The organism is Bradyrhizobium lablabi (assembly GCF_018129385.1).
In the GTDB taxonomy this organism is placed as follows: domain Bacteria; phylum Pseudomonadota; class Alphaproteobacteria; order Rhizobiales; family Xanthobacteraceae; genus Bradyrhizobium; species Bradyrhizobium lablabi_C.
In genome coordinates this window covers 57,672-113,821 of sequence record NZ_JAFCLN010000002.1, presented here as the reverse complement: position 1 = coordinate 113,821, position 56,150 = coordinate 57,672, and the positions used below count along the sequence as shown (strand labels likewise).

The following is a 56,150-nucleotide window of genomic DNA, read 5'->3' as shown; positions in this document are numbered from 1 at the left end:
TTGCCCGAGCCGGAAGGCGCGACCAGCGCCACCGATTGCCCGGCCCAAAGCGCAAGCTTTGCGCCGTTGAGGATCGTCAGCGTCGACTCGCCTTGCGTGTACTGGCGCTTGATATCGTGAAGATAGACCACCGGTACATCTTCCGCCCCCTGCTGCTGCTCCATCGGGCCCTCACTCGTACCGGAGCGCATCGACGGGATCGAGGCGCGCGGCACGCCATGACGGGTAGAGCGTGGCCAGGAAGGAAAGCGTCAGCGCCATGACCACGACAGCGGTGGTCTCGCCTACATCGATCTCGGCAGGCAGTCGCGACAGGAAATACAGTTCCGGCGAGAACAGTTCGGTGTTGGTGAGCCAGGACAGGAACTGCCGGATCGATTCGATGTTCAGGCAGATCAGCATGCCGACGAAAAAGCCCGTCAGCGTGCCGACGACGCCAATGGCCGCACCCGTGATAAGGAACACCCGCATGATGGAGCCCTGCGAGGCGCCCATCGTGCGCAGGATCGCAATGTCCTGGCCCTTGTCCTTCACCAGCATGATCAGGCCGGAGACGATGTTCAGCGCCGCCACCAGCACGATCATGGTCAGGATCAGGAACATTACGTTGCGCTCGACCTGTAGCGCATTGAAGAAGGTCGAATTGCGCTGACGCCAGTCGACCAAAAATACCGGCCGGCCGGCGGCTTCGGTCACGGACTTGCGAAACGTGTCGATGCGATCGGGGTTGGTCGTGAATACCTCGATCGCAGTGACGTCATTGTTGCGGTTGAAATAGGCCTGCGCCTCCGGCAGCGGCATGAACACGAAGCCTGCGTCGTATTCAGACATGCCGATCTCGAACACGGCGGCGACGCGATAGGGTTTGATGCGCGGCGTCGTGCCCATCGGCGTCACTGCGCCGCGCGGCGCCACCAGCGTGATGCTGTCGCCGGCATGCAGCGACAATTGATCGGCGAGCCGGCGGCCGATCGCGACACCCTGCCCTTCGTCAAAGCCCTCGAGCGAGCCCTGCTTGATGTTCTTGGCGATGGACGTGAGGTTGTTGAGGTCCTCGGCGCGCATGCCGCGCACCAGCACACCGGAGGCATTGAATGCCGAGGACGCCAGCGCCTGGCCGTCGACCACGGGCGCGGCGAGCCGGATGCCCTGCACCTGGCTGATACGGTCGGCGACGTCCTTCCAGTCGGTCAGCGGCGATTCCAGCGGCTGCACCAGGATGTGGCCGTTGAGGCCGAGAATCTTGTCCAGCAGTTCCTTGCGGAAGCCGTTCATCACCGCCATCACGATGATCAGCGTCGCAACGCCCAGCATGATGCCGAGGAAGGAAAACCCGGCGATCACGGAAATAAAACCTTCCTTGCGGCGCGCCCGCAGATAGCGCCCGGACAATAGCCACTCGAATGGCGCGAAAGGTGCTGTGCGGAGTGGCTCGTTCATGGCGTTGTCCATCAGCCGTACCTCAGCGCGTCGACGGGATCGAGGCGGGCGGCCCGCCAGGACGGGTAGAGCGTCGCCAGGAACGACAGCGCCAGCGCCATGACCACCACGGCGGCAACCTCGCCGAACGCGATTTCGGCAGGAAGCTTCGAGAGGAAATACAGATCGCGCGGAAACAAGTCGGTGTTGGTCAGCCAGGACAGAAACCGCTCAAGCGCTTCGATGTTCAGCGAGATGACCAAACCGACCACGACCCCTGTCAGCGTGCCGACGACGCCGATCGCAGCGCCGGTAATCAGGAACACCCGCATGACCGCCCCCTGCGAAGCGCCCATGGTGCGCAGGATTGCGATATCCTGGCCCTTGTCCTTCACCAGCATGATCAGGCCGGAGACGATGTTGAGCGCCGCCACCAGCACGATCATGGTCAGGATCAGGAACATGACATTGCGCTGGACCTGCAACGCATTGAAGAATGTCGAGTTGCGCCGGCGCCAGTCGACCAAAAACACCGGTCGCCCGGCAGCCTCGGTCACGGCTTCACGAAACGCATCGATCCGGTCGGGATTGGCCGTGAACACCTCGATCGCGCTGACGTCGTTGTTGCGGTTGAAATAGGCCTGCGACTCCGACAGCGGCATGAGCACGAGCGACGAATCGTATTCCGACATGCCGATCTCGAACACGGCGGCGATCTTGTAAGGCTTGATGCGGGGCGTCGTGCCCATCGGCGTCACGGCGCCGCGCGGCGCCACCAGCGTGATGCTGTCGCCGGCATGCAGCTTCAATTGATCGGCAAGGCTCCGGCCGATCGCCACGCCCTGCCCTTCGTCGAACCGCTCGAGCGAACCTTCCTTGAGGTTTCTGGCGATCGGCGCGAGGTTGTTGATATCATCGGCGCGCATGCCGCGTACCAGCACTCCGGTGGCTTTCAATGCTGAAGACGCCAGTGCCTGGCCGTCGACCACGGGCGCGGCAAGCCGCACGCCCGGGACCTGGCTGACGCGGTCGGCGACGTCCTTCCAGTCGGTCAGCGGCGACTCGAGCGGCTGCACCAGAATATGGCCGTTGAGGCCGAGTATCTTGTCCAGCAATTCGTTCCGAAAACCGTTCAGTACGGCCATGACAACGATGAGCGTCGCAACGCCCAGCATGATGCCGAGGAAGGAAAACCCGGCGATGACGGAAATGAATCCTTCCTTGCGGCGCGCCCGCAGATAGCGCCCGGACACTAGCCACTCGAATGGCGCGAAAGGTGCTGTGCGGAGCGGCTCGTTCATGGCGTCATCCATCTCTCGATAATCCCATGATTCGGGCCAATTGTGGCCGTATTGCCCGGAAGCGAAGCGGTTCGGTGGATAATCCCTATCCGGCCAGCCGCGCGACCACCTCAGCCGGCGACAGGTTTTCACGTGAGCCGTCGCTGCGCTTCTTGACCTCGACCTTGCCCTCGGCAAGGCCCTTTGGCCCGACCAGGATTTGCCAGGGAATGCCAATCAGGTCGGCCCCGGCGAATTTGGCGCCCGCGCGTTGATCGGTATCGTCGTAAAGCACATCGACGCCCTTGGCAGTGAGCTCGCGGTAGAGATTTTCGCAGGCGCCATCGACCGCGGCATCGCCCTGCTTCAGGTTCAAAATGGTGGCCCGGAACGGGGCGACCGCTTCCGGCCATTTGATGCCGACATCGTCATGGCAGGCCTCGATGATGGCGCCAACCAGCCGCGAGACGCCAACGCCATACGAGCCGCCATGGATCGGGACGTCGACACCGTCGGGACCTGCCACCAGCGCCTTCATGGAGTCGGAATATTTGGTGCCGAAATAGAAGATCTGGCCGACCTCGATGCCGCGGGTGTGCACTTTCTTTTCCGCCGGCACCTCTCGCTCGAAGCGCGCAGCATCGTGGACGTCTTCAGTCGCCGCGTAGACCGAGGTCCATTGCTTGATGATCGGGGTGAGATCGCCGTCGTAATCGACGTCGTCGCCGGGGATCGGCAGATTGAGCACGTCGCTGTCGCAGTAGACGCCGGACTCGCCGGTCTCCGCGAGCACGATGAATTCATGGCTGAGGTCACCGCCGATCGGGCCGGTCTCAGCGCGCATCGGGATCGCCTTCAATCCCATTCGCGCGAAGGTGCGCAAGTAAGCCACGAACATCTTGTTGTAGGAGAGCCGGGCGGCGGCTTCGTCGATATCGAAGGAATAGGCATCCTTCATCAAAAATTCGCGGCCGCGCATCACGCCGAAACGCGGGCGCTGCTCGTCGCGAAACTTCCACTGGATGTGGTAAAGATTGAGCGGCAGGTTGCGATACGACTTCACGTATGAACGGAAGATTTCCGTGATCATCTCCTCGTTGGTCGGCCCGTACAGCAATTCGCGCTTGTGGCGGTCGGTGATGCGGAGCATTTCCGGCCCGTAGGCATCATAGCGGCCGCTCTCGCGCCAGAGGTCGGCGAGTTGCAGCGTCGGCATCAACAATTCGAGCGCGCCGGCGCGATCCTGCTCTTCGCGGACGATCTGCTCGATCTTCTTCAACACCCGAAATCCCAATGGCAGCCACGCATAGATGCCGGCCGCCTCCTGCCGCATCATGCCCGCGCGCAGCATCAAGCGGTGCGAGACGATCTCCGCCTCCTTCGGATTCTCTTTCAGGATCGGAAGAAAAAACCGCGACAATCTCATGACGACACTCAGGAATCAGGGGGACACGGGAAGAGACGCAGTGAAACCGGATCGGGTGTGAAAATACAAGGGCAAGGGGACCGAAAAGGCCGCCAAAACGGCGGGTTTCCTGCGATTTCAGGCCGGAATGGAGCTCCATGGCGTGCGCTCGCCATGGCACCGTCAGCGCAGGTCGAAATCGTCTTCCAGAGTGACCTTCTGGAAATCGGTGACCAGCGCGTCGATCCGTATATGCCAGCGGCCGGCAAGCGGCAGCGCCACGTCGCGGACGTGCCAGTAGCCGTCGCGCCCAGGGGCCGCCTTGCGCTCGAGTGCCTCGACGCCGCGTTCGGGCAGGCTCAGCGTCAGCGTCACTTCCTTCGCCTCGAGGGGGCTGGCGTCGCCGTTCATCAACTGAAGCACAAAATTATCGGTCCCGACCTTGCCGGGCGAGATCAGCACCTGGAACATCGCCGCATCGGTGTGGATATGGATCGCCAGCGGCGGCTGGGTGGAAGCCGCCAGTGCGCGCGGCGGCGGGGTGAAGCGCCAGCCGGCCACGGCGGCCAGAATTGCAATCACGAGAACGAGCTCAACGAGAATTGATCCGAACAATGGATGCGTATCGTCGGGATCGGCCGCGAGCGCCGGCGTCACCACAAAACGATTCAGGGCCGCAAAGCCGAGCAGGACGATCACCAGCCCCAGCTTGACCAAGAGGATGGCCCCGTAACCGGTATCGACCAGCGCACGAAAGCTTTGCAACTGAATGGCCGCCAGCGTGAGGCCGGTCAACGCCACCAGTCCCACGGCTGCCACCGCGCCAGCCGAGAAGCTGCGCAGCGCCCGCAACAGGCCCGACGATCGTTGCCGCGCCATCGCCGCGAGCGGCACCAGCGCACCAATCCAGTAAGCGACGCCGACGCCATGAACGAATACCAACGGCCGCGACAACCATTGCGGCGACGCCGTCGCGGCATGCCCACTCGCGGCCAGCGAAAGTCCGACACCCGCCATCGCCACGGAGGTGAGCACCCGGGCGGTCGTCCGGCTCGGGCTACGCCGGGCGAACCATGCAAGCACCACGGCCGCGATCGCGATCAGCATCGACGGCCCAAAACTGGTGGAGAATGCGGCCTTCCATGGCGCAAGCGTTGCCAGCGCGCCCGGCGGAAGATTTTGCAAATCGAGGCCTTGCAGGCCAAGCGATACGACAGCGCTGACGAGGCCAACGCCGAGCACGCGCCTGATGGTCGTTGCGCCATCCGCTCCGCGTCCGATCCAGGCCGCGAAGAACGCGCCGCCGACGCCGACAAACAGTCCGAGATAGACACCTATCCGCGCAAGCCAGATATCGACCCGTGACGGACCGCCACTCGCCTGCCCTGCCGCCTCGCGCGTCACCGCGCCGACCGAAAACATCAGGGATCCCGCGACGGGATGCCCATCCTGCGACACCACGCGATAACTGACGATCTGCGTGCCGCGCGGCAGATTGTCGGGCAACGCGATGAAGACGGACGGACCGGAGACCTGCGAGGTGATGTCGTCGCGCGATTTGCCCTCGGCATCGATCAGGCTGATAGCGCCGGGCGTGACGCCTTCGTTGAAGCGCAGATGGATCATCTTTGGCGCCTGCGCCAGCACGCTGCCGTCGGCGGGCTCGGTCGCAACCAGCGTCGCATGCGCGAGCGCGCCGGTCGCAAAACAAAGGACCGACAACAGCGCCGCAATGACGGCGGCAAGACGCATCGTCAGCGTTTTGGCATCAGCTTGAGGCCGGGCGCCGGCGATTTGCTGCCGGGGTCATGGGAATGGCCACCTTGGCCTTCCGCCGGGATATCGATCCAGCGGCTAACGCCCTGCTCGCATTCCTGCACGACGGGGAAATACAGCGTGCTGTTCGGCTTCAGGCCGTCCGTGAGGTACGTCGCCATCACGAATTCATCGTAATTGTCGTCGGCGAGCTTGCCGCCGCTCCACGCCACTTCCTTGACGCCTTCGCTCACTTTGGCGCCGTGGAATTCGTAAGTGTTGGCGTATTTTCCCTTCACCGTCTCGAGCTTCCAGCCGGTCTTCGGCATCGGCTTTATTCCGATGACGCCTTCCGGAATCTGCACACGGATCTTGGTGGTGGCCGAACCGGCGCAGCCATGCGGCACGGCGAAGACCGCCTTGTAGAAACTGCCAACCGCCGCCTGGCGGTTTTCCAGTGTGACGTGGGCGCCCGCCGGCGAAGCGGCGAGCGCGGTGACGAGGATGAGAAGGCTCGCGCGCGGCATGTTCGCCCTCACTTCTTCATCATGTGCCCGGAATGATCGCCGCCCGCGGCAGGCGCCTGCGCGCCGACACCCTGTACGTCGAGTGCAACATTCACCTTGCCCGCTTTCTCGAATTCAAGCGTCAGCGGCACCTTGTCCCCTTGCTTCAGCGGATTCTTCAGGTCCATCAGCATCAGGTGGTAACCGCCCGGCGCGAGCTTGACGGTCTTGCCGGGCTCGATCGGCAGCCCCTTGTCGAGCGGACGCATCGTCATGACGCCATTGTTCATGGCCATCTCGTGGATTTCGATCTTGCCGGCAACGTCGCCCGCAACGCTGACCAGACGATCGGGCGCATTGCCCTTGTTGTCGATGGTCAGATAGCCGCCGCCGATCTTGGCGCCGCCCGGTGTGGCGCGGCTCCAGGCCTGCGAAATCACGAGGTCACCGGCCTTGACCTCCTGCGCTTGCGCGGACGCGGCAAACAGACTGGCGAGAACTGCGGCGCAAGCAATGCTGCGTAGGATTGATGGCATGAGATGCTCCTTATCACTTCTTGTTGGTTGTATCGGATTGAATTCGTTACCAGCGAGCCTTCGCCCCTACATAGATCGCACGCCCGGTGCCGGGCTCGAACAGCGGCGAGGCCGGATTGGCCCGGTCGATAACGCTGGCTGAAGCAATGTAGGTCTTGTTGGTCAGGTTCCTAGCTTCGAGGTAGAACGAAAAGGTGCCGCCGTTGTCGACACCTGCCTTGAAGCCCAACAGGGCATAAGGTTCGGTCTTCAGCGTATTGGCGCTGTCGACGTAGTAGGACTCGGGGACCCACTCCAGATTGGGGCCGGCATAGAAGCCGGTCGGATGCTTGTAAAGCAGCTCGGCACGCAGATAGTGGCGCGGTGCGCCGGGCAACTGGTTGTTGCCGAACGTGCGATCATTGTCGAAGCGGAAATCGTTGAAGGTGTAGGCGAGATTGAGCCAGATCTTGTCGGGCGCGCTTGCCGCCACGAACACGTTTCTGAAAACCGCAGCGCCGACGCCGGCCTCGATGCCCTGATGGATGGTGCGATCGAGATTGGTGACATTGCAATTGCCGAAGGAGCTGTACTGGCACTGCAATTCGTCGCGGATGTTGGCGCGATAGCCGGCCAATTCCCAGGTGAAGTCCGGCCGCCTGCCGCGCGTGCCGATTTCATAGGTGGTCGCGATCTGCGGTTTGATCAGGAAAAATGGGATGTTCGGAAAGGTCGGATTGAAGAAGTTGGGAGCGACGCTCTCGCCGAAGCTTGGTACCTCTGCGCTGCGCGAGATGTTTCCAAAAACCTGCCAGGTCGGATCGACATCCCAGATCGCGCCGACCTTCGGGCTCCAGAGGCTGAACGTGCTGCGGCCATTCACGTCGCCATTGGTGGAAAAATTGACGCGCTGGTCGCGCACGGCGAAGAGATATTGCGTACCGGCGATCAGCGCGACATTCGGGACGACGTAGAACGAATTTTCCGCATAAGCCGAATAATTCTCCGGCGATTGCAGCAAGGAAGATGTCGGGGCGCCCTTGAAGCCACCGATATTCGCGAACTGCCGGGCGTCGATCGTGCCGTTGAGGATATTGAAGCCGGCCACGAACCGGTTGCGAAAACCGCCGATCATCCGTTCATCGGTTACCTTGGCGAAGCCGCCATAGTCCTTGAAGCGGTAGTCGAGCCACTGGAAGATCGGATGCATCAGGTGGCGATCGACACCGAACGCGCCGAAATCGATGATCGTGTTGTCGAGCCGGATGGTGCTCTTGTTGGCGATGCGGACGGTGTCGATGTTGCGCTGCCAGTCGTTGATCACGTTGATGGGGGCCGCCGCCTCCGGCGAAGTGAGCGCCGAGGTCTTGGTCACGCTGCCGGGGATACGTTGGCGCACCTCGTTGGCGTTGAGATAGAATCGCGTCTCGAAGTCCGGCGAGAACTGATAGCCGACATTGCCGCTGATGCGCGTCGCCTGCCCAAAGCTGTGGTCGCGGAAGCCCTCGGCGGCCTGCGTGGACGCCGTGATGAAACCGTCCCACGGACCATTCGCGCCGCCGACATTTCCTTGCAAGCGACGGAACCCGAAACCGCCGAGATCAGCCGACACGCCATTCGGAAAGGGATCGCGGCCGGTCGGCGTCACGAAATTGATCGCGCCGCCCAGCGCATTGGCGCCGAATTGCAGCGCATTGGCGCCCTTGTAGACCGCGACATATTTGTAGGCGGTCGGGTCGATCTCCTGGAAATCGCCGTAGCCGTCGGACGTGTTGATCGGAATGCCGTCCATGTAGAGTTGGACGCCGCGCAGATGGAAATTGCGCGACAGGCCGGAGCCGCGGATCGACAGCCGCGTGTCGTCGCCCCATTTGGGCTGCGCGAAAACGCCGGGAACATAATCGAGGATATCCTTGATGGTGTTGGCCACCGTCGAGTTCTTGTAGGCCTCGGCGGGAACGAGCGCGACACCACCCGGGGTCTGCTGGATGTCGCGGATGGCCTGCTGCACCGTCAGGACGGTCAGCGCAGGCCCTCGCGCGAGATCGCTCGCGACCGGCGCGGTGGCCGGGGGCGTCGTGCGAACACGCGGGGCGCGGGTTGTGCGAGCTGCGGAGCGCTGCGGGGCGCGGGGCGCAGTCACCCTTTGTTGCCGCGGCGGCTCGACCGTAACCGGCGGCAGCGTTGTTTGCGGGCTATCTTGGGCAAACGCGGGTGCAGCCGCGAGAATTGCGGCGGACGCCACAACGCTGCGTGCAAGACCGCCCGGGATCGAGCGATGGCGAACCATGGAATCTTCCTGGAATTTCCTGACGCCGGCTCATGGCCGGCCTGTTGAACTGGCACGGATCGGCACGGCAGCCAGCCGCACCGATCGTTGGAGTGCTCGTGACGTCAGGAGATGGAGGGCGGTGCGCGCGCCTGCGCCGGGGAGCCGGAGCGGGTCCCGGACCGATCAGGCGAGAAGGCATGCCAGATGACGGCTTCAGCCTGGCGGTCGAAGGTGAAGGCCAGCGCCGTCTGCGGCGTGTCGACCGGCACCCCCGTATGGAGAACGCTGCAAACCGAACAGCAGCCGTCATGGGCCCTGTGCGGGCCGGTCTGGTCGCTTTGGGCCGACCCTGGTGCTGCGTTGCCATGGCAGATCACGGCGCCTGCAAGGGGATCGGAAGCCGCAATGCTGGCCGCCCAGCAGGCGCCGATCGGTGCGAAAATCTGCACCGCCAGCGCAAACAGGATTATGGGCAGAAAGTTTTTGAGCCGCCGACGCATCGCCAGATCCATTCCCTGTCACCTAATCACCGGCAGAGTCGGGAGTCGAGACCAGGTTCCCTGCGCGATCCTGCGGGCGATCATCAATTGGGCGGCCGGTGTATTCGGGCCACAGTCGGGCAAGGCGCTGGTCGGCCCTACTCCCTTACCCCGCGACGGGTCCAGACGCTGCTTCTGCAACTAAAACTGGCGCAATCCCAATCATTTCGCAGATTGCTGGAATTTTGAACATTCGTTGCTGAAATTGATGACAAGGCGACCAAGATGGTCTAGGACTGCGGGCTCAGGCCGACCGCAAGGTAAGTCTGGTGGTCCAAGTCTCGGGAGGAGCCCGACGCGCACAAGCAGCGTCACCCCGTCAATCAAGATCAAATCCAAATTTTCGGGGAAATAGGGTCGACACAATTTTTGGAGCAGGGCTAACCGCCCTGCTCTTTTTTTGTTTATTTCAATCAACCAATGAAGCGATCAGGAAATCCCATCGAGCGCAGCTTCGAACTCGCGGCCGAATGTTGCGAGGATCTGACGCCGCTGGTCTATCGCCGCCTGTTCGCAAAGCACCCCGAGACGCAGACGATGTTTCGCAGCGAAGGCAGCGAACTCGTCAAGGGTTCGATGCTCGCCATGACGATCGAGGCCATTCTCGATTTCGCCGGCGAGCGCAGCGGCAAATTCCGCATGATCGAATGCGAGGTCTCCTCGCACGACGCCTACGGCACGCCGCGGGATTTGTTCGTTTCGTTCTTCGGCGTGATCCGGGACACGCTGCGCGAGGTGCTGGGGCCCGAATGGTCGCATGACATCGATCATGCGTGGGACCGGCTTCTCGCCGACATCGCCGCCTTTGCCGACCCGGACTGACGCACTGCATTGCACCAACACGGCGACGGTTGCCCGCGCGATGGACGGTAGCGTGATCGCCTCTGTTGTGAGACACTGACCACCTTGGGTAGCGCAAACAATGACGCTGCCAATGCATAAAATCATGGGAGCGAGAGATGTCCGGGACGAAAGATTTCTCGAAGACCAGGCGTGATCTTCTTCAGGCGGCAGCAACTGCCGGCGCCGCGACAGCAATCCTCGGCAGCATGGGCATAAATCCGGCACTGGCGGCCGAGGCCGTTGGACGGTCGGACAAGCCGTTGAAGGCGGCATTCTCCAACGCGGGCCTACAGGCCACCTGGTGCGCGCAGGGCAAACAGGCCGCGGAATTCTGGGGCAAGCTGTTCAATGTCGAGGTGACCTGGTTCGACGGCCAGCTCGATGCAGTGAAGCAGCGCGCCGCGATCGACAACATGGCTTCGCAAAAATGGGATTTCGTCGCCATCCAGGCGTTCGGCATCGGCACGCTAACCCAGCCTGTGCAGAAGATGATCAGTGCCGGCACGCCCGTGATCGACATGGACACGCTGATCGCGCCGCTCGATCAGATCAACGTCCATTCCTTCCTTGCCCCGGACAATGAGTTCATGGGCGCCTCGGTGACGCAGGCCCTCTGCAACGCCATGGGCGGCAAGGGCAAGATCATCATGACGCAAGGCGCGCTCGGCCATACCGGCGCACAGGGTCGAGCCAAAGGCTTCAATTCGGTCGTCAAGCAATTTCCGAACATCGAAGTGCTCGACACTCAGCCGGCCGATTGGGACGTCTCGAAGACCGCGCGGCTGTGGGAGACCTACCTCACCAAATATCCGCAGATCGACGCGGCCTTCTTCCACAATGACGATATGGCGCTCGCCGCCTACAACATCATGAAGGCGCGTAACCGCACCAACATCCTGATCGGCGGGGTCGACGCCATGCCGCCGGCGATCCAGGCGGTGAGCGAAGGCCGCATGTTCGCCACCGTCCGCAATCCCTCCTGCCGCATCCATGGCGGCGCCATCGTCGCCGGCGTTGCCGCCGTCGTGGGGGGCGAAAAGAGCGGCCAGGGCATTCCGAAAAGCGTCGTCACCGACGGTCCGGTCGTGACGAAGGCGAATGCCGCGGGCATGCAGTGGATGGAAGACCACTTCCTGATCTGACGTCCATGCCGCAGGACCGCTCGCCTGTCCTTGAGCTGGCTGGCATCACGAAGAGCTTCGGCGGCGTCGAAGCCCTTCGCGGTGTCGATTTCGCGCTGTATGCGGGCGAAATCCACGGTCTGGTCGGCGAAAACGGCGCCGGAAAAAGCACGTTGATGAAGATCATCGCCGGCCTGCATCCCGAATTCTCCGGCCGTTTCCTGGTGGATGGACAGGAGACCCGCTTTCGATCGGCCCGCGATGCCCATGCCGCCGGCATCGCCATGGTCCATCAGGAGCTCAGCGTCGCACCCGATCTGACGGTCGCCGAAAACGTGTTTCTCGGCAACCAGCCGACCAACCGGCTCGGCATCGTGCAATGGCGGCGGATGGCGCGAGAGGCCGGAGAACAGCTCGCCCGGTTCGGCATCGACGTCAACCCGATGTCGCGGCTTGGCGACCTGCCGATCGGCCAGCAGCAGCTCATCGAGATCGCCCGCGTGCTGTTCTCCGGCGCGCGCATCATTGTGCTGGACGAGCCGACATCGGCCCTCTCTCCGCCCGAGGTCGAACGCCTCTTTGCGACGCTACAGCGGCTGCGTGACGAAGGCACCGGCATCGTGTTCATCTCGCATTTCATTGAGGACATCCTGCGTGTCTCCGACACCGTGACCGTGTTCCGCAACGGCCGCAAGGTCGCCGAGAGCGTGGCCGCGGCGACCACCAAGGGTGCCCTGATCGAAGCCATGATCGGCCGAGGTGGTGAAGCGCTGGAGCACAGCTACACCGACGATTTGATGCTGCCGACATCGAACGGCGGCTCCGTTGTGCTGAAGGCGGAGCAACTCTCGCTCGCCCGCAGTCTGCGGGAGGTGTCGTTCGAGACGCGTTCCGGCGAAGTGCTGGGAATCTACGGATTCATGGGCTGCGGGCAGCAGGAGCTGTCGCGGATATTGTTCGGCAAACTGACGCCGGACAGTGGCACGCTCTCGGTGGACGGCCGTCCGAGAAGGTTCGCCAGCACGGCTGATGCGCGTCGTGCAGGTGTCGCCCTGGTGCCCGAAAGCCGGCGTGCGATGCTGTTCCACCAGGAGCCGGTCTACAAGAACATCTCGATCAGCATCCTTGAGCGCATTTCAGCTTTGCTGCTCAAGCCGGCGCGCGAGCGGGAGATCGCAAAACGGCAGGTCCAGCAATTGCAGATCCGGCCTCCCGTGGTCGGCCTCGACCTCGGCATGCTCTCGGGCGGCAATCAGCAGAAGGTGGCGCTGGCGAAGTGGCTGAGCTATCCGCCGCGGCTGCTCGTGCTGTGCGAGCCGACGCGCGGCATGGATGTGGGCGCGAAGAACGACGTCATCAATATCGTGCGCGACCTGCGGCAAAGGGGACTGGCGATCATCGTATTGTCGACGGAACCGGAGACGGTGCTGTCGCTTTCCGACCGCATCCTGGTGCTGAGGCGCGGCGCGGTCGTGCGTGAATTTTCCAACGAGCCGGTCAGCAAGGACCGGCTGCTGGCAGCGGCGTGACGGAGAAACACGATGGCGAGCGGTGAAGCGGTTCCAGCGGCGGGTCACAGGCCGGGGCGCGTCGGCCCCTTCCTGCGCTCGCAAATGCGCAACATCGCACCGTTCCTGACGCTGATCCTGCTCACTGCCTTCTTTGCCTTTGCGAGCCCGTCCTTTGCGACGCTCGACAATTTCGGCAACATCCTCACCCAGGTTTCGGTGACCGGCATCATCGCCGTCGGCCTCACCTTCGTGATCCTCTGCGCTGAAATCGACCTCTCGGTCGCCGCCATTGCCAACGTCACCGGCATTGCGGTGGCCTATTTCACGCTGCAGGAATCCTACGTCAACATCGCCAATGTCCCGATGCCCGGCTGGGCCGCGATCCTGCTGGCGCTGGCGCTCTGCGCCCTGCTCGGCCTCGTCAACGCGTTCGGACTGACGGTGATCGGCATCCCCTCCTTCATCATGACGCTGGCGATGATGCAGATCGCCGCCGGCATCTCGGCGCTATTGGTGCGCGGGCAGATCGCCTACAAGGTACCGCCACTCGTCTCCACGCTGGGATCGACATCGATCGGCGGCATTCCCTGGATCGTGATCGTGGCAGCCCTGATGCTGCTCGGCGGCCATCTCGTGCTGACCTACACGCGCTTCGGCCGCTACGTCTACATGGTCGGCGGCAACCGCGAAGCAGCCGAATATGCGGGTCTCAACGTCAAGCTCATACTGGGCAGCGTCATGGTGATTTCGGCCGTATGCGCCGGCATTGGCGGCATGCTGGGGGTCGCGCATTTCGGCAGCGCGCAGCAGAACGAGTTCGACACTTATCTGCTGGATTCCATCGCCGCCGTCGTGGTCGGCGGCACCAGCCTGTTCGGCGGCCGCGGCGGCATCGGCAACACCATCGTCGGCCTGTTCGTGCTCGGCGTCCTCAACAACGGGCTCGACCATGTCAACATCGACAGCTTCCTGAAGATATTGATCCGCGGCCTGATCCTGCTCGCCGCGCTGGTGATCAATGTCTATGCGCAGCGGTTGCGAGAGCGGGCGGCAGACTGACAGGCAAACCGGGGTCCGGACTCAAAAAGTCGAAAACAACCCCATGCATAGTAGAATTGCAGGTAATTTGTTACCTACTAGGGGTCCGGCTGCCAGTCGCGCGCCTCCCGCGCCGCCTTTGTCACGGCGCCGATCGTGGGAAATGAGGACGCTTCCACCATCATGACCCGCGCAAGCTTCAGGCTGCGCGCCTCGCAGATTGCCCGCCGTTTCGGGTCCTCGATCAATTCGAAATCGATGTTGTGGGCGAGTCCGAGGATGCGGCGGATGATCTTTGCGGCCGAGAAGCCGACGGTGTCCTGGAACAGCCGGGCCATATAAGCCTGCCTCTCGACCTCCAAGCGCGCCGCCCCTGCCTCGCCTTCGAACAGCGTCCGCGGATAGGCATCGCCTCCCGCTTGCGTCCGCCACAGCGCCAGGAACTTGCGGGCGAACTCGCTCCAGACGTTTTCGACCGTCTCCAGCACCCACGCTTCGAACACCTGCCGCTCGGCCGGGATGCGCTCGTGACCGGCGGACGCCAGATAGGCCATCAGGAGATTGGCGATAACGGCGCCGATGTCGAAGCCCATGGGCCCGTAGAACGCGAACTCGGGATCGATCACGACGGTCGCGCCGTCAGTCACCATGATCGATCCGGTATGGAGATCGCCATGGATCAGGGCTTCCGGCGCGTTGAGAAACTTCAGTTTCAGCCGCGAGATCGCCACGTGCAGATCGAGGTCTTCGCGGAAGGCGGCTGCGGTCGCATCGAGCCAGGGCTGGGTCCAGCGGTTCTGCTCGGCCACGCGATAGGGATCGGTGAAGATCAGGTCTTCGGTGATCTTGCAAAGCGCGTGATTGCCGGCAAAGGCGGCGACGCCCTCTTTCTTCGCGGCGGCTGATACCGCGAGATCGGAAGTGAAGAACAGCGTCCGCGCCATGAAGGTCGTGATGTCCTGGACGAACCGCGGATATTGAATTCCGGCAATCAGCCCCTTGCGCATAATGAGGTGCGGCTCGAGCAGCTCCATCACGTTGAGCGCCAGCGCCGCGTTGTGATGCAGCAAAGCGGGCACGAGGCCCGGAGCGAACTGCGCCTGTTTCGCGAGCGCCAGATACTCGTAATGCGCCCGCGAGAGCGGCAACGGCCAGCTTTCGCCAACCAGACGAACATAAGGAAGCGCCTGCTTCACGGCGACGCCGCCGCGCGCGCCCTTCACAATGAAGACGAGGTTGAGATTGCCGTCACCTACCTCCGTAATCGTCCACGAAGTGGGCTCGCCACCGAGCGGCGTCGCCAGTTCCGGAAGGGCTGCGAGATATTCCCGCAAGGCCGCTTCATGCAGGATTCGATATTGATCCGGGCGTTCGGTCTTCATGACGCTCCGTCCTCATGGCTTTTGCGTCAGGATCGTCAGTCCCGTTCGAGGAAGCTCGAACCGATATGGGCCTTCTTCTGGACCGGATCGTAGTCGCAGAAGACGCCGTCGGCGACCAGCGTGTAGCTCGCAATGATCGTGTCCTTGTCGAGCTTGACCGAGCTCAGGCCGATTACGGCGGTCTGCTTGCCGCCGGTCCATTTGAACGGCGTCGTGCTCTGCGCCTTCTCGCAGGCCGCCACCGCATCAGCGAATACGGCGCCTTCGACAAAAGCCTTTGTCGTCTGAAGCAGCCTCAGCGTTCTCCAGTTCATGTAGAACGATCCGGCAATGCCGGCGATCAGCAGGATCACCAGAGCGATCATGATTCTTTGAAAATTCATTGTTGCCCCTCGGCAAGCTAACGCTGCCGTTCTTTCGCTTCCGACGCTACGCCGTGACCAATCTGCGACAGTTTGGTGGTCCGGCGCAAGCCAAGGGACGAACCGGTTTCTCGCGACGAAAGTTTGGCGGGTGAGAAAGGCTTATGGGTCGAAGCCCCCGCCATGCAATTCTCGGAATTGGCATCGCAAGCGGCCAGGCAATTGGTTTCTTCCGTCGCAGATTGATCCATCGCGAAGGCTGAGCCCATGGAGGCCGACAACAGAAGCGTGAGCCCGAGGGCGCGCAGCGTTACTTGCATCAATCCGTTTCCCAACTGGCAGCCAGGCATGTACTCATAAACCACTCAATGGAGACTACTTCGCCTCTCCGGCCGCGGCGGTGGCCATGTACTTCGAACGGAACTCAGCAACTCGTGCGCGCCACATTCCGACGAACGCCTCCGATGTCAGCTTGTCGACGGATTTCCACGCGCTCTTGATGGCCGGAAGGGTATTGCCCCAGATCGCGCGTTTGCACCACTTTTCGCCTTTCTCCCTGCCTTCGCTGGTGGCGCACATGGATTTCCAGGCGATACGATCCGGTTTGCTGATGTGCTCGGCGGCGCCTTCCCAGCCTTGTTGATGGATCAAATAGAGATCGCTCAAGGTGGGCTTCCGGTGCGTCACCCACTCGAACAGAATGCCTTCGGTGATGACCTTGTAGGCCGCCGCAACGGCGTTGTCGCGCGGACTGCGAATCTGCCCGGAGCCGAACTTGCCGAACTCGTATTCACTCAACTGGAACAGGCCGATATACGAACCGGTGCGTTGATTGGGGTCGAAACCAGACTCGATCTTGGCAACCGCTTTCATGAAATGGAAATCCAGACCGAACGCGTCGGAAGCGCGCTTGATCTCCTCGACCGGCGTTCCGACCGGGATGTCCTTGAGTGACCGCAAGACGATCTCCGCCGGCTTCTCGGCAGGCGGCAGTTCGGACCAGACGTAATAGATGAGATACTGGAAATCCTGCGTCACCGGCGCTGCCCTGGAAGCATCTTTGGAGGCATCGTCGGACGCATCGCGCGTTGCCGGCACCGGCAGGACGACATCATGGTGGCTCACGGCCGCCAATTTCATCCCGATCGAATGGTCGGCGATTTCGGCTCGGGCCGTCAGCGGTCCGGACAGCGCTGAAGTCACCGAGCCGTCTTCTGCAAGCGCTGTGACGGATGCGGCGGATGCCTCCGACACAACGGCGGAGGGTGTGGGCGCACTGGGCGCCACGGAGCTCACGGCCGCTTCCGCGATTGGGTCCGGCACGGCCGCGACCGGCCTGTTTCCGGCAGCCAGATAAATCCCCGTGGATGCTATGGCACCCATAATGCAGGCGACCTGCAAGGCTTTCATTGCCCCGACTCCGCGGCTGGTTCCCCGGGGGCACGCTACATGTTCCCCGCGGGCCAAATTAAGGCCGCCCATGTTAGAATTTTCTTAGCGGGAGCCTCTGGCGAAGTGCGCGTTGCACTGAAGTCCGCAATAGGCCGTCAGAAGCAGACGAACACGCTCTTTTACCAAGAGTTAGTAGTTGATATGAATCAACCTGTAGGTGCTTCCCAACGACTACCAATGATCTCGCTTTTCCGATTGAGGCGACCCCTATGACGGATGCTGGTGTAGTCATCATTCTTCTAGCGTTCGGCGTTGGCGCACTTTTGGCCGCGACCGTTCCGGGTCTAGTTATGGGTCTATCAATCGGACTGTTTGTGAAGCGTCGCGATCGGAGCTTCTTAATCTGCTTTTCGGTCAGCGCGATAAGTGCATTCATCGCCTGTCGGTGGTTGATTAGACAGCCGACGAATGCGTTCAATCCGATTGTTTTCTTCGTCGTTCTCGGCGCTTTGCTGATTATGACATCGATCGGAGCATGGCTCGGCCGAAACCCGCGGCGGCCGCACCGAACCCTTCATGAGATGAACGTGACTTCTGCTGAGGGGTCAAAAGCAGACATCGCCCGAAGCTGGTTCGACGTCCCGCTAAGGGCCAAGTCCTGACTCATGCACCGCAGCAAACAGCATCTCTTATTCGATTGCCTCGTCGGCGCGGGCGAGCAGGTTGGGGGGCACCTCGAGGGCGAGCGCTTTCGCGGTCTTGAGGTTGATCACCAGCTCAACCTTCGTCGACTGCTGGACCGGCAATTCCACCGGCTTCGTGCCTTTTAAAATACGGCCGACATAGACGCCGGCCTGACGATAGGAGTCGGCGTAATCGGGACCGTAGCTCATCAGTCCACCGGCTTCGACGTAATCTCGCTGGAAGTAGATCGCAGGGAACGCGTGGCGCGCTGCCAATGCTACAAGCTGCGCCCGCGCGGTAATAAAGAACGGGTCGGAGCCGACGAGCAGTGCGTCGGGTCGCCACTTCGACAAGGCAGCGAAGGCCGCATCGATCTCCGTGCTAGTGGTTGCGTTGAAGATTTCGACGTCCAGGCTGAGCGCGTGTCCGGCGACCACCACGCCCCGCACCGTTGGTTCAGCTGTTGCCGCAACGGCGGGATTGACGAGCACGGCGATACGCTTGGCAACAGGCAACAGCTCATGCAGCAGTGCCAACCGTTTTGCTGGCAGCTCGGTGACAGGGAAATAGAAACCGGTGATGTTTCCATTTGGTCGGTGGAAGCTTGATACTAGGCCCATGTGGACGGGATCAGCACCGCTCAGGAACACAATAGGAATGGTCGACGTTGCGCGCTTCGCAGCAAGCGCCGCAGTTGGCCCCGAGGCGGCAATGACGGCGGCCTCACGCCGCACTAGATCATCTGCAAGTTGCGGCCATTCCTCTGCTCCGCCATCGGCTGAGCGGTACTCCAGCCTCACGTTCTGCCCATCCACGAAGCCTTCGCCGCCTAAGCCCGCACGGAACGCCGCCAGCCAATGCCGACGCGCATCGAGACCAGTCCCTAGGAAGCCTACTACGGGCGCAGTTCGCTGTTGGGCGAACACCGCGAGCGGCCACGCCACCGCCGTGCCGGCAAGAAACGTTATGAACTCGCGCCGTCGATGCATTTGCGCTCCGCAAGGACCTCCGCGCTGTGCAATGCCTGAAGGCTAACATTTTGCATCCGAGCAACAAGCTCAATCGCTGCGACGCTATGTCCGAGATTGGTCATTTGCAGACATTCGCGGCCGGCGAAAGCCATGTCTGCCCTAACCCAGGAAGCGGACAATTCTCGGATTGATGAGGAGACGGCCTAGAACGGCATTCCCATCAGCTTCGACAGCCGTTCGATCGAGAGATAGCCGGCCTGATAGGCCCACATGCCGACGCCGAAAATGACCGCCGAGATCAGTGTCGTCCAGAGCAGCTTGCGGCCCATCCGGGCCATGATCGGCGCGCCGGGATCGGTGCCGGGCGCGCCCTCGCCGTCTTCGTGCTGGCTGCGCACGCCGAACGGCAGCGTCAGGAACAGCACGACCCACCACAGGACGAAGTAGATCGCGAGCGAGGTCGAGATCGTGTAGGCCATCTTTACGCTTGCTCTATCTCGACGAGCGCGCCGGAAAAATCCTTGGGGTGGAAGAACAGCACCGGCTTGCCGTGCGCTCCGATCTTCGGCTGGCCGTCGCCGAGCACGCGCGCGCCCTCCGCGATCATGCGGTCACGCGCCGCCATGATGTCGGGCACGTCGTAGCAAACATGGTGGATGCCGCCGTCCGCATTGCGCTCGACGAATTTTGCGATCGGCGAGGCCTCGCCCAGCGGCTGGATGAACTCGATCTTGGTGTTGGGCAGCGTCACGAACACCGTGATGACGCCGTGCTCAGGCAGCGGCACGGCTTCCGAGATGTCGGCGTTGAATGCCTTGCCATAGATCCTTGCGGCTTTCTCGGCGTCCTTGACCGCGATCGCCACATGATTGAGCCGGCCTAGCATGGTAGCTCTCCAATTTATTTGAGCATGATCTTATCGGAAAACCGGTATCCACTTTTCCGGATCATGCTCCATCAGACTTCGAGCACGTGAACGAGGCAAAGCGGCTTCTTGCCCCAATGCTCGTTGATGGTCCCGCGCACGGCGCGCCGCACCGATTCCGCCAACGCATCCGGATCGCGCCGCCGGGCGCGCGGCAGGCTTTCGACGGTCGACACGACGGCGTCGAACACGATGTCGTCGAACAATTCGCCAGCCACATTCTTCTCGGGGATGCCGACGAGATCAACCTCGGGATCGTCGGCGAGCTCCCCTTTTTCCGTCATGGCTATGGCGACAAAAGCGCAGCCGGCAAAGCCCATCCGCCGCCGCTCCACCACCGCGCGCGATTTGGCGTCCTCCAGGATAGTGCCGTCCTTGTAGAGGCGGCCGGCCGGCAGCTCGTCGATGATGCCGGGATCGCCGGGGCCGAGCTTGACGAGATCGCCGTTGCGGCAGGTCAGGACCTTCGGCACACCGGCCGCGCGGGCGAGTTTGGCGTGTTCGGACAGATGCAGGGCTTCGCCATGGACCGGGATCAGGAGTTGCGGCCGCACCCATGAAATCATGTCGCGCAGCTCGTCGCGTCGCGGATGGCCGGAGACATGGACCAGATCGGTGCGGTCGGTGATGACCTCGACGCCCTGCGCGACCAGCCCGTTGACGATGGCGCCGACCGCCTTCTCGTTGCCGGGAATGGTGCGCGAGGAGAAGATCACGCAGTCGCCCTTGTTCAGGGTCACCTCGGGATGGTCGTCGTTGGCGATGCGCGCCAGCGCAGCGCGCGGCTCGCCCTGGCTGCCGGTGCAGAGCGCCAGCACTTTATCTGGCGGGAAATGGCCGTAGAGATCGGCGCCGCGGAAATTCTGCACGCCGTCGAGATAGCCGCATTCGCGCGCCACCTGCACCACGCGCTCCATGGCGCGGCCCACCACGACGACCTCACGGTTGGCGGCCTTCGCCGCGTCCGCCACCGCCTTCAGCCGCGCAACATTGGAGGCGAAGGTGGTGACTGCGACCCGGCCCTTGGCGGCTTTCACGAGCTTGGTGATGGTGGTGGCGACCTCGGTTTCCGAGGGAGAACGGCCGTCGCGCACCGCATTGGTGGAATCGCCTACCAGCGCCAGCACGCCGGCATCGCCGAGTTCGCGCAGCCGCCGCTCGTCGGTCGGCAGGCCGATAATCGGCGTCGGATCGATCTTCCAGTCGCCGGTGTGCAGCACCGTGCCGACTGCCGTGTGGATCGCCAGCGCGTGCGATTCCGGAATGGAGTGCGCGACCGGAATGAACTCGACGGTGAATGGCCCGACATCAATCCGTCCGCCCGACGGCACCACGGTGACCGGAATCTTTGGCGGATTGCGCTCCGCGGCACATTTGGCCTCAAACAGCGCCGCGCTGAATTGGGTCGCATAGATCGGGCATTTCAGCTTCGGCCAGAGATCGATGATGGCGCCAAAATGGTCCTCATGGGCGTGCGTCAGCACCAGTCCCATCAGGTTGTCACGCTGTTTCTCCAGGAAGCCGACGTCCGGCATGATCAGGTCGATGCCCGGCAGATGCTCCTCGTCGCCGAAGGAGACGCCGAGATCGACCGCGAGCCAGGCGCGCTGGTGGCGGTTGCCGAGGCCGTAGATCGACAGGTTCATGCCGATCTCGCCGACACCGCCCAGCGGCGCAAAGGTCAATTCATCCGGCCGTGCCATCACGCCGCCCCCACCGACGCCGCCGAGCCGAAGTACACCTCTCCGGCCGCAACCGGCATACGCCTGCCCTCGGCTGTGCGGATGATCAGACAGCCCGTTTCGTCGATGGTATCGAACGTACCTTCGATGATGGTGTTCCCGCTCTGAATGGCAACCCTCTCGCCAAGCCCGGCGGCGCGCTCGAGCCACAGGGAGCGGATTTTGCCAAAACCCCGGCCGTTGTCCCAGATGCCGCGGAATTCGACCCAGGCGTCCGACAGCGCCGCAAACAGCTCCTCGGCCCCGATCTGGATGCCGAGCGCATGCAGCGAGGTTGCCGGCGTCGGCGTGCCCTCCGGTGCGGCCACCACGTTGGTGCCGATGCCGACCACGACGGCGAGGCCGCCAGGGAGCGCCTCGGCTTCCAGCAGGATGCCCGACAGCTTCTGCCGGCCTGCCAGGACGTCATTGGGCCATTTCAGGCGGAATTCGAGCTGATCGGAGCCGGCTGCTCGCAGCCGGGCTTCAAGGCTGACCTTCTGCAAAGCACTTTCCAGCGCCAGCCCGGCCGCAAAGCCCAACGTCGCGGCGACAGCCGGCGGGACGTCCATCACCTCGAGAATGCTGCTGGCAAGATTGCCGCGCGGTGCGACCCAGACCCGCTGCCGCCGCCCGCGGCCAGCCGTTTGCTCTGTCGTGACGAACCATTTTGGCCCGCGCTCGCCTTCGCGGGCACGGAGCATGGCCTCCACATTGGTGGAGCCGATCTGGTCGAAGGCGGCGAGCTTATAGCCCGCCGCGGAGGCTCGTGGACCGAGCGTGAGGGTCATCTCAGGGCTGATCCGGCCTAGCCAAATCCGGCTGGGCCTTGATGTTTATTTTGGGCATGATCTTTTTCCGAAAACCGGGCTCCACTTTTCGGGATCATGCCCTAGAAAAGCGACTTCGCCGCTGCCGTAGCGACGCTGACCAGCGGTCCCGGATAGACGAAGAAGAAGATGTTGAAGAGCCCGGCCACGGCCAGCACCGTGCGCAGCTCGACACGCATCGGATCGAGCTTGGGCAACGGCTCGTCGAAGTACATCACCTTGATGATCGACAGGTAATAGAACGCGCCCACGACGCTGGTGAGCACGCCGATCACCGCAAGCGTGAACAGGCCCGCCTTGATGGCGGCGACGAACACGTACCATTTGGCGAAGAAGCCCGCGAGCGGCGGAATGCCGGCCAGCGAGAACAGCAGCATGGCGAAGAAGAACGCCAGCAGCGGATTGGTGCGCGAGAGCCCGGCAAAATCGCTGATGTTCTCGACCGCCTGGCCGTTGCGCTTCATGGCGAGGATGATGGCGAACGAGCCGAGCGTCATCGCCACATAGATCGCAATGTAGATCAACACGCCCTGCGCGCCCTCGACCGTGCCGGAGGCAAGACCGACCAGCGCAAAACCCATATGGCCGATCGACGAATAGGCCATCAGCCGCTTGATGTTCTTCTGGCCGATCGCAGCGAACGATCCCAGCGCCATCGAGGCGATGGAGACGAATACGACGATCTGCTGCCATTGCGGCACGATGCCCGGAAACGCCGTCAGCGTCACGCGGGTGAACACGGCGAGCGCGGCGACCTTGGGCGCAGACGCGAAGAACGCGGTGACCGGCGTCGGCGCCCCCTCATAGACGTCGGGCGTCCACATATGGAACGGCACGGCGGAGACCTTGAAGCAGAGGCCGGCGAGCAGGAACACGATCCCGAACACCACGCCGACGTCACCGGTCTTGGCCGCCGCCGCAATACCGGTAAAGGCGACGGTGCCGGTAAAGCCATAGATCAGCGAAGCGCCGTACAGCAGCATGCCCGAGGACAATGCGCCCAGTACGAAGTACTTCAGCCCGGCTTCGGTCGATTTGGCGTTGTCGCGGTTAGAGGCGGCGACGACGTAGAGCGCCAGGCTCATCAGCTCCAGCCCGAGATAGAGCATGATGAGGTCGCCGGCCGAGATCAGCACCATCATGCCGAGCGTCGAGAGCAGCACCAGGATGGAAAACTCGAAGATCCGGCGCGACGGATCGGACAAGAATTCCGATGACAGGATCAAGGTGGCGGCCGAGCCGATCAGCGCGAGGACCTTCAGGAACCGGGCAAAATCATCGACGATGAAGCTGCCGCCGAAGGTGACGTGCTTGCCGGCCGGCAGCGACAGTACCAGCACGCCGGTGACGGCAAGGAGCACGACCGCAAGCGTCGTGATCAGGCGCGTCGTGCCCTGCCCGCGATAGGCTCCTAGCATCAGCAGCAGCATGGCGCCGACCGCGAGCACCAGCTCCGGCAGCACCGGCAGCAACGGATATCCTGCGCTCTGGAAGCTCATGGTCGAGGCCTTACTGAAGAAGCGCGGCTGCCTTCACGGCAGTCACGGCGGTGTTGTAGTTGTTGACGAGCTGCTGAACCGAGGCCGCCGACATGTCGAGCACCGGCTTCGGATAGACGCCGAACAGGATGGTCAGCGCCACCAGCGGGAACAGCGTCAGGCATTCGCGGAACGTGAGATCCTTGATGCTGGCCAGCGACGGCTTGGTCAGTGCGCCAAACACCACCTTGCGGTAGAGCCACAGCGCATAGGCGGCCGACAGGATCACGCCCAGCGTGGCAATGACCGCGGTCGGCAGAGAGACCTTGTAGGTGCCGAGCAGCGTCATGAATTCGCCGACGAAGCCGCTGGTGCCGGGCAATCCGACATTGGCCATGGTGAACACCATGAACACGAGCGCATAGAGCGGCATGCGGTTTACGAGGCCGCCATAGGCCGCGATCTCGCGGGTATGCATGCGGTCGTAGACGATGCCGACGCAGAGGAACAGCGCGCCGGAGACGATACCGTGCGAGACCATCTGGAACACGCCGCCGGCGACGCCCTGCATGGTGCCGGCGAAGATGCCCATGGTGACGAAGCCCATATGGGCCACCGAGGAATACGCGATCAGCTTCTTGATGTCGTCCTGCATCAGCGCCACCAGCGAGGTGTAGATGATGGCGATGACGGAGAGCGAGAAGATCAGCGGCGCGAAGTCATGCGATGCCAGCGGGAACATCGGCAGGGAGAAACGCAGAAAACCGTAGCCCCCCAACTTCAGCAGGATCGCGGCCAGCACCACCGAGCCCGCGGTCGGCGCTTCGACATGCGCGTCGGGGAGCCAGGTGTGCACCGGCCACATCGGCATCTTCACCGCGAAGGAGGCGAAGAACGCCAGCCACGCCCAGGTCTGCAGGCCGCGCGGCACGGCGGTGTGCATCAGCGTCGGGATGTCGGTCGTGCCGGCGTTCCAGTACAGCGCCATGATGGCGAGCAGCATCAGGACCGAGCCCAGCAACGTGTAGAGGAAGAACTTGAAAGAGGCATAGACCCGGCGCGGGCCGCCCCAGATGCCGATGATCAGGAACATCGGGATCAGGCCACCCTCGAAGAACAGATAGAACAACACGAGGTCGAGCGCCGAGAAGGTGCCGACCAGCAGCGTTTCCAGCAGCAGGAACGCCATCATGTATTCGCGCACGCGGCTGGTCACCGACCTCCAGCTCGCGATGATGCAGAACGGCATCAAGGCGGTGGTCAGGATCACGAACGGCAGCGAGATGCCGTCGACGCCCATATGGTAGGTGATGCCGGTCGCGAGCCACGACGTTTTTTCAACGAACTGGAAATCCGCGCTCGACGGATCGAAGCGCCAGACCAGGATCAGCGAGATCGCGAAGGTGACGAGCGTGGTCCACAGCGCGATCCAGCGCGAATTGCGCCGCGCGGCTTCATCTTCGCCGCGGTTGAGATAGATCACCAGCGCGCCGATAACCGGCAGGAAGGTGACGACGGAAAGGATGGGCCAGGTGATCATTACCGGCCTCCGTAGCCGAACATGAACCAGGTGATGAGTCCGGCGACCCCGATCAGCATCGCGAATGCGTAGTGATAGAGGTAGCCGGTCTGGATTTTTACGACGTTGCGGGTGACGTCGAGCACGCGGGCCGACACGCCGTCGGGGCCGAAGCCGTCGATGATGTAGCCGTCGCCCTTTTTCCAGAGCTGGTATCCGATCCACTTCGCGGGACGGACGAAGATCAGCTCGTACAGCTCGTCAAAATACCATTTGTTGAGCAGGAACTGGTACAGCATCGGCTGCTGAGCGGCGAGTTCGTCGGGCAGGTAAGGCCGCCGGATGTAGAACAGGTAGGCCACATAGAGGCCGATAAGCATCATGACGGTTGGCAGATGGGCCAGCCATCCCGGAATGTGATGCATTTCCTCGATGATATGCGGATGCATCTTTATCGAACTGCCGAAGAATTCTTCCACGCCGTGACCCGCAAACACTTCCTTGAACGGGAAGCCGGAGAGGATGGAGCCGGCGGCGAGGACGCCAATCGGGATCAGCATCCAGAGCGGGCTCTCATGCGCAGCCTCGTAGTGCTCGATATCATGCGGCTCGCCAAAGAACGTCTTGAAGATCAGACGCCAGGAATAGAACGACGTCAGCAACGCCGCGACAACCGTCAGGATGTAGGCGTAGGTTGCGAACGGATTATGCGCGGCATAGGCGGACTCGATGATCGCATCCTTGGAGAAGTAGCCCGCGAAGAACGGAAACCCGGTCAGCGCCAACGTGCCAACGCACATGACGAAGAATGTGAAGGGTATTTTTCGCCACAGGCCGCCCATGTTGCGGATGTCCTGCTCGTGGTGCATCGCATAGATCACCGAGCCGGAGCCGAGGAACAACAGCGCCTTGAAGAAGGCGTGGGTGAACAGGTGGAACATGCCGACCGAATAGGCCCCCGCTCCCATCGCCACGAACATGTAGCCGAGCTGCGAACAGGTCGAATAGGCGACGATGCGCTTGATGTCGTTCTGCACGAGGCCAATGGTGGCGGCAAAGAACGCGGTGGTGGCGCCGAAGAACATCACGACGGCCTGCGCGTTCGGCGCCAGCTCGAACAGCGGCGACAGCCGCGCCACCATGAACACGCCGGCGGTCACCATCGTCGCGGCATGGATCAGCGCGGAGACCGGCGTCGGGCCTTCCATCGCGTCCGGCAACCAGGTGTGCAGCAGGAACTGGGCCGATTTGCCCATCGCGCCCATGAACAGCAGGATGCAGGTCAGCGTCAGCGCATCGGCGTGCCAGCCGAAGAAGTTGATGGTCTTGCCGGTCAGGCCGGGCGCTGCACCAAAGATGGTCTCGAAGTCGACCGAGCCGACCAGCATGAAGATCGAGAAGATGCCGAGCAGGAAGCCGAAATCGCCGACGCGGTTGACGACGAAGGCCTTGATCGCGGCCGCGTTCGCCGACGGCTTCTGGTACCAGAATCCGATCAGCAGATAGCTTGCAAGGCCCACGCCCTCCCAGCCGAAGAACATCTGCACGAGGTTATCAGCCGTCACCAGCATCAGCATCGCGAAGGTGAACAGCGAAAGATACGCAAAGAACCGCGGCCGGTACGGGTCTTCGTCCATGTAGCCGATCGAGTAGAGGTGAACCAGCGAGGAGACGGTGTTGACCACCACCAGCATCACGGCGGTCAGCGCGTCGATCCGCAGCGCCCAGGCGACCTGCAAGTCGCCGGAATTGATCCACGGAAACAGCGGAACACGCGCGCTGTGGTGCAGGAAGCCGACATCGACCAGCGCGACCCAGGACAGCGCCGCGGAGACGAATAGCAATCCGGTCGTGATCAGCTCGGCCGCGCGCGATCCCGCGGCCGCTGGTTCGGAGACGTGGTGGTCGTCATGGCCGTGATCGTCATGCACATGGTCGTCATGAGCGACGGACGCGTGGGCGTGATCGTCATGATGATGCTCGACCTCGTCACCGCTCGGGTTGCGCGCATGCGCGCCATAGATCGAGATCAACCCCGCGAGGATGGCGCCGAGCAGCGGCAGGAATACGATTGCCTGATACATGCCCCTGCCCTTAGCCCTTCATCAGATTGACGTCTTCAACCGCGATCGAACCGCGGTTGCGGAAATACACGACAAGCACGGCAAGGCCGATCGCGGCTTCCGCGGCCGCCACCGTCAGCACCAGCAGCGCGAACACCTGGCCGACGATGTCGCCGAGGAAGGTCGAGAACGCCACCAGGTTGATGTTGACCGCGAGCAGGATCAGCTCGATCGACATCAGGATGACGATGATGTTCTTGCGGTTGAGGAAGATGCCGAGGATCCCGAGCGTGAACAGGACGGCGGCGACCGAGAGATAATGTCCGAGACCGATGGTCATTTCACCCACTCCGCCGCGTCCGCGTCTTGCAGGCCCTGGCCCGAGGCGACTTTTCGCACGGCCATCGCCAGTTCCGGCGTTCGCGCGTTCTGCACATTGATGTCCTGCCGCTTCACGCTCGCCTTGTGGCGCAGCGTCAGCACGATCGCGCCGATCATCGCGACCAGCAGCACGATGCCGGCGATCTGGAAGTAGTGGATGTATTTCGTGTACAGCACGAGGCCGAGCGCTTCGGTGTTGCTGACATTGGCGGGAATCGCCGCCGTGATCGATTTCGAAACGCTCGGGTTGATCACCCAGCTTCCGCCGATCAGCAGCAACTCCGTCAGAAAAATGCCGCCGATGACGAGGCCGATCGGCAGGTACTCGATGAAACCTTCGCGCAGCTCGGTGAAGTCGACGTCGAGCATCATGATCACGAACAGGAACAGCACCGCGACCGCGCCGACATAGACCACGACCAGGATCATCGCCAGGAACTCGGCGCCCATCAGCACGAAGAGCCCCGCGGCGTTGACGAAGGCGAGGATCAGGAACAGCACCGAGTGCACGGGATTGCGCGAGACAATCACCATGACCGCCGACGCCACGCAGACGCCGGCAAAGAGATAGAAGAACAGCGCGGGAAGGATCATGCCCTCACCTCACCGGTACGGCGCGTCGAGTTCGATCGCCTTGGCGATCTCGCGCTCCCAGCGGTCGCCATTGGCGAGCAGCCTGGCCTTGTCATAATAAAGCTCCTCGCGCGTCTCGGTCGCGAATTCGAAATTCGGTCCCTCGACGATGGCGTCGACCGGACAGGCCTCCTGGCACAGCCCGCAATAGATGCACTTCACCATGTCGATGTCGTAGCGCACGGTGCGGCGAGTGCCGTCGTTGCGGCGCGGGCCGGCCTCGATGGTGATGGCCTGCGCCGGGCAGATCGCCTCGCACAGCTTGCAGGCGATGCAGCGCTCCTCGCCGTTGGGATAGCGGCGCAGCGCATGCTCGCCGCGGAAGCGCGGCGAGATCGCTCCCTTTTCGAACGGATAGTTCAGCGTCGGCTTCGGCTTGAAGAAATAGCGCATGGCGAGGAAGAACGCCGAAACGAATTCGGACAGCAGCAGCGAGCGGGCTGTGGCGTTGATGTTGACACTCATAGCGACCTCATTTCGGTGCAAGCCCCGCGAATTGCAGCACGGCTGCGACGACGACCACCATCGCCAGCGACAACGGCAAGAACACCTTCCAGCCGAGCCGCATCAATTGGTCGTAGCGGTAGCGCGGCACGATCGCCTTCGCCATCGCGAACAGGAAGAACATGAAGAACAGTTTTAGCGCGAACCAGATGATGCCGGGCACCCAGGTGAAGGGCGGATAGGGAAGCGGCGGCAGCCAGCCGCCCAGGAACATGATCGTCGCCAGCGCGCACATCGTGGTGATCGCGACGTATTCGCCGAGCATGAACAGCAGGTACGGCGTCGAGCCGTATTCCACCATGAAGCCGGCAACCAGCTCCGATTCCGCTTCGACGAGGTCGAACGGCGGCCGGTTGGTTTCAGCGAGCGCGGAGACGTAGAACACCACGAACATCGGGAACAGCGGCAGCCAGTACCAGCCAAGCAGTCCGAACTTTGTGTTCTGCGCCTCGACCACCGCCGACAGGTTCAAGGAGCCCGCGCAGAGCAGCACGGTGATGATCACAAAGCCGATCGAGACTTCGTAGGACACCATCTGCGCTGCCGAGCGGAGCGCGGCCAGGAACGGGTATTTCGAGTTCGACGACCAGCCGGCCATGATGATGCCGTAGATCGACAGCGACGAGATCGCGAAAATGTAGAGGATGCCGACGTTGATGTCGGAGATCACCCAGCCCAAATCCACGGGGATCACGGCCCAGGCGGCAAGCGCCAGCACACAGGACACCAGCGGCGCCAGCAGGAACACGCCCTTGTTGGCGCCGGCCGGAATGATCGGCTCCTTCAATACGAATTTCAGGAGGTCCGCGAAGGATTGCAGCAGGCCCCAGGGGCCAACCACGTTGGGGCCGCGCCGGATCTGCACCGCCGCCCAGATCTTGCGGTCGGCGAGCAGGATGTAGGCGATCGCGATCAAGAGCACGACGAGCAGCAGCACGCTCTGCGCGACCATGACGATCAGCGGCCAGAGGAAGCCGGTCCAGAAAGAGCTTGCGAAGAAATCAGCCATCAGCTCACGCTCACTCCGCTGCCGTCAGCATCCGCCCGGAGGCGAGGCGCGAACATTCCGCCATCACCACTGAGGCCCGCGCGATCGGGTTGGTCAGGTAAAAATCTTCGATTCCCGGCCTGAACGCCGCCTTGTCGACGCTGCCGCCCCTGGCCGCAAGCGCTTTGACGTCGCCCACCTTGCCGGCTTCGATCTGGTCGAGCCGCATCAGATGCGGATGGGCCTTGAACAGCGCCTGCCGCAACCCGGCCAGCGAGTCATAGGGCAGCTTCTTGCCGATGACGTCGGACAGCGCGCGGATGATCGCCCAGTCCTCGCGCGCTTCGCCGGGCGGGAAGGCAGCGCGGCTCGCCATCTGCACCCTACCCTCGGTATTGACGTAGATGCCGGATTTTTCCGTGTAGGCGGCACCCGGCAGGATGACGTCGGCGCGGTGCGCGCCGGCATCGCCGTGGGTGCCGATGTAAACGACGAACGTGCCGTCCGGCACCTTGATCTCGTCGGCGCCGAGCAGGAACAGCACGTCGAGGGTTCCGAAAGCCGTCATCTGCGCGATGCTGAGACCGCCGGCGCCGGCCGAGAAACCGATATCGAGCGCGCCGGTGCGGGAAGCCGTGTCATGTAGCACGCCAAAGCCGTTCCAATCGTCCTTGATGGCGCCGACATCGACTGCGAGTTTGGCGGCCAGCGACAGCACGGCCGCGCCGTCCGGACGCTTCAGGCCAGCGGCGCCGACCAGCACGATCGGATGCTTGGCGTTCTTCAGCACGTCGGCGAAGGAGTGCTTGCCGGCAGCCAGATCCTTGAGGGAATCGGTGCCCGCGCCGATCTGCTCGAAATCGTAGTTGAGGTCGGCGTTTGCGCCGATCACACCGATCTTGAGCTGGCCGCTCCGCCAGCGCTTGCGGATGCGGGCGTTCAGGATGGCGCCTTCCTTGCGCGGGTTCGATCCCACGATCAAAAGCGCGTCGGCCTGCTCGATGCCGGCGATGGTCGGATTGAAGATGTAGGAGCCGCGCCCGGCCTTGGGGTCAAAGGCGTCGCCGCCCTGCACGGCCATATTGGCCGAGCCGCATTTGGCCAGCAGCTCCTTCATCGCGAACATGTCTTCGACCGCGGCAAGGTCGCCGGCAATCGCGCCGATGCGCTTGCCGTGGATGCCGCCGGCCTTCGCCGCGATCGCCGCAAAAGCTTCCTGCCAGGACGCCGCGCGAAGCTTGCCGTTCTCACGGATATAGGGCCGGTCAAGCCGCTGGGTGCGCAGGCCGTCGACGACATGGCGGGTCTTGTCGGAAATCCATTCCTCGTTCACGGCCTCATTGACGCGCGGCAGGATGCGCATCACCTCGCGGCCGCGGGTGTCGACGCGGATCGCCGAGCCGACGCCGTCCATCACGTCGATCGACTGGGTCTTGCCGAGCTCCCAGGGCCGCGCCGCGAAGGCGTAAGGCTTTGAGGTCAGCGCGCCGACCGGGCAGATGTCGACGAGGTTGCCTTGCAGCTCCGAAGACAGCGCCTGCTCCAGATAGGTCGTGATCTCCATGTCCTCGCCGCGGCCGGTCGCGCCCATTTCCGGCGTCCCGCAGATCTCGGCGGAGAAACGGACGCAGCGCGTGCACTGGATGCAGCGGTTCATCGAGGTCTTGACCAGCGCGCCCAGATATTTGTCCTCGACCGCGCGCTTGTTCTCGGCAAAGCGGCTGGTGTCGACGCCATAGCCCATCGCCTGGTCCTGTAGGTCGCACTCACCGCCCTGGTCGCAGATCGGGCAATCCAGCGGATGGTTGATCAGCAGGAATTCCATCACGCCTTCGCGTGCTTTCCTCACCATCGGAGAGCGCGTGGAGATTTCCGGCGGCTCGCCCTTCGGTCCCGGACGGCAATCGCGCACGCCCCAGGCGCAGCTTGCCACCGGCTTCGGGCCGCCCTTCACCTCGACAAGGCACATCCGGCAATTGCCGGCGATCGACAAGCGCTCGTGGTAGCAGAAACGCGGAATCTCGGCGCCCGCAGCTTCGCACGCCTGCAACAGCGTGTACTCCGCGGGAACATCGATCTCTTTGCCGTCGATGATGAGTTTGGTCATGCCTCTACTCCGCCGCGACCATGTTTACGGGATCGCGGATGCCAATATCGTCGATATCGGCCTTGTGCGAATATTCGCTGATGCGTTCTTCGATCTCGTGACGGAAATGCGCGATCAGGCCCTGGATCGGCCAAGCCGCCGCATCGCCAAGCGCGCAGATGGTGTGGCCCTCGACCTGCTTGGTGACCTCCAGCAGCATGTCGATCTCGCGCTTGTGGGCGCGGCCTTCGGCCATGCGGGTCAGGACGCGCCACATCCAGCCGGTGCCTTCACGGCAGGGCGTGCACTGGCCGCAGCTCTCATGTTTGTAGAAATAGGAGATGCGCGCAATAGCCCGGATCAGGTCGGTCGACTTGTCCATCACGATGACGGCCGCCGTGCCGAGGCCGGAGCGCAGCTTCGAGAGGCTGTCAAAATCCATCGGCGTGTCGATGATCAGTTCAGCCGGCACCATGCGCACCGACGAGCCGCCGGGGATCACCGCCTTCAGATTGTCCCAACCGCCGCGAATGCCGCCGCAGTGACGGTCGATCAGTTCGCGGAAGGTGAGCCCCATCGCCTCTTCGACGTTGCAGGGGCGCTCGACGTGGCCGGAAACGCAAAACAGCTTTGTGCCGACATTGTTGGGCCGGCCGATCGCGGCGAACCAGGCCGCGCCGCGGCGCAGGATATCGGGCGCAACCGCAATCGATTCAACGTTGTTGACGGTGGTCGGGCAGCCATAGAGGCCGACGTTGGCCGGGAATGGCGGCTTCAGCCGCGGCTGGCCCTTCTTGCCTTCGAGGCTTTCGAGCAGCGCCGTCTCCTCGCCGCAGATATAGGCGCCGGCGCCATGGGCGACATAGAGGTCAAATGGCCAGCCGTTGACGTTGTCCTTGCCGATCAGCTTTGCCTCATAGGCCTGATCGATCGCGGCTTGCAGGTGCTCGCGCTCCCGGATGAATTCGCCGCGCACATAGATGTAGCAGGTGTGCGCATTCATCGCGAAGCTCGCGAGCAGACAACCCTCCACGAGGAGATGCGGATCGTGCCGCATGATCTCGCGGTCCTTGCAGGTGCCGGGCTCGGACTCGTCGGCGTTGACGACGAGATAGCTCGGCCGCCCGTCGGTCGACTCCTTCGGCATGAACGACCATTTCAGCCCGGTCGGAAAGCCCGCCCCGCCCCGGCCGCGCAGACCGGAGGCCTTCATTTCGTTGATGATCCAGTCGCGGCCCTTGTCGATGATCGCTTTGGTGCCATCCCAGGCGCCACGGCGGCGCGCGCCCTCGAGGCCCCAATCGTGGAGGCCGTAGAGGTTCTTGAAGATGCGATCCTTGTCCTCGAGCATGACCAAAACTTCCCGGGATCAACGTTTGGATTGAGAATAGGCGAGCCCGGCGGCGCACCCGCCAAAGGTCAGCGCCCACAACAGGGCGGATTCAAGCGAAGCGTTCAGCCCGTAGCGCTGTAGCAGGAAAATGAACGTGGCCGCGGCCACGGCGTGAAGGATCATCAACTGCCATGTCTTCATCGCAGCGGCCCTCCTCGGCCCGCTCGTTTGCAAGGTGCGACCGGGCATCACGTCACTTCCTTCAGCGTGGTCGGTCCGCCCACCGGAGCGGAGAACTGACGGTCAACTTGCGGGCCTGGTTTTGGCGGATTGCCCGATGCAAATCCGTCCAGCACCTTGCCGAAAGTCTCCTTGGTCAGGTCCTCGTAGGTATCTTTCCAGATCAGCACCATCGGCGCGTTCACGCAGGCCCCGAGGCACTCGACCTCCTCCCAGCTGAAATTGCCGTCCTTGGAGAGGTGGAAGGGATCGTGGTGGATGCGGCTCTGGCAGACTTCGATGATGTCGCCGGCGCCGCGCAGCCGGCACGGCGTGGTACCGCAAACCTGGACGTGGGCCTTCTTTCCAACCGGCGCGAGCTGGAACATGGTGTAGAAGGTCGCGATCTCCAGCACGCGGATGTAGGGCATTTCGAGGAGATCGGCGACTGCACGGATCGCGGCTTCCGACACCCAGCCCTCGTGCTGCTCCTGCACCCGCCACAGGATCGCGATCGCAGCCGAGGCCTGACGTCCCGGCGGATATTTTGCGATCTCCTTCTTCGCGAAGGCGAGGTTTTCATCCGTGAACGTAAAGCTCGCGGGCTGGACTTCCTTCGGGGCAAGGCGGCGGACGGACATCTCTTTAGACTTTCATTGCAAGCGTGCGTTCAGCGCGCTGATGCGGTCTTGCCAGAACGCACTTGCAGTACCGAACACGTTGTAACCGACATTGGCGGAAACCTTGATGCGGTCGAGGATCGACAGCTCTTTCACGGTTTCCATGCGATTGCTGCGGGGATCATACACAATCAGTTTCAGCGGTGTTTGCTCGAGGATAAAGCGCGACACCGTGTGCTGCGGATCGTTACCGTGCTCCTCGCACAGGATCACGCTGTCCTCCTTGAGGAGCCGCGCGCCGCCCTTGATCGCCTCGATCTCGACGCCCTCGACGTCGAGCTTGATCAGGAATTTACCACCCGCCGAAACCTTGCCGTCATCGAGCAGGTTGTCGAGCGCGATGACGGGCACTTCCTCGCCAGCATCCTGGCTTCCGGCGATGCTGAAGGCCTCGTGCTTGGCGCCGGAGAGACGCGCGGTGCCGCGGCCGGCGCCGATCGCGCACTTCATCACATCGAAGCGGTTATTGTTGATCCTGGCATTGTTCGCGAGCTTCGGGAAATTCGCCGCTGACGGCTCGATCGCAATCGCCCTGTGCGAGCCGTACGGCTTGCTCGACACCAGCACCGACCAGTATCCGTAATTCGCGCCGCAATCGAGCAGCGTGTAGTCGACATCGGCAGAAGCGTGGAACAGAAGGTCAAGTTCGCCTTCATAAGAGAACGTGCGATTGAGCAGCTTGCTCCAGTAGCCGTCGCCGTACGGGAACGCGAATTTCGCATCCTCGTTCAGCTTCATCTCGATGTCGCGCTCGGGAAGCGCCTTGCGCAGCAAATTGGCGCAGCCGTTGTAGCCGCGATGCGAAAAGTTCGACGAAATCTTCGATCCCATCGTCAACGCGACGGCGGCCAGCCTTTCCCATGCGTTCGCGCCCTCCAGCACGCCGGAAGCCCGATCAAACTGGATGGGCGGCATCGACATCACCGGTCGACCTCTCCGAACACGATATCGAGCGAGCCGAGAATCGCGGAGACGTCGGCGAGCAGATGGCCCTTGCAGATGTGGTCCATCGCCTGGAGATGCGCAAAGCCCGGCGCGCGGATCTTGCACTTGTAAGGCTTGTTGGTGCCGTCGGAGACGAGATAGACGCCGAACTCGCCCTTCGGCGCCTCGACTGCGGCATAGACCTCGCCGGCCGGCACATGAACGCCTTCGGTGTAGAGCTTGAAGTGATGGATCAGCGCTTCCATCGAGCGCTTCATCTCGCCGCGGCGCGGCGGCGCGATCTTGTTGTCCTCGACCACCACCGGCCCCTGCCCCTCGGGCTCGCGCAGCTTCTGGATGCACTGCTTCATGATGCGTATGGACTGGCGCATCTCTTCCATGCGGATGCAGTAGCGGTCGTAGCAGTCGCCGTTCTTGCCGATCGGGATGTCGAAATCCATCTCGTCGTAGCATTCGTAGGGCTGCGACTTGCGCAAATCCCAGGCTGCGCCCGAGCCTCGCACCATCACGCCAGAGAAGCCCCACTCCCAGGCTTCCTTCAGCGACACCACGCCGATGTCGACGTTGCGTTGTTTGAAGATGCGGTTGCCCGTCAGCAGGGTTTCGAGGTCGGCGACCACTTGCAGGAACGGATCGCACCAGGCTTCGATGTCGTCGATCAGTTTGGGCGGCAGGTCCTGGTGCACGCCGCCGACGCGGAAGAACGCCGCATGCATGCGCGAGCCGGAAGCGCGCTCGTAAAACACCATCAGCTTTTCGCGCTCTTCAAAACCCCACAGCGGCGGGGTCAAGGCGCCTACGTCCATCGCCTGCGTGGTGACGTTGAGCAGGTGCGACAGGATGCGGCCGATCTCGCAATAGAGCACGCGGATCAACTGCCCGCGGCGCGGCACCTTGATGCCCAGCAGCTTTTCCGCCGCGAGGCAGAAGGCATGCTCCTGATTCATCGGCGCGACATAGTCGAGCCGGTCGAAATACGGAATCGCCTGTAGGTAGGTCTTCTGCTCGATCAGCTTTTCGGTGCCGCGGTGAAGCAAGCCGATATGCGGATCGACGCGGGCCACTACCTCACCGTCCAGTTCAAGGACGAGACGCAGCACGCCGTGCGCCGCCGGATGTTGCGGTCCGAAATTGATGGTGAAATTGCGAAGATTTTGCTCGTTCATGGTCAGGCCTTCGGCTCTGCCTTCTCATCGCCGGGCAGCGGATAGTCCGCGCCTTCCCATGGCGAGAGGAAATCGAATTTGCGGAATTCCTGGTTGAGGCGCACCGGCTCGTAGAGCACCCGCTTCTCCTGGTCGTCGTAGCGCACCTCGACGAAGCCGGTGAGCGGAAAGTCCTTGCGCAGCGGATGGCCGTCGAAGCCGTAGTCGGTGAGCAGCCGCCGCATGTCGGGATGGCCGATGAAGATCACGCCGTAGAGGTCATACGTCTCACGCTCGAACCAGTCGGCGCCAGGGAAGACGTCGATCAGCGAGGGTACTTGCGTCGTCTCGTCGGCCTCCGCACGAATGCGGATGCGCGTATTCAGGGTCGGCGACAACAGATGATAGACGACGTCGAAGCGCCGTTCGCGGCCGGGATAGTCGACCGCGGTGACATCGGTGAAATTGACGAAGCGGCAGGACGGATCATCACGCAGGAATTTTGCAACCTCGACGATCTTCTCGGCCTGTACACTCACCGTGAGCTGGTTGAACGCGATCGAATGGCCAATCGCGGCGCCGGGAAGCGCGCTAACAATCGTCTGCCCCAAGGCGTCGAGCTTGCCGTCGTCCATTTCCGTGAAACCTTAACGTTCGATGGTGCCGATGCGACGGATTTTCTTCTGTAGCAACAGCACGCCGTACAGCAGCGCCTCCGCGGTCGGCGGGCAGCCGGGCACGTAGATGTCGATCGGGACAATGCGGTCGCAACCGCGCACCACCGAGTAGGAGTAGTGATAGTAGCCGCCGCCATTGGCGCACGATCCCATCGAGATCACGTAGCGCGGCTCCGGCATCTGGTCATAGACCTTGCGCAGCGCCGGCGCCATCTTGTTGGTCAGCGTGCCCGCGACGATCATCACGTCGGACTGCCGCGGCGAAGCACGCGGTGCAAAGCCGAAGCGCTCGACGTCGTAGCGCGGCATCGACACCTGCATCATCTCGACCGCGCAGCAGGCCAGCCCGAAGGTCATCCACATCAGCGAGCCCGTTCGCGCCCAGGTGATGAGATCGTCGGCCGCGGCGACGAAAAAGCCCTTGTCGGAGAGCTCGTGATTGACCGCGAGGAAATACGGGTCATTGGCGCCGACCGGGCGGCCGGTGGCGGGATCCAGAATGCCCTTTGGAGCCGGCGCAATCGCCGGCGAGCTAGCGGCGGTCGGACTCAATCCCATTCGAGCGCGCCTTTCTTCCATTCATAGGCAAAGCCCACCGTCAGCACGGCGAGGAACACCATCATCGACCAGAACCCGGTGGCCCCGAGCTTTCCGAACGCCACCGCCCACGGGAACAGGAACGCCACTTCGAGGTCGAAAATGATGAAGAGGATGGCGACCAGGTAGAAGCGGACGTCGAACTTCATGCGGGCATCGTCGAAAGCGTTGAACCCGCATTCATAGGCGGAGAGCTTTTCGGGATCCGGCTGCTGAAATGCGACCAGGAAGGGCGCGATCAGGAGCGCCAGCCCGATCAGGCTTGCCACCCCGATAAACACCACAAGCGGGAGATAATTCTGGAGGATGCCGGTCATCGGCCACGCCTTTATTTCCGCGGTCACTGGAGGCCGCAGATTCGTTACATTGGAATTGTTCTTGAGGCTTAGCGCAGCGCAACAGGGCACGCAAGGCAAGCTATTTTGACGGTTTTGGCCGTCCCCACTCGCGTCGCTGACTCGCGCGCTAGCGCTTTCCTGCCTCAAAAGATCAACGCAGTGTCTGACATTTGGTGCCGATGCCAAGCGCTGTCCATCCCGAGTTTTCCACTCTGCACATTCGCATGGCGGGCCCGACAGGGCCGCGGGCCGGTCAGCGCACATCCACAGATGCAAGTCTGTTTCGGTTCGCGCTGAGTCTTCGGGGAGGCCTCGCCGGACCCGCCAACATCTGTCGACCGGTCTCAACCAGACCGGCCCGGGCTTTTGGCGTTACGGCATGCCGAGGAAGGCAAAATCGTCCCCAAAACCGGCCGGACGAAACCATTTTCGGGAACTCGCGAAACCATCCTGAAACAGAGGGGGCGTACCTGTTCAGCCATCAGAGACGGCAAAGTCCGTCCGGAGGCTCAAATGAACCACTCAATTCATTCCGCTGACAAGGCGACCCACCTGAAAATCGTGGTTGTGGCGCTCGTGGCCGGTATTGCAGTGGCCGCGTTCGGTATTTCCGCCCGCACCAATACGGATTACTCCCAGACCGCCCACGTCGTGAAGGCCGGCAAGCCGGTGGTCGTGACGAGCTCGGAAGCGTCGAAGGTCCAGTAAGCAACCTCTATCGTAGACAATAAAAGGCCGCCCGAGGGGCGGCTTTTTTATTGCGGTGATCGCTTCCGGAAAATTCGCTAAGCCATTGATTTAATGGCGCGAGAGACGGGACTCGAACCCGCGGCCTCCGCCGTGACAGGGCGGCGCTCTAACCAACTGAGCTACTCCCGCGGATGCGTAATCAGATCGTGATCCGCTGAGAAAGCAGGGCATAAAGGCCTGCTTTGTCATAGTCAAGGCAGTTGCAAATCCCCGCGCCAGACAAGGGTTTTTGCGATGCCGATGCGAAAAATGCCCGGTTTACGGGCAAAACTCGTAGGCAGCCGGGCCTCGAATCGACTAGGCCTGCTAATTCCAGACCACCCAGCCATTTGAACAAGGAGGGCCAACATGGCGAAGAAGGCAGCGACTCCGGCCACCATCACCCTGAAGCATCTGGCGGCGGCGATCGCCGAGGATCAGGAACTCTCCAAGAAACAGGCTGAAGCCATTTTGACCGACATGGTCACGATGATCACAAAACACCTGAAAAAGGGCGAGCGCATCCGCATCGTGGGCCTCGGCATCCTCCAGGTGCGCAAGCGCGCCGCCCGCATGGGCCGCAATCCCGCCACCGGCGAGGCGATCCAGATCAAGGCCAGCAAGAAGGTCGCCTTCCGCGCCGCCAAGGAACTGAAGGAAGCCGTCTAAGTCCCTCTCCGCTTCCAGGGGCGTCATTCCGGCGAGGTTACGGCCTCCGGAAATGGCGCTTTTTTGTTATACAGCCGGTCCCTGCCCCTTTGCCGCGGTTTCCTACAGTGCCCTCACCCATCGCATTCAAACACGGCGTGACGGAGCGCTTTCTGCGCTACGTCGTGATCGATACCCAGTCCGATCCGTCCTCGCCGACCACACCGTCCACCGAGAAGCAGAAGGATCTGGGCCGCCTGCTCGCCACCGAACTGAGACAGATGGGCCTTGCCGACGCGCATCTCGACCAGCACGGCTATGTCTACGCGACGATCCCCGCGAACTCACCGAAAACAGTACCGGTGATCTGCTTCTGCTCGCACATGGACACTTCGCCCGATTGCACCGGCAAAAACGTCAAGCCGCAGATCGTGAAGAATTATCGCGGCGGCGACATCGTCCTGCCGGCCGCCCCCACACAAATCATCCGCGCCGCCGAGCATCCGGCGCTGGCCGACCAGATCGGCCATGACATCATCACGACCGACGGCACCACCCTGCTCGGCGCCGACAACAAGGCCGGCGTCGCCGAGATCATGGACGCCGCGCAATTCCTGCTCGACCACCCCGAGATCAGGCATGGCGCGATCAAGATCCTGTTCACGCCGGACGAAGAAATCGGCCGCGGCGTCGACAAGGTGGATCTGAAAAAGCTCGGCGCCGATTTCGCCTACACCATGGACGGCGAAAGCGCCGGCCATATCGAGGACGAGACATTTTCGGCCGACGGCGCCAGCATCACCATCGAGGGCGTGTCGACCCATCCCGGCTTTGCCAAGGGCAAGATGGAGCACGCCATCAAGATCGCGGCTGCGATCGTCGATCGGCTGCCGAAGGATACCTGCTCGCCCGAAACCACCGAAGGCAAGGAGGGTTTTCTGCACCCGGTCGGCATTTCCGGCGCACTGGAGAAAGCCAGGATCGACTTCATAGTCCGCGATTTCACCGAGGACGGCTTGAAGCAGAAGGAAGCGCTGCTGGAACGCATCGTCAGGGATGTGATGAAGGACTACCCGCGCTCGACCTACAAGTTCGAGGTCAGGCAGCAGTACCGGAACATGAAACAGGTGATCGACCGTCACCCCGAGATCGTCGACTATGCCGTCGAGGCGATCCGTCGCGCTGGCTTGAGGCCGGTGAAGGAATCGATCCGCGGCGGCACCGACGGCTCGCGCCTGTCCTTCATGGGCCTGCCCTGCCCCAACATCTTCGCCGGCGAGCACGCCTTCCACTCCCGGCTGGAATGGGTCAGCCGGCAGGACATGGAAAAGGCCGTGCAGACCATCGTGCATCTGGCGATGATCTGGGAAGAACGGGCTTAAGCCTTACGACGCGCGCGCCGTCACGATCCAGATCGAGGCCGGAAGCAGGACCGAATCGCCCTTGGCGAACGGCTCGAGCGCCTCACGGATCGATTGCGCGGCGGCAGCGCGCGCTTCGGCCGGCTGGTCTTCCAGCGCGCGGCTTACCGGGCCGACATCGAGCGAGCCTTGCACGGCGGCATCGAGACCGCCTCCGATCCCAGCGTCGAGAAGGAGCGGACAGGCTTCCAGATTGATCGCCGTGAAACCGGCCTTCGTCAGAATCCCCCGGACGCGCTCTTCAGAGGCAAATGCGAACGGCCCGGGATCGTCCGGGCCGACTTGCGGCAATTTCGGCACGTGCTTGTAGGCGGCCTGTAGCGGCGCCATGAAGAACGGATTCTCGCGCGGCTCGCGCCAGCACGCGAACGCAAGCCGTCCCGAGGGCCGCAACGCCTTGCGCATGTTGGCGAACGACAATGCGGGATCGGCAAAGAACATCACGCCGAACCTGGAAGCCAACAGGTCGAAGCTGGCGGGATCGAACCGATGGACGGTCGCATCAGCCACCATGAAATCGACAGGCAACTCCTTCGGTGCACTGGCCTGCGCCCGCGCCAGCATCGGGCCGGACACATCGATGCCAAGCACATAGCCCGATGGCCCGACTTTTTGCGCAAACGCGATCGCCGTGGCGCCGCTGCCGCAACCGACATCAATGATCCGCTCACCGGCTCTGGGCCTGGCGCGATCGATCAGAATGTCCGCGATCGGCCGCAGCAGGATGTCCTGCGTCTGCTGCCGGTCGGCCCAGCGCTGGCCGCTCGGCCCGTTCCAATAGGCGATCTGATCGGCGTTTTGTGGATGGCCGGCGGACGTGTCCATCAACACGGGGGGACGGCCCGCGGTATCAACAGAACTCATGTAGCTGCTCCCGCGCCTGTATATCACCGTGCTCGCAGCCATGCCAATCATGCGTGGAACATGGCGCGAAACGCAGGTCCCGTCTGGCGCGAAGGTTGCGGCCAATTATCAAGCGTTCGCGATCTACAGCCAGTTCCGAGCGCGCGTTGCAGCCGCATTGGATTCACCGAAGGGCCACAAGAGAGTCAGGCGCCGACCAGATTTCGCGGATAGGAACGAAGTTCGCGGACAGGATTTGTGTCGCCATCGAAACTGGAAAAGGCATGACCATGCGCATCTCTACAGCATTCGTCGTCATCGCAACCCTCTTTCTCGGAACCCCGGCCTTTGCCCAGAGAGCGCCGTCGCAGTCGGGAGCAGAAACACCGTCTACTCAATCCGGCACAGTCGTAACGAGCATTCAGGTCGTCGACGTCAAGGAATTGCAGCCGGCCGTGCGCTCGAAGGTTGATGAAATCATCGCGCAGACGAGCGATACCGAAATTCAGTCGCTTCGGAAGTCCATTGACGACATGCCGGAAGCAACATCCGCGCTCAAGGCCAAGGGCTTGAATTCGTCACAGGTCGTTGCGATCAGCATCGCTGACGGTGTTCTGACGATGATCACCAAGACAGCCTGAACTCAGGATCCTCGTCCGCGCTCTCGCGACAGGTCAGGTGCTTAACGCGGAGCGCGGTCCTTGGCGAATTGCCGGGATTGGTCCAGCCTTTGCGTTTCCGGGCGCACTGGCTTGCCCAGCGCGCAGCGCGAAGGCTGGTGGGCGGCTACGGATTCGAACCGCAGACCCTCTCGGTGTAAACGAGATGCTCTAACCAGCTGAGCTAGCCGCCCGTTGCCCGTGTTTAGCCTCGCCCGCCCCGCCGGTGCAAGGCCGGATCGATCGGGAAATGAACGCGGCCCCGGCGCCGCACCGGCCCCTGTCGCGACAGCCGGATCAAAATATCGAAAACAACCCCATGCACAGTAGAGTTAGCCCCTTTGCACTCAGGCCGCCCCCACATCTGGCTGGTCGCCGGGCCGGGCCGGTAGCGCCTCGATACCGTTGATCCACGGCGCTGCGGATTTGCACCAGATTTGGCGCATCGGCCTTAGCTGATCACGCTGGCGGATGCTGCCCCAGCGGATGCCCCAATCGTCGGGGCCGCCATCTTCTCCGCTGGAGAACAGCGGTGAGCCGCATTCGCCGCAAAAATGCTGGAAGCGCACGCGGCCGTTGTCGCCGCGCTTTCCATAGACTTTCGGCGCCCCGCCCGTCATGCGGATCTGCTCGCCGGCGCAGATCACGGTCACGCGGTACGGCGATCCGGTCAGAGTCTGGCAATCCGTGCAGTGGCAGATCGAGACCCGCGCCGGATCGATCTCGGCTTGATAGGTCACGCGGCCGCAATGGCATTGCCCGTCGATCTGCATCGCGCATCCTCCACAAAAAGAAACGGCGCCCGAAGGCGCCGTTTTATCATTTCGTGCAGGCGATGGCTCAGTGCGCCGTCAGGCCGCCGGCCGCCTCATCGCCGGATTCCGGGTTGACGGCCACCTTGGTGTCCTCTTCCCAGACGATCGGCGTGGGCACGCGGACCAGCGCCTTCGCCACGACCTCGTCGAGCCGGGCGACCGGGATGATGTCCATGCCGCCCTTGATCGCATCGGAAATCTCCGTGAGATCCTTGGCGTTGTCCTCGGGGATCAGCACCGTCTTGATGCCGCCGCGGGCAGCGGCGAGCAGCTTCTCCTTGAGGCCGCCGATCGGCAGCACGCGGCCGCGCAGCGTGATTTCGCCGGTCATCGCGACATCGTGCCGGACCGGAATGCCGGTCATGACCGAGATGATCGCGGTGGCCATCGCAACACCCGCGGACGGGCCGTCCTTCGGGGTCGCGCCCTCCGGAACGTGCACGTGGATGTCGCGCCGGTCGAACAGCGGCGGCTCGACGCCATAGTTGATCGCGCGGGAGCGCACATAGGACGCAGCCGCCGAGATCGACTCCTTCATCACGTCGCGCAGGTTGCCCGTGACCGTCATCTTGCCCTTGCCGGGCATCATGACGCCTTCGATTGTCAGCAGCTCGCCGCCAACGTCGGTCCAGGCAAGGCCGGTGACAATGCCGACCTGCGGCTCGCTCTCGATCTCGCCGAAGCGGTACTTCGGAACACCCAAATACTCTTCCAGAGTCGTTTCGGTGACCTTGACCGACTTCTTCTTGGAAATCATGAGGTCCTTCACCGCCTTGCGGGCCAGTGTCGAAAGCTCACGTTCCAGGTTACGCACGCCCGCTTCGCGGGTGTAGCGGCGGATCATCAGCAGCAACGCGTCGTCGTCGATCGACCATTCCTTGGAATCCAGGCCGTGCTTGGAGAGCGCGTTCGGGATCAGGTGCTTGCGCGCGATCTCGACCTTCTCGTTCTCGGTGTAGCCGGCGATCCGGATGATCTCCATGCGGTCCATCAGCGGGCCCGGAATATTGAGCGTATTCGCGGTCGTGATGAACATCACGTTCGACAGATCGTAGTCGACCTCAAGATAGTGGTCGTTGAAGGTCGCGTTCTGCTCGGGGTCCAGAACCTCCAGCAGCGCCGATGACGGATCGCCACGGAAGTCCGAGCCCATCTTGTCGATCTCATCCAGCAGGAACAGCGGATTGGAAGTCTTCGCCTTCCGCATCGACTGGATGACCTTGCCGGGCATCGAGCCGATATAGGTGCGGCGGTGACCACGGATCTCGGCCTCGTCGCGCACGCCGCCGAGCGAGACGCGCACGAATTCGCGCCCCGTCGCCTTCGCGATCGACTTGCCGAGCGAGGTCTTGCCGACGCCGGGAGGCCCGACCAGGCACAGGATCGGCCCGGTCAGCTTGTTGGCGCGCGACTGCACCGCGAGATACTCGACGATGCGGTCCTTGACCTTCTCGAGCCCATAGTGATCCGCATCCAGAACCGCCTGCGCGGCCTCCAGATCCTTCTTCACCTTGGACTTCTTGTTCCACGGGATCGACAGCAGCCAGTCGAGATAGTTGCGCACGACGGTCGCTTCCGCGGACATCGGCGACATCTGGCGCAGCTTCTTCAGTTCATGCTGCGCCTTCTCCCGCGCTTCCTTGGAAAGCTTGGTCTTGGCGATCTTCTCTTCCAGATCGGCGAGCTCATCGCGGCCCTCGTCGTCGCCGAGTTCCTTCTGAATCGCCTTCATCTGTTCGTTGAGATAGTACTCGCGCTGGGTCTTCTCCATCTGGCGCTTGACGCGCGAGCGGATGCGCTTCTCGACCTGGAGCACGGAGATTTCGCTCTCCATCAGGCCGAGCACCTTCTCAAGGCGCTGAGTGACCGACAGCGTCTCCAGGATGGCCTGACGATCGGCGATCTTCACCGCCAGATGCGAGGCAACGGCATCGCCGAGCTTGGCGAAGTCGGTGATCGCCTGCACCACGCCGACGACCTCAGCGGAGATCTTCTTGTTGAGCTTCACATAGCTCTCGAAATCCGACACGACCGAACGCGCCAGGGCCTCGGCCTCGACGGAATTGGCATCGGTGTCGGCGAGCGCGACCGCGGTCGCCTCATAATATTCGGCGCGGTCGGAATATTTCTCGATGCGTGCGCGCTCAAGCCCTTCGACCAGCACCTTCACGGTGCCGTCGGGAAGCTTCAGGAGCTGAAGCACGCTGGCGAGCGTACCGGTTTCGTAAATCGCGTCCGGAGCCGGATCGTCGTCCGACGCATTCTTCTGCGTCGCGAGCATCACCAGCGCGTCGTTCTTCATCACCTCTTCCAGCGCGCGGATCGATTTCTCGCGGCCGACGAACAGCGGCACGATGTTGTGCGGGAAAACGACAATGTCGCGGAGCGGCAGCACCGGATAAGAGTGGCTTTCGCCGTGGACGATGGTTGGCCGGGGTTTGGAAGTTGTCATGGCCTGTTCCTTATGTTGTGCCCCCTTGCACGCAGCCCGCCCGATTGCGCAACCGCCACAAGGTGCCGAGAGCTTCCGGGGCCGTTCGGCCCTGTCAGAGCCTGCTTCTCCGGATCGATGGTAACCGAATCTGGCGTCAGATTCAGCTTCCGATAGCATTAGGTGGCTATCGGGTACGGGGGTGTCAAGTCACTGAAAAATGCTCGAAAATACGAGCTAACGCGTAGTAATGCCTACGCAACTCGGGCCGCGGTATCGTTGTCCGCGCGCCCCACTTTAGGAGTATTCAACAGGCTGCCGCCAGCGCCCGTCAGGCGCTGGCCGAAGTTTCGACCGCGCGGTCGGAACGGTCCGCATAGATGTAGAGCGGACGCGCGGTTCCTTCGACCACTTCGCGGGAGATCACGACCTCTTCGACGCCTTCCAGGCCCGGAAGATCGAACATGGTCTCAAGCAGGATGCTCTCGAGGATCGAGCGCAGGCCGCGTGCGCCGGTCTTGCGCTCAATCGCCTTGCGGGCGACCGCGCCAAGCGCCTCGTCGGCGAAGGTCAGCTCGATATTCTCCATCTCGAACAGGCGCTGGTACTGCTTCACCAGCGCGTTCTTCGGGTCGGTCAGGATCTTCTTCAGCGAAGCCTCGTCGAGATCTTCCAGCGTCGCAACGACCGGCAGGCGGCCGACGAATTCCGGAATGAGGCCGTACTTGAGCAGGTCCTCGGGCTCGACGTGACGGAAGATTTCGCCGGTGCGGCGATCCTCCGGCGCCAGCACCTGGGCCGCGAAGCCGATCGAGGTCGAACGCCCGCGCGCGGAGATGATCTTCTCGAGGCCCGAGAAGGCGCCACCGCAGATGAACAGGATGTTGGTGGTATCGACCTGCAAGAATTCCTGCTGCGGGTGCTTGCGGCCGCCCTGCGGCGGGACCGAAGCGACCGTGCCTTCCATGATCTTGAGCAGCGCCTGCTGCACGCCCTCGCCCGACACGTCGCGGGTGATCGACGGGTTGTCGGACTTGCGGCTGATCTTGTCGATTTCGTCGATATAGACGATGCCGCGCTGCGCGCGCTCGACATTGTAGTCGGCGGCTTGCAGCAGCTTCAGGATGATGTTCTCGACGTCCTCACCGACATAGCCGGCTTCGGTCAGCGTCGTCGCATCCGCCATCGTGAACGGCACGTCGAGAATGCGCGCCAGCGTTTGCGCCAGCAGCGTCTTGCCCGAGCCGGTCGGACCGATCAGCAGGATGTTCGACTTCGCCAGTTCGACGTCATTGTGCTTGGTCTGGTGATTGAGCCGCTTGTAGTGATTGTGAACGGCGACCGAGAGCACCTTCTTGGCGTGGCTCTGGCCGATCACGTAATCGTCCAGCACCTTGCAGATTTCCTTCGGGGTCGGGATGCCGTCGCGCGACTTCACCAGCGAGGACTTGTTCTCCTCGCGGATGATGTCCATGCAGAGCTCGACGCATTCGTCGCAGATGAAGACGGTCGGTCCTGCAATCAGTTTGCGGACTTCGTGCTGGCTCTTGCCGCAGAACGAGCAATACAGGGTGTTCTTGGAGTCGCTCGTGCCGACCTTACTCATTCTCGTCTCCGTCCGCCGTTCGAACCCTTTGCTCGACCGGCCCATTCCGGAACAGTCCGGACCATAGGGTTAGATAGAGCAAATTCCGTACCAAAAAAGACCTTAACCTTACATCGCCGCGCGAATCGCGACGTACTCGAATCCCCCGCGATCATATCTGATCCGACACAGCCAACCATGCTGACACCCGACTATCAAGAATTCGCTAACCGGGCGCAGGCCGAACACCGTGACAATACCGTGATTTTCCGCAATCGTACGGGCTCTTTCGAGCGAAATCGTGCGAGCGTTGCGAGATTGCCACGCCGGCCGAAGGAGCACGAAAGCGGAACTTTTCGCCTGTGCGGGGGCACAGGCGAGACACGGTCGGCCACCAATACCGGCGCTGTCCGCCGGACAACGCCGGATCGCCTCAAGCGTTGCGAGGTCAGGCTGCCTTTACCGCGGACGGATCGTCAGGACGCTTGTCGATCACCTTGTCGACCAGACCGAACGCCTTGGCATCCTCGGCGGTGAGGAACTTGTCGCGCTCGAGCGCGTCCTCGATCGCCTTGTAGTTCTGCCCGGTGTGCTTCACGTAAATCTCGTTCAGCCGCTTCTTGAGATTCAGAATCTCCTGGGCGTGCAGCATGATGTCGGTCGCCTGGCCCTGGAAGCCGCCCGAGGGCTGATGCACCATGATGCGCGAGTTCGGCAGCGAGAAGCGCATATCCTTCTCACCGGCAGCAAGCAGCAGCGAGCCCATCGAGGCGGCCTGCCCCGTGCACAGCGTCTGCACGGGAGGACGGATGAACTGCATGGTGTCGTAGATCGCAAGGCCCGACGTCACCACCCCGCCCGGCGAGTTGATGTACATCGAGATTTCCTTCTTCGGGTTCTCCGCTTCCAGGAACAGCAACTGCGCGACGACAAGCGTCGACATGCCATCCTCGACCGGGCCGGTGAGGAAGATGATGCGCTCTTTCAGAAGGCGCGAGAAGATGTCGTAGGCGCGTTCACCGCGGTTGGTCTGTTCGACGACCATCGGCACGAGGTTCATGTAGGTTTCAACGGGATCGCGCATGTGTCACCCCAAAAGTGATGCAGGACTTCCAAGACAGTGCCCACCAGATATGGCCGAAATCTGCCACGGCAAGGTCAGCCAATCTGACGGGAACGGCCCGAGTTCAAGCTGATTCGCGCAGCCCGTCCTAGCGACGGATGCCGCCGCCGGGCCGGTTTCGCCGTTCATCATTAACGCGGCGTCGCTCTATCAGGCGGCAGTTTTCTCGTTTTCTTCATCCTTGAACAGCTCTTCCCGCGTCAGCTTCTTTTCGGTGACGTTGGCGAGTTCGAGGATGAAATCGACCACCTTGTCTTCATAGATCGGCGCACGAAGCTGGGCGAGCGCGCCGGCATTGTTGCGATAAAAATCCCAGACTTCCTTCTCGCGGCCGGGCATCGAGCGCGCCCGCTCGATCACGGCGCGGCTGACCTCGTCGTCGGTGACGGTGATCTTGTTCTTCTCCCCGATCTCGGACAGCACGAGCCCAAGGCGGACGCGGCGATCTGCGATCTTCTGGTATTCGTCCTTGGCCGCCTCTTCGGTGGTGTTCTCGTCGGCAAAGGTCTTGCCGCTCGATTCCATCTCGGCCTTGATCGAGTTCCACATCAGGTTGAACTCTTCGGCGATCAACGACGGCGGAGCCTCGAACTTGTGGGCCTCATCGAGCCGGTCGAGCAGCGTGCGCTTGAGACGCTGGCGGATCGCGCCGGCGAATTCGGCATTGAGGCGCTCGCGCGCGGCTTCCTTCAGCTTGTCGAGCGATTCGAGGCCGAGCGTCTTGGCGAAGTCGTCATCGATCTTCGTTTCACCGGGCGCTTCGATTGCGGTCACGGTGGTCTCGAATTCGGCCGCCTGGCCGGCGAGCTTTTCGCTGGCGTAGTTCTTCGGGAAGGTCACCTTCAGCGTGCGGGTCTCGCCGGTGCCCATGCCGATCAATTGCTCCTCAAAGCCCGGGATGAACTGGCCGGAGCCGATCACGAGCTGAATGCCCTCGCCGGTGCCGCCGTCGAACGGCACGCCGTCGATGGAGCCCTTGAAGCTGATGGTGAGGCGGTCGCCGTTCTCGGACTTCGCGCCCTCGGCCTTGGCCGAATAGGGACGGTTCTGGTCGGCGATGCGCTTGATGGCTTCATCGACATCGGCGTCGGTCACGTCGACGACGGGCTTTTCGACCGTAAAGCTCTTGAAGTCGGCGAGCTGGATCGCCGGCACGACCTCGATCGCCACCGTGTAGGTCAGGTCGGTCTTCCCGGCGAGAAGCTCTTCGACTTCCTTCTCCTCGGTCGGCATCGTGATCTTGGGTTCGGTCGCGAGGCGAAAGCCGCGCTCCGTGAAGATCTGCGTGTTGGTGTCGCGGATAGTCTGGTCAATGGTCTCCGCCATCACCGAGCGGCCATAGACCTTCTTGAGATGGCTGACCGGCACCTTGCCGGGACGGAAACCGTTGAGGCGGACCTTGTCCTTGAGGTCGACCAGCTTGGCGTCCGCCTTGGCATCGAGATCGGTCGCGGGAACGCTGATCTTGAATTCGTGCTTCAGTCCCTCGTTGAGGGTTTCGGTGACCTGCATGGCGTCAATCTTCTTCCGCGTTCGTCCCGGCCGGAAGGCCGAAGACCTTGTCAAAATATTCGGCGCTGGCCCTCAAAGGACCTGCGCCAGTGGATCGGCGAACCGTCCTCGGCCTGAGGAAAAGTTCTCCAGAATTCGTCAGGCAAACGCTTCCAGCGCTTGGTGCGGGCGGAGGGACTCGAACCCCCACAACTTTCGTCACTGGAACCTAAATCCAGCGCGTCTACCAGTTCCGCCACGCCCGCGTAGAGCATCATGTCCGGCCGCGATGCCGCGGGCGGCGCGGCTTATAACATGTGCCGGCCGGTTCGCAGCAAAAAAATGGCCGGTTTGGGCCGTTGAGGCCAAACCGTCGCAACTGGACATCTCACCTCAAAAATGGTCCGGATCGGCCTCATGACAAGAGCGAATTTTCCACTGAACCGGCGCGAGTTCCTGATCGGATTGGGGACCTCAACCCTGGCCGGTTTGGCGGCCTCCCAGGTTGCAGCGCAGTCACGGATCGCCATGCGGGCACAGGCGAGCGGAATCGCCTTGCGCAATGGCAGCCCGGAGGCGGCCGTGTGGTCGCTCGGGGCGCCCGAGCTGCGCTTCCGCCGGGGCGAGACCGCGACATTTGATCTAGGCAACGACTTGCCGGCGGCCGTCGTCCTGAACTGGCGGGGGCTCGATGGCGTCCCCGCGGTCGAACCCCTGACGGCGCGCCGCCCGCTTGCGCCCGGGGCACAGGAAAGCGTTGCGATTCCGCTACGGCGTGCCGGAACCCTTCTGTGCGACATGAGCCTTTTGGCCGGAGATCGGCCGTCGCGACCGCATGCCGTCGTCGTGCAGGAGGGCGAGGCCGTTGCCGTCGAGCGCGACGAAGCGCTGCTCATCGAGGAATGGCGGGTTCGACCTGATGGAACGGCCATCGCGCCGGGCGTCGATCCCAAGGAAACGATGGTTTCCTATACGCTTAACGGCAAACCCTCGCTGGATGTCTCAGCTCGATCCAATGAGCGCCTCAGACTTCGCTTCATCAATGGCAGTCCGCGTACCGTCATTGCCTTGAAATTGGAATCCGTCGCGGTCACGGTCATGGCGATCGACAGCCAACCTGCCGAACCGTTCCTGGCGCGCAACGGGACGCTCCTGCTGGCGCCGGGCAGCCGCGTAGACGCCTTTGTCGACGTTACAGCCCCTCCGGGCAGCAACCTCAAGATCCTGTTACACGAAGGCAGGGAAGCGCGAACGATCGGCTTTGTAATTGTCTCTCGCGATCCGCCCGCGCGTGCTGCACCACTTCCCCCTCCTCCGCCGCTACCATCCAATGGACTGCCCGCGCAGCTGGATCTCAAGAACGCACTTCGCGTCGATCTGCCGCTCGGCGGGCCTTCGGCGGAATGGGTCGCGCCCTCCAGCTTCGCGCCAACAGCCCCGCCCGTCTTCCGCGCCAAGGCCGGACGCATCGTCGTGCTGGCGCTGACCAACCGCAATCCTATTCCCACCGTGTTCCATCTCCACGGCCATCATTTCCGGCTGCTCGACCGGCTGGATGATGGCTGGAAGCCGTTCTGGCTGGACACGCTCGCGATCGAGCCCGGGCAGACCCAGCGCATCGCCTTCGCGGCGGAATATGCGGGGCGCTGGTTGCTGGAGTCCGTTGCGGCGGATTGGGCGGCGCCGCGGCTCGTGCGATGGTACGCCGTCGAGTGAGGGTGTCAGCATGAGCAAACCTGTTCCCGCCATCCGCGGCGTGAAGACGCGTGCCATCGTCGCGCCGATCGCGCGGCCGGTGAAAACCGCCTTTGCCACCATCGACGCAGCGCCGCTGGTGCTGATCGATGTTGAAACCGATTCCGGCATCACAGGGCATTCCTATCTGTTCGCCTACACAAAACTCACGCTGAAGGCGCTGACGCATCTGATCGAGGAAATCGGCCGCGAGCTGGTCGGCCGGCCGGTCGCACCGTTCGACCTGATGGCGGCGATGGATGCGAAATTCAGGTTGCTGAGCTGGCAAGGATTGGTCGGCATGGCCGTGTCCGGCCTCGACATGGCCTGTTGGGATGCGCTGGGCAAAGCCGCGGAAAAGCCGGTCGTGGAATTGCTCGGTGGCTCGCCCAAGCCGATTAAGGCCTATGACAGCTATGGCGTGGTCGATCCCGTCGCCGACGAGAAGGCGCTGCGCCGTTCGCTCGACCGCGGATTTCGCGGCATCAAGATCAAGGGCGGCGACGGCGATGCCGCCAACGACGAGCGCGTGGTAGCTGGCGTGCGCGCCCTGCTCGGCCCTGATGTCGCGCTGATGATCGACTTCAACCAGTCGCTGGATCCGGCCGAGGCGACGCGCCGTATCGAGCGGCTGGCGCCTTACGATCTCACCTGGATCGAGGAGCCGGTGGCGCAGGAAAACTTGCTCGGGCACGCCAAGGTACGCGCCACTTCGCCGACGCCGATCCAGGCCGGCGAGAACTGGTGGTTCCCGCGGGGATTTGCGGAAGCGATCGCCGCGGGCGCCAGCGACTTCATCATGCCCGACCTGATGAAGTGTGGCGGCGTCACCGGATGGCTGCGCGTGGCGGGCCAGGCGGAAGCTGCCTCGATTCCGATGTCGAGCCATCTGTTTGTCGAAGCCAGCGCTCATGTGCTGGCGGTGACGCCGACCGCGCACTGGCTTGAGTTTCTGGATTTTGCGGGCGCCATTCTTGTCAGGCCGGTGGAGATTGTTGACGGCACCGTAACCGCGCGTGGTCCCGGGCTTGGGCTCGAATGGAATGAAGCGGCGGTCGCGAAATATCTGGTGCTTCAGTAGCGGGACAGGCCCTGTCCGTAATCGATTCCGAACTCGTCGTAGAGCTGACGAAAGACGGCCGGCAGCACTTCCGGCAAGTCTTCCGCAATCAATCCGGGGCCCGCCTCGCGCGCGCCCTCGCCGTGCATCCAGACGCCGATGCTGGCCGCCTCGAATGCCGGCACGCCCTGCGCCAGCATTCCCGCGATCATGCCTGACAGCACGTCGCCGGCGCCGGCCGTGGCAAGCCATGGCGGCGCGTTGGAGGCAATGCAGGCGCGGCCGTCGGGAGATGCCACCACCGTGTCGGGGCCTTTGAGCAGCACGACCGCGCCGGAACGCTCCGCCGCATCGCGCACGCGTTCCAGTTTGGAGCGCAGCGGATGCTTGTTGCTGATGTCGCTGAACAGCCGCGGAAACTCGCCTTCATGCGGGGTGAGCACCACCTGCGGATCTTCCGCAGCCTTGATCGACTCGAACAGCCGGTCCGGCGCATCGGCAAAGCTGGTCAGCGCGTCGGCATCCAGCACGAGATGCCGTTTGGCCGACAGCGCGGTGTGCACGAAATCGCGGGTGCGCTCGCTGATGCCGGCGCCCGGCCCGATCACACAGGCGTTGAGGCGCTTGTCGCTGATCAATTCACCGAACTCGATCGCGGTGTCGACGGGGCGCACCATCACCGCCGTGAGTGCGGCTGCGTTCACGGCGAGCGCATCGCGCGGCGAGGCCAGCGTGGCAAGGCCGGCGCCTGCGCGCAACGCGCCGCGCGCCGCCAGCCGCGCCGCGCCGGTCGAGGCCATGTCGCCGGAGACGATCACGGCATGGCCGCGGACGTATTTGTGCGCGTCGACCTTCGGCAGCGGAAACGAGGCGGCCCAGGTGTCAGGCGCGTTCTCAAAAGTTTGCGGCCTGATCTCGTCCAGCACGCCCGAGCTGATCCCGATATCGGCGACGCGAACGCGGCCGCAATGAACTCGCCCCGGCAGCAACAGATGCGCCGGCTTGCGCCGGAAGAACGTCACGGTCTCCGCGGCGCGCACCGCGACGCCCATCACGGCACCGGTCGTGCCGTTGATGCCGCTCGGCAGGTCGACCGCCAGAACGCGCGCGCCATTGGCATTGATCGCCTCGATCATGTCATGCGGCTCGCCCTTCACCGGACGGTTGAGGCCGGCGCCGAACAGCGCATCGACGATCAGCGCGGGTTTTCCGATCGCCTGCGGATTGAACGGCAGCACCGGATATTTCCAGCCGCGTGCGGCGGAAGCAGCATCCCCTTGCAGGCTGTCGCGCTCGCACAGCAGGATGACCGAGACTTCACGGCCGCGCGCGGCGAGCTCGGCGGCCGCAACGAATCCGTCGCCGCCATTGTTGCCGCGGCCGGCGACCACCACGATCGGCCCTTCCTCGGCGAGATCCATCGCCGCTTCCGCTACCGCCTGACCCGCGCTGAGCATCAGCGCAAAGCCGGGCGTGCCTGCGGTGATCGTAAGGCGATCAGCATGCTCCATTTCGGATGTGGTCAAAACTTCCATGCCGAATCCCCGGTCTGTCCGCCCGTTACTGAGGCATATGCTTTTTTGCGGGGCGGCCGTACCCGCAAGAGTGCACACGAATTGATCTGTTTGCCTATTTCGTGAGCTTCGCTATCATCAAGTGCGCCATCCGACTTCTCCAAACTGCCTGTTAAAAGTCTGATAACGCTCCGAAAAACTGGCACGTTAACAACTTGGCACAGACCCTGCTTTCGGGGAAGCCGGCTCAGGATGATCGGCAATTGTGAGAATTTCCCGCCCTTTGGCGGGGACATAGGATCGAACCGACGTCGTGTCGTATGCAGCATCGACCGAGGCTGTGACCAGAAATTTTGCAAGTGCCGGGAGGCCGTTCAGTGAAGAAGATCGAAGCCATCATCAAGCCGTTCAAGCTCGACGAGGTGAAGGAGGCGCTTCAGGAAGTCGGCCTGCAAGGCATCACCGTCACCGAAGCCAAGGGCTTCGGCCGTCAGAAGGGCCATGCCGAGCTCTATCGCGGTGCAGAATACATCGTGGATTTCCTGCCCAAGGTGAAGATCGAGATCGTGATCGGCGACGACCTGGTCGAAAAGGCGATCGATGCGATCCGCCGTGCGGCCCAAACCGGACGCATCGGCGACGGCAAAATCTTCGTTTCCAACATCGAGGAAGCGATCCGGATCAGAACCGGCGAATCCGGGCTGGACGCTATCTGAGGCGGGTGCTATCCGAATTTCGATATCCAACAACAACAAAAAGGCTGCATCGGCAGTCTGATCATTCGCGATCTCCCGTTCGCGAAATATCGAAAAACCTCGTTTCAATCCTGGAAACCGGCCGCAAGACAAAGGGGTATTCATGAAGACCGCCAAAGACGTCCTGAAATCGATCAAGGACAACGACGTCAAATACGTCGACCTGCGTTTCACCGATCCGCGCGGCAAGTGGCAGCACGTGACCTTCGACGTCAGCATGATCGAAGAGGACACGTTCGCCGAAGGCCAGATGTTCGACGGCTCGTCGATTGCCGGCTGGAAGGCGATCAACGAATCCGACATGTGCCTGATGCCCGATCCCGTCACCGCGACGATCGACCCGTTCTTCGCCGAGACCACCATGGTCATCGTTTGCGACGTGCTGGAGCCGACCACCGGCGAACCCTACAACCGCGACCCGCGCGGCATGGCCAAGAAGGCCGAGGCGATGGTGAAGTCGATGGGCGTCGGCGACACCGTGTTCTTCGGCCCCGAGGCCGAATTCTTCGTGTTCGACGACGTGCGCTTCTCCGCCGATCCCTACAACACCGGTTTCAGGCTCGACTCCTCGGAACTGCCGACCAACTCCGGCACCGAATATGAAGGCGGCAATCTCGGCCACCGCATCCGCACCAAGGGCGGCTACTTCCCGGTGCCGCCGCAGGACTCCGTGCAGGACATGCGCTCGGAAATGCTGGGCGCCATGGCCAAGATGGGTGTCAAGGTCGAAAAGCATCACCATGAGGTTGCTTCCGCCCAGCACGAGCTCGGCATGAAGTTCGACACGCTGACGCTGATGGCCGACCAGATGCAGATCTACAAATACTGCATCCACCAGGTCGCCCACATCTACGGCAAGACCGCCACCTTCATGCCCAAGCCGGTCTATGGCGACAACGGCTCGGGCATGCACTGCCACCAGTCGATCTGGAAGGACGGCAAGCCGGTGTTCGCCGGCAACAAATATGCCGACCTGTCGGAAACCTGCCTGCACTACATCGGCGGCATCATCAAGCACGCCAAGGCGATCAACGCCTTCACCAACCCCTCGACCAATTCCTACAAGCGCCTGGTCCCGGGCTATGAAGCCCCGGTGCTGCTCGCCTATTCCGCGCGCAACCGTTCGGCCTCCTGCCGCATCCCCTACACCGCCAATCCGAAGGCCAAGCGCGTCGAGGTCCGTTTCCCCGACCCGATGGCCAACCCCTATCTCGGCTTCGCCGCGATGCTGATGGCGGGCCTCGACGGCATCAAGAACAAGATCGATCCGGGTCCGGCGATGGAC

General features: G+C 62.6%; 54 protein-coding genes and 3 tRNA genes (2 of these 57 cut by a window edge). 13 read left to right on the top strand and 44 right to left on the bottom strand.

Features of this window, described 5'->3' with window-relative positions:
* From JQ628_RS04045 to JQ628_RS04005, 9 genes are all read right to left on the bottom strand, one after another.
* Positions 1-164 carry the start of an ABC transporter ATP-binding protein gene (locus JQ628_RS04045; RefSeq protein ID WP_212221087.1) on the bottom strand. 541 nt of this gene lie to the left of the window's left edge, so only the first 164 of its 705 coding nucleotides appear in the window; its start codon is at positions 162-164; the stop codon falls past the left edge of the window.
* A 7-nt stretch (positions 165-171) separates the two neighbouring features.
* Positions 172-1,452, bottom strand: coding sequence for a lipoprotein-releasing ABC transporter permease subunit (locus tag JQ628_RS04040; protein ID WP_212219663.1), 1,281 nt, complete (start codon positions 1,450-1,452; stop codon positions 172-174).
* Positions 1,452-2,732: a lipoprotein-releasing ABC transporter permease subunit gene (locus JQ628_RS04035; protein ID WP_212219660.1), complete on the bottom strand. Its 1,281-nt coding sequence runs from the start codon at positions 2,730-2,732 to the stop codon at positions 1,452-1,454. The genes JQ628_RS04040 and JQ628_RS04035 overlap by 1 nt, the downstream gene beginning before the upstream one ends.
* 73 nt (positions 2,733-2,805) lie before the next feature.
* Positions 2,806-4,125, bottom strand: a complete 1,320-nt coding sequence (proS, locus tag JQ628_RS04030; RefSeq protein ID WP_212219658.1) for a proline--tRNA ligase — start codon at positions 4,123-4,125, stop codon at positions 2,806-2,808.
* 162 nt (positions 4,126-4,287) lie between these two features.
* Positions 4,288-5,856, bottom strand: a complete 1,569-nt coding sequence (locus tag JQ628_RS04025; protein WP_212219655.1) for a copper resistance CopC/CopD family protein — start codon at positions 5,854-5,856, stop codon at positions 4,288-4,290.
* Positions 5,857-5,858: 2 nt separating this feature from the next.
* Positions 5,859-6,386 carry a YcnI family copper-binding membrane protein gene (locus JQ628_RS04020; RefSeq protein ID WP_212219652.1) on the bottom strand — a complete coding sequence of 176 codons (528 nt, stop codon included), beginning with the start codon at positions 6,384-6,386 and terminating at the stop codon, positions 5,859-5,861.
* Between the two features lie 8 nt (positions 6,387-6,394).
* Entirely contained in the window at positions 6,395-6,901 is a 507-nt protein-coding gene (locus JQ628_RS04015; protein WP_212219649.1) for a copper chaperone PCu(A)C, read from the bottom strand.
* Between the two features lie 46 nt (positions 6,902-6,947).
* Complete coding sequence (locus JQ628_RS04010) at positions 6,948-9,170, bottom strand: TonB-dependent receptor family protein (protein ID WP_212219645.1); 2,223 nt, start codon at positions 9,168-9,170, stop codon at positions 6,948-6,950.
* 104 nt (positions 9,171-9,274) lie between these two features.
* Entirely contained in the window at positions 9,275-9,664 is a 390-nt protein-coding gene (locus JQ628_RS04005) for a DUF2946 domain-containing protein (RefSeq protein WP_249127478.1), read from the bottom strand.
* Positions 9,665-10,111: 447 nt separating this feature from the next.
* Between JQ628_RS04005 and JQ628_RS04000 the strand changes: the two genes are divergently transcribed.
* From JQ628_RS04000 to JQ628_RS03985, 4 genes are all read left to right on the top strand, one after another.
* Positions 10,112-10,513 carry a globin gene (locus tag JQ628_RS04000; RefSeq protein WP_212219642.1) on the top strand — a complete coding sequence of 134 codons (402 nt, stop codon included), beginning with the start codon at positions 10,112-10,114 and terminating at the stop codon, positions 10,511-10,513.
* A gap of 137 nt (positions 10,514-10,650) precedes the next feature.
* A complete protein-coding gene (locus JQ628_RS03995) occupies positions 10,651-11,676 on the top strand; it encodes a sugar ABC transporter substrate-binding protein (protein ID WP_212219639.1) in 1,026 nt (341 codons plus the stop codon).
* A 5-nt stretch (positions 11,677-11,681) separates the two neighbouring features.
* Complete coding sequence (locus tag JQ628_RS03990) at positions 11,682-13,184, top strand: sugar ABC transporter ATP-binding protein (RefSeq protein ID WP_212219637.1); 1,503 nt, start codon at positions 11,682-11,684, stop codon at positions 13,182-13,184.
* A gap of 12 nt (positions 13,185-13,196) precedes the next feature.
* Positions 13,197-14,225: an ABC transporter permease gene (locus JQ628_RS03985; protein ID WP_212219634.1), complete on the top strand. Its 1,029-nt coding sequence runs from the start codon at positions 13,197-13,199 to the stop codon at positions 14,223-14,225.
* 77 nt (positions 14,226-14,302) lie between these two features.
* Here the strand turns inward: JQ628_RS03985 and mtnK are convergent, their stop codons facing one another.
* Genes mtnK through JQ628_RS03965 form a run of 4 tightly spaced genes read right to left on the bottom strand, consistent with a single transcriptional unit; the run spans position 14,303 to position 17,358 of the window.
* A complete protein-coding gene (gene mtnK / locus JQ628_RS03980) occupies positions 14,303-15,586 on the bottom strand; it encodes an S-methyl-5-thioribose kinase (protein WP_212219631.1) in 1,284 nt (427 codons plus the stop codon).
* 35 nt (positions 15,587-15,621) lie between these two features.
* Positions 15,622-15,969: a hypothetical protein gene (locus JQ628_RS03975; protein ID WP_212219628.1), complete on the bottom strand. Its 348-nt coding sequence runs from the start codon at positions 15,967-15,969 to the stop codon at positions 15,622-15,624.
* A 17-nt stretch (positions 15,970-15,986) separates the two neighbouring features.
* Positions 15,987-16,268, bottom strand: coding sequence for a hypothetical protein (locus JQ628_RS03970; protein WP_212219625.1), 282 nt, complete (start codon positions 16,266-16,268; stop codon positions 15,987-15,989).
* 55 nt (positions 16,269-16,323) lie between these two features.
* Positions 16,324-17,358: a transglycosylase gene (locus JQ628_RS03965; RefSeq protein ID WP_212219622.1), complete on the bottom strand. Its 1,035-nt coding sequence runs from the start codon at positions 17,356-17,358 to the stop codon at positions 16,324-16,326.
* 251 nt (positions 17,359-17,609) lie between these two features.
* Between JQ628_RS03965 and JQ628_RS03960 the strand changes: the two genes are divergently transcribed.
* Positions 17,610-18,002: a hypothetical protein gene (locus JQ628_RS03960; RefSeq protein WP_212219619.1), complete on the top strand. Its 393-nt coding sequence runs from the start codon at positions 17,610-17,612 to the stop codon at positions 18,000-18,002.
* A 27-nt stretch (positions 18,003-18,029) separates the two neighbouring features.
* Here JQ628_RS03960 and JQ628_RS03955 read toward each other — a convergent pair whose 3' ends face one another.
* From JQ628_RS03955 to JQ628_RS03855, 21 genes are all read right to left on the bottom strand, one after another.
* A complete protein-coding gene (locus tag JQ628_RS03955; protein ID WP_212219616.1) occupies positions 18,030-19,013 on the bottom strand; it encodes an ABC transporter substrate-binding protein in 984 nt (327 codons plus the stop codon).
* A gap of 185 nt (positions 19,014-19,198) precedes the next feature.
* Positions 19,199-19,474 carry a DUF1467 family protein gene (locus JQ628_RS03950; protein WP_212219613.1) on the bottom strand — a complete coding sequence of 92 codons (276 nt, stop codon included), beginning with the start codon at positions 19,472-19,474 and terminating at the stop codon, positions 19,199-19,201.
* A gap of 2 nt (positions 19,475-19,476) precedes the next feature.
* Positions 19,477-19,881 carry a methylmalonyl-CoA epimerase gene (mce, locus tag JQ628_RS03945; protein WP_212219610.1) on the bottom strand — a complete coding sequence of 135 codons (405 nt, stop codon included), beginning with the start codon at positions 19,879-19,881 and terminating at the stop codon, positions 19,477-19,479.
* Positions 19,882-19,952: 71 nt separating this feature from the next.
* On the bottom strand, positions 19,953-21,623 hold the full coding sequence (locus JQ628_RS03940; RefSeq protein ID WP_212219607.1) for a ribonuclease J: 1,671 nt from the start codon (positions 21,621-21,623) through the stop codon (positions 19,953-19,955).
* On the bottom strand, positions 21,623-22,432 hold the full coding sequence (locus JQ628_RS03935) for a biotin--[acetyl-CoA-carboxylase] ligase (protein ID WP_212219604.1): 810 nt from the start codon (positions 22,430-22,432) through the stop codon (positions 21,623-21,625). Before JQ628_RS03935 ends, JQ628_RS03940 begins: the two co-directional genes overlap by 1 nt.
* Before the next feature lie 101 nt (positions 22,433-22,533).
* Complete coding sequence (gene nuoN, locus JQ628_RS03930; protein ID WP_212219601.1) at positions 22,534-23,970, bottom strand: NADH-quinone oxidoreductase subunit NuoN; 1,437 nt, start codon at positions 23,968-23,970, stop codon at positions 22,534-22,536.
* Between the two features lie 10 nt (positions 23,971-23,980).
* Positions 23,981-25,489, bottom strand: coding sequence for an NADH-quinone oxidoreductase subunit M (locus tag JQ628_RS03925; RefSeq protein ID WP_212219598.1), 1,509 nt, complete (start codon positions 25,487-25,489; stop codon positions 23,981-23,983).
* Positions 25,489-27,552, bottom strand: a complete 2,064-nt coding sequence (nuoL, locus tag JQ628_RS03920) for an NADH-quinone oxidoreductase subunit L (RefSeq protein ID WP_212219594.1) — start codon at positions 27,550-27,552, stop codon at positions 25,489-25,491. Before nuoL ends, JQ628_RS03925 begins: the two co-directional genes overlap by 1 nt.
* Positions 27,553-27,562: 10 nt before the next feature.
* Positions 27,563-27,871, bottom strand: coding sequence for an NADH-quinone oxidoreductase subunit NuoK (gene nuoK, locus JQ628_RS03915; protein ID WP_212219591.1), 309 nt, complete (start codon positions 27,869-27,871; stop codon positions 27,563-27,565).
* A complete protein-coding gene (locus JQ628_RS03910) occupies positions 27,868-28,506 on the bottom strand; it encodes an NADH-quinone oxidoreductase subunit J (RefSeq protein ID WP_212219588.1) in 639 nt (212 codons plus the stop codon). The genes nuoK and JQ628_RS03910 overlap by 4 nt, the downstream gene beginning before the upstream one ends.
* Before the next feature lie 9 nt (positions 28,507-28,515).
* Positions 28,516-29,010 (bottom strand): NADH-quinone oxidoreductase subunit NuoI, encoded by a 495-nt coding sequence (nuoI, locus tag JQ628_RS03905; RefSeq protein WP_212219585.1) that lies wholly within the window; start codon positions 29,008-29,010, stop codon positions 28,516-28,518.
* A 7-nt stretch (positions 29,011-29,017) separates the two neighbouring features.
* Positions 29,018-30,058 carry an NADH-quinone oxidoreductase subunit NuoH gene (gene nuoH / locus JQ628_RS03900; RefSeq protein ID WP_212219582.1) on the bottom strand — a complete coding sequence of 347 codons (1,041 nt, stop codon included), beginning with the start codon at positions 30,056-30,058 and terminating at the stop codon, positions 29,018-29,020.
* A gap of 10 nt (positions 30,059-30,068) precedes the next feature.
* Positions 30,069-32,144, bottom strand: coding sequence for an NADH-quinone oxidoreductase subunit NuoG (gene nuoG, locus JQ628_RS03895; RefSeq protein ID WP_212219579.1), 2,076 nt, complete (start codon positions 32,142-32,144; stop codon positions 30,069-30,071).
* Between the two features lie 4 nt (positions 32,145-32,148).
* Positions 32,149-33,474: an NADH-quinone oxidoreductase subunit NuoF gene (gene nuoF / locus JQ628_RS03890; protein ID WP_212219576.1), complete on the bottom strand. Its 1,326-nt coding sequence runs from the start codon at positions 33,472-33,474 to the stop codon at positions 32,149-32,151.
* 18 nt (positions 33,475-33,492) lie between these two features.
* Complete coding sequence (locus tag JQ628_RS03885; protein ID WP_249127477.1) at positions 33,493-33,657, bottom strand: hypothetical protein; 165 nt, start codon at positions 33,655-33,657, stop codon at positions 33,493-33,495.
* A 47-nt stretch (positions 33,658-33,704) separates the two neighbouring features.
* Positions 33,705-34,316, bottom strand: coding sequence for an NADH-quinone oxidoreductase subunit NuoE (nuoE, locus tag JQ628_RS03880; RefSeq protein WP_212219571.1), 612 nt, complete (start codon positions 34,314-34,316; stop codon positions 33,705-33,707).
* A 12-nt stretch (positions 34,317-34,328) separates the two neighbouring features.
* Positions 34,329-35,276, bottom strand: a complete 948-nt coding sequence (locus JQ628_RS03875) for an FkbM family methyltransferase (RefSeq protein WP_212219568.1) — start codon at positions 35,274-35,276, stop codon at positions 34,329-34,331.
* Positions 35,276-36,466 carry an NADH-quinone oxidoreductase subunit D gene (locus JQ628_RS03870; RefSeq protein ID WP_212219565.1) on the bottom strand — a complete coding sequence of 397 codons (1,191 nt, stop codon included), beginning with the start codon at positions 36,464-36,466 and terminating at the stop codon, positions 35,276-35,278. The genes JQ628_RS03875 and JQ628_RS03870 overlap by 1 nt, the downstream gene beginning before the upstream one ends.
* Before the next feature lie 2 nt (positions 36,467-36,468).
* Entirely contained in the window at positions 36,469-37,080 is a 612-nt protein-coding gene (locus tag JQ628_RS03865; protein ID WP_212219562.1) for an NADH-quinone oxidoreductase subunit C, read from the bottom strand.
* A gap of 12 nt (positions 37,081-37,092) precedes the next feature.
* Positions 37,093-37,680 (bottom strand): NuoB/complex I 20 kDa subunit family protein, encoded by a 588-nt coding sequence (locus tag JQ628_RS03860; protein WP_433996101.1) that lies wholly within the window; start codon positions 37,678-37,680, stop codon positions 37,093-37,095.
* Positions 37,671-38,036, bottom strand: a complete 366-nt coding sequence (locus JQ628_RS03855) for an NADH-quinone oxidoreductase subunit A (protein ID WP_057856661.1) — start codon at positions 38,034-38,036, stop codon at positions 37,671-37,673. The genes JQ628_RS03860 and JQ628_RS03855 overlap by 10 nt, the downstream gene beginning before the upstream one ends.
* A gap of 534 nt (positions 38,037-38,570) precedes the next feature.
* Between JQ628_RS03855 and JQ628_RS03850 the strand changes: the two genes are divergently transcribed.
* On the top strand, positions 38,571-38,765 hold the full coding sequence (locus JQ628_RS03850; protein ID WP_212219559.1) for a hypothetical protein: 195 nt from the start codon (positions 38,571-38,573) through the stop codon (positions 38,763-38,765).
* A gap of 94 nt (positions 38,766-38,859) precedes the next feature.
* Here the strand turns inward: JQ628_RS03850 and JQ628_RS03845 are convergent.
* A tRNA-Asp gene (locus tag JQ628_RS03845) sits at positions 38,860-38,936 on the bottom strand.
* A gap of 219 nt (positions 38,937-39,155) precedes the next feature.
* Between JQ628_RS03845 and JQ628_RS03840 the strand changes: the two genes are divergently transcribed.
* Together JQ628_RS03840 and pepT are read left to right on the top strand one after the other, a co-directional pair.
* Positions 39,156-39,455, top strand: a complete 300-nt coding sequence (locus tag JQ628_RS03840; protein ID WP_212219556.1) for an HU family DNA-binding protein — start codon at positions 39,156-39,158, stop codon at positions 39,453-39,455.
* A gap of 107 nt (positions 39,456-39,562) precedes the next feature.
* Positions 39,563-40,816 (top strand): peptidase T, encoded by a 1,254-nt coding sequence (pepT, locus tag JQ628_RS03835; RefSeq protein ID WP_212219554.1) that lies wholly within the window; start codon positions 39,563-39,565, stop codon positions 40,814-40,816.
* A gap of 3 nt (positions 40,817-40,819) precedes the next feature.
* On the opposite strand, the gene JQ628_RS03830 is transcribed toward pepT, so the two are convergent.
* The gene (locus tag JQ628_RS03830) at positions 40,820-41,680 is read right to left on the bottom strand and encodes a class I SAM-dependent methyltransferase (RefSeq protein WP_212221079.1); all 861 of its coding nucleotides are present in this window, start codon (positions 41,678-41,680) and stop codon (positions 40,820-40,822) included.
* 302 nt (positions 41,681-41,982) lie between these two features.
* Between JQ628_RS03830 and JQ628_RS03825 the strand changes: the two genes are divergently transcribed.
* Positions 41,983-42,339 carry a hypothetical protein gene (locus tag JQ628_RS03825; protein WP_212219552.1) on the top strand — a complete coding sequence of 119 codons (357 nt, stop codon included), beginning with the start codon at positions 41,983-41,985 and terminating at the stop codon, positions 42,337-42,339.
* Between the two features lie 135 nt (positions 42,340-42,474).
* Here JQ628_RS03825 and JQ628_RS03820 read toward each other — a convergent pair.
* The 7 genes from JQ628_RS03820 to JQ628_RS03790 form a co-directional block, all read right to left on the bottom strand.
* Positions 42,475-42,551 (bottom strand) — tRNA-Val (locus JQ628_RS03820).
* 153 nt (positions 42,552-42,704) lie between these two features.
* On the bottom strand, positions 42,705-43,130 hold the full coding sequence (locus JQ628_RS03815; RefSeq protein ID WP_212219549.1) for a GFA family protein: 426 nt from the start codon (positions 43,128-43,130) through the stop codon (positions 42,705-42,707).
* 67 nt (positions 43,131-43,197) lie between these two features.
* Positions 43,198-45,624: an endopeptidase La gene (gene lon / locus JQ628_RS03810; RefSeq protein ID WP_212219546.1), complete on the bottom strand. Its 2,427-nt coding sequence runs from the start codon at positions 45,622-45,624 to the stop codon at positions 43,198-43,200.
* Positions 45,625-45,934: 310 nt separating this feature from the next.
* Positions 45,935-47,209, bottom strand: coding sequence for an ATP-dependent Clp protease ATP-binding subunit ClpX (gene clpX / locus JQ628_RS03805; RefSeq protein WP_212219543.1), 1,275 nt, complete (start codon positions 47,207-47,209; stop codon positions 45,935-45,937).
* A 427-nt stretch (positions 47,210-47,636) separates the two neighbouring features.
* Positions 47,637-48,272 (bottom strand): ATP-dependent Clp protease proteolytic subunit, encoded by a 636-nt coding sequence (locus tag JQ628_RS03800; protein WP_212219540.1) that lies wholly within the window; start codon positions 48,270-48,272, stop codon positions 47,637-47,639.
* A 189-nt stretch (positions 48,273-48,461) separates the two neighbouring features.
* A complete protein-coding gene (tig, locus tag JQ628_RS03795; protein ID WP_212219537.1) occupies positions 48,462-49,823 on the bottom strand; it encodes a trigger factor in 1,362 nt (453 codons plus the stop codon).
* 160 nt (positions 49,824-49,983) lie between these two features.
* Positions 49,984-50,068, bottom strand: a tRNA-Leu gene (locus JQ628_RS03790).
* A gap of 151 nt (positions 50,069-50,219) precedes the next feature.
* Here JQ628_RS03790 and JQ628_RS03785 point away from each other — a divergent pair.
* Positions 50,220-51,518: a multicopper oxidase family protein gene (locus JQ628_RS03785; RefSeq protein ID WP_212219534.1), complete on the top strand. Its 1,299-nt coding sequence runs from the start codon at positions 50,220-50,222 to the stop codon at positions 51,516-51,518.
* A gap of 10 nt (positions 51,519-51,528) precedes the next feature.
* Entirely contained in the window at positions 51,529-52,617 is a 1,089-nt protein-coding gene (locus JQ628_RS03780; protein ID WP_212219531.1) for an enolase C-terminal domain-like protein, read from the top strand.
* Here JQ628_RS03780 and JQ628_RS03775 read toward each other — a convergent pair.
* Entirely contained in the window at positions 52,611-54,131 is a 1,521-nt protein-coding gene (locus JQ628_RS03775) for an NAD(P)H-hydrate dehydratase (protein ID WP_212219528.1), read from the bottom strand. The genes JQ628_RS03780 and JQ628_RS03775 overlap by 7 nt on opposite strands.
* A gap of 356 nt (positions 54,132-54,487) precedes the next feature.
* Here JQ628_RS03775 and JQ628_RS03770 point away from each other — a divergent pair, with 356 nt between their 5' ends.
* Positions 54,488-54,826, top strand: a complete 339-nt coding sequence (locus JQ628_RS03770) for a P-II family nitrogen regulator (RefSeq protein WP_011441447.1) — start codon at positions 54,488-54,490, stop codon at positions 54,824-54,826.
* Between the two features lie 142 nt (positions 54,827-54,968).
* Positions 54,969-56,150, top strand: partial view of a type I glutamate--ammonia ligase gene (gene glnA / locus JQ628_RS03765; RefSeq protein WP_212219525.1) — the 5' portion only. It continues 228 nt past the right edge of the window; 1,182 of the gene's 1,410 nt are visible here — the first part of the coding sequence; it begins with the start codon at positions 54,969-54,971; the stop codon falls past the right edge of the window.

Bases quoted from the DNA above. Each gene is read 5' to 3' on its own strand.
- nuoI (WP_212219585.1), bottom strand. From the start codon at position 29,010: ATGAGTGTCAACATCAACGCCACAGCCCGCTCGCTGCTGCTGTCCGAA.
- JQ628_RS04020 (WP_212219652.1), bottom strand. From the start codon at position 6,386: ATGCCGCGCGCGAGCCTTCTCATCCTCGTCACCGCGCTCGCCGCTTCG.
- mtnK (WP_212219631.1), bottom strand. From the start codon at position 15,586: ATGAAGACCGAACGCCCGGATCAATATCGAATCCTGCATGAAGCGGCC.
- JQ628_RS03925 (WP_212219598.1), bottom strand. From the start codon at position 25,489: ATGATCACCTGGCCCATCCTTTCCGTCGTCACCTTCCTGCCGGTTATC.
- nuoG (WP_212219579.1), bottom strand. From the start codon at position 32,144: ATGACCAAACTCATCATCGACGGCAAAGAGATCGATGTTCCCGCGGAG.
- JQ628_RS03815 (WP_212219549.1), bottom strand. From the start codon at position 43,130: ATGCAGATCGACGGGCAATGCCATTGCGGCCGCGTGACCTATCAAGCC.
- JQ628_RS04000 (WP_212219642.1), top strand. From the start codon at position 10,112: ATGAAGCGATCAGGAAATCCCATCGAGCGCAGCTTCGAACTCGCGGCC.
- JQ628_RS03830 (WP_212221079.1), bottom strand. From the start codon at position 41,680: ATGGACACGTCCGCCGGCCATCCACAAAACGCCGATCAGATCGCCTAT.
- JQ628_RS03960 (WP_212219619.1), top strand. From the start codon at position 17,610: ATGACGGATGCTGGTGTAGTCATCATTCTTCTAGCGTTCGGCGTTGGC.
- tig (WP_212219537.1), bottom strand. From the start codon at position 49,823: ATGCAGGTCACCGAAACCCTCAACGAGGGACTGAAGCACGAATTCAAG.
- JQ628_RS03840 (WP_212219556.1), top strand. From the start codon at position 39,156: ATGGCGAAGAAGGCAGCGACTCCGGCCACCATCACCCTGAAGCATCTG.
- JQ628_RS03870 (WP_212219565.1), bottom strand. From the start codon at position 36,466: ATGAACGAGCAAAATCTTCGCAATTTCACCATCAATTTCGGACCGCAA.
- JQ628_RS03935 (WP_212219604.1), bottom strand. From the start codon at position 22,432: ATGACCCTCACGCTCGGTCCACGAGCCTCCGCGGCGGGCTATAAGCTC.
- JQ628_RS04040 (WP_212219663.1), bottom strand. From the start codon at position 1,452: ATGGACAACGCCATGAACGAGCCACTCCGCACAGCACCTTTCGCGCCA.
- JQ628_RS03970 (WP_212219625.1), bottom strand. From the start codon at position 16,268: ATGCAAGTAACGCTGCGCGCCCTCGGGCTCACGCTTCTGTTGTCGGCC.
- JQ628_RS03955 (WP_212219616.1), bottom strand. From the start codon at position 19,013: ATGCATCGACGGCGCGAGTTCATAACGTTTCTTGCCGGCACGGCGGTG.
- JQ628_RS03785 (WP_212219534.1), top strand. From the start codon at position 50,220: ATGACAAGAGCGAATTTTCCACTGAACCGGCGCGAGTTCCTGATCGGA.
- JQ628_RS03995 (WP_212219639.1), top strand. From the start codon at position 10,651: ATGTCCGGGACGAAAGATTTCTCGAAGACCAGGCGTGATCTTCTTCAG.
- JQ628_RS03965 (WP_212219622.1), bottom strand. From the start codon at position 17,358: ATGAAAGCCTTGCAGGTCGCCTGCATTATGGGTGCCATAGCATCCACG.
- JQ628_RS03975 (WP_212219628.1), bottom strand. From the start codon at position 15,969: ATGAATTTTCAAAGAATCATGATCGCTCTGGTGATCCTGCTGATCGCC.
- JQ628_RS03865 (WP_212219562.1), bottom strand. From the start codon at position 37,080: ATGGACGACGGCAAGCTCGACGCCTTGGGGCAGACGATTGTTAGCGCG.
- JQ628_RS03780 (WP_212219531.1), top strand. From the start codon at position 51,529: ATGAGCAAACCTGTTCCCGCCATCCGCGGCGTGAAGACGCGTGCCATC.
- JQ628_RS03985 (WP_212219634.1), top strand. From the start codon at position 13,197: ATGGCGAGCGGTGAAGCGGTTCCAGCGGCGGGTCACAGGCCGGGGCGC.
- JQ628_RS03950 (WP_212219613.1), bottom strand. From the start codon at position 19,474: ATGGCCTACACGATCTCGACCTCGCTCGCGATCTACTTCGTCCTGTGG.
- JQ628_RS03855 (WP_057856661.1), bottom strand. From the start codon at position 38,036: ATGACCGGCATCCTCCAGAATTATCTCCCGCTTGTGGTGTTTATCGGG.
- nuoH (WP_212219582.1), bottom strand. From the start codon at position 30,058: ATGGCTGATTTCTTCGCAAGCTCTTTCTGGACCGGCTTCCTCTGGCCG.
- nuoN (WP_212219601.1), bottom strand. From the start codon at position 23,970: ATGAGCTTCCAGAGCGCAGGATATCCGTTGCTGCCGGTGCTGCCGGAG.
- JQ628_RS04015 (WP_212219649.1), bottom strand. From the start codon at position 6,901: ATGCCATCAATCCTACGCAGCATTGCTTGCGCCGCAGTTCTCGCCAGT.
- JQ628_RS03990 (WP_212219637.1), top strand. From the start codon at position 11,682: ATGCCGCAGGACCGCTCGCCTGTCCTTGAGCTGGCTGGCATCACGAAG.
- mce (WP_212219610.1), bottom strand. From the start codon at position 19,881: ATGCTAGGCCGGCTCAATCATGTGGCGATCGCGGTCAAGGACGCCGAG.
- nuoL (WP_212219594.1), bottom strand. From the start codon at position 27,552: ATGTATCAGGCAATCGTATTCCTGCCGCTGCTCGGCGCCATCCTCGCG.
- JQ628_RS03850 (WP_212219559.1), top strand. From the start codon at position 38,571: ATGAACCACTCAATTCATTCCGCTGACAAGGCGACCCACCTGAAAATC.
- JQ628_RS04010 (WP_212219645.1), bottom strand. From the start codon at position 9,170: ATGGTTCGCCATCGCTCGATCCCGGGCGGTCTTGCACGCAGCGTTGTG.
- JQ628_RS04025 (WP_212219655.1), bottom strand. From the start codon at position 5,856: ATGCGTCTTGCCGCCGTCATTGCGGCGCTGTTGTCGGTCCTTTGTTTT.
- proS (WP_212219658.1), bottom strand. From the start codon at position 4,125: ATGAGATTGTCGCGGTTTTTTCTTCCGATCCTGAAAGAGAATCCGAAG.
- JQ628_RS03775 (WP_212219528.1), bottom strand. From the start codon at position 54,131: ATGGAAGTTTTGACCACATCCGAAATGGAGCATGCTGATCGCCTTACG.
- JQ628_RS03875 (WP_212219568.1), bottom strand. From the start codon at position 35,276: ATGTCGATGCCGCCCATCCAGTTTGATCGGGCTTCCGGCGTGCTGGAG.
- JQ628_RS04005 (WP_249127478.1), bottom strand. From the start codon at position 9,664: ATGGATCTGGCGATGCGTCGGCGGCTCAAAAACTTTCTGCCCATAATC.
- JQ628_RS04035 (WP_212219660.1), bottom strand. From the start codon at position 2,732: ATGGATGACGCCATGAACGAGCCGCTCCGCACAGCACCTTTCGCGCCA.
- JQ628_RS03885 (WP_249127477.1), bottom strand. From the start codon at position 33,657: ATGAAGACATGGCAGTTGATGATCCTTCACGCCGTGGCCGCGGCCACG.
- lon (WP_212219546.1), bottom strand. From the start codon at position 45,624: ATGACAACTTCCAAACCCCGGCCAACCATCGTCCACGGCGAAAGCCAC.
- nuoE (WP_212219571.1), bottom strand. From the start codon at position 34,316: ATGTCCGTCCGCCGCCTTGCCCCGAAGGAAGTCCAGCCCGCGAGCTTT.
- nuoF (WP_212219576.1), bottom strand. From the start codon at position 33,474: ATGCTCGAGGACAAGGATCGCATCTTCAAGAACCTCTACGGCCTCCAC.
- clpX (WP_212219543.1), bottom strand. From the start codon at position 47,209: ATGAGTAAGGTCGGCACGAGCGACTCCAAGAACACCCTGTATTGCTCG.
- JQ628_RS03860 (WP_433996101.1), bottom strand. From the start codon at position 37,680: ATGGGATTGAGTCCGACCGCCGCTAGCTCGCCGGCGATTGCGCCGGCT.
- JQ628_RS03825 (WP_212219552.1), top strand. From the start codon at position 41,983: ATGACCATGCGCATCTCTACAGCATTCGTCGTCATCGCAACCCTCTTT.
- JQ628_RS03800 (WP_212219540.1), bottom strand. From the start codon at position 48,272: ATGCGCGATCCCGTTGAAACCTACATGAACCTCGTGCCGATGGTCGTC.
- JQ628_RS03910 (WP_212219588.1), bottom strand. From the start codon at position 28,506: ATGATCCTTCCCGCGCTGTTCTTCTATCTCTTTGCCGGCGTCTGCGTG.
- nuoK (WP_212219591.1), bottom strand. From the start codon at position 27,871: ATGACCATCGGTCTCGGACATTATCTCTCGGTCGCCGCCGTCCTGTTC.
- JQ628_RS03940 (WP_212219607.1), bottom strand. From the start codon at position 21,623: ATGGCACGGCCGGATGAATTGACCTTTGCGCCGCTGGGCGGTGTCGGC.